We start from the raw sequence: 51,998 nt of genomic DNA, 5'->3' as shown, positions 1-51,998 counted from the left end.
GAGCTCGGCATTGAACACGCGCGCCGGGCGGGCCGGCTGGCCATCGCGCGCCGGCCGGGTTGGTTGGCCGGCTTGCCCCGGCGGGGCCGGCCGCTCGCGCGGCGGCTTGGCGTCGTAGAAGCGCTTGGGCTTGGCGCCGGCAGCGGGCGGGCTGGCCTGATGCTCGGTCGGCGGCTGCCAGCCGGCGGGCTTGGGCTCGGGGCGGGCGGGACGACCGCTGGCGCGCTGGCCGCGCGTCGGCGAATCGATGAATGCGGCGCGATCGGCGGCAGACGCCGCCTCGCGCGTGATGCGCGTCGCGGGTTTGCCGGCCTGGACCGGGCTCGGTTTGCGCGCGGCGCTGGGCGCACCCGGCGCGGGGCGCGGGCCATCCGGGCGCGGGCGGGCAGTGTTGGCCTGGACCGGGCTCGGTTTGGGGCGTTCGCTGAACTTCTCGTCGCGGCGCAGGCGCTCGGGCGGCGGGTTCTTGGTCGGGTTCTTGCGGAAGGCGGCGACGTCATGCCCCTTCACTTCGCCGATCCCGCCGACGGGCAGGTCGGCGAGCAGGAACGGGCCGTAGCGCGTGCGGATCAGGCGGCTGACCTTGAGCCCCAAAAATTCGAGCACGCGGCGCACTTCGCGATTCTTGCCTTCGGTGAGGATCATCTCGATCCACACGTTCGCGCCGGTGCGGCGCTCGAGATTGGCGTTGATCGATCCGTAGCGCACGCCCTCGATCTCGATACCGTGGATCAGCTCTTCCAGCTGCGCCTGCGTGATGTTGCCGTACGCGCGCGCGCGATAGGCGCGCTCGACGCCGGTCGCCGGCAGCTCGAGTTGGCGCTTGAGCTCGCCGTCGGTGGTCATCAACAACAGACCCTCGGTGTTGATGTCGAGCCGGCCGACCGGGACGAGTCGCGGCAGATCGCTGGGCAATTTGTCGTAGATCGTCGGGCGTCCGCCGGGGTCCCGCTCGGTGACGAGCAGGCCGGCGGGCTTGTGATAGAGGAACAGGCGGGCGGCGGCGGGTGCCTCGACCGGATCGCCATCGACGGTGACGCCGGCGAGCGAGGTCAGCACCGTCGCCGGGGTGTCGATCACCACGTCGTTGAGCGCGACTCGACCCTCCTCGATCATGCGTTCTATTTCGCGGCGGGATGCGATTCCGGCGCGGGCGAGCAGTTTGGCGATACGCTGCCCCTCGCGGGGCGCGTCCTTGGCGTTGGATGATGGTGACACGGATGCGCTGATACAGGCAAATGCGTGTCGAGCGCAAAAAATGTTGCGACCAAGCCGGGGCGCGCGCGTTAGAAGGATCACGGGCGTAACGAGGTCGGGGGCGTGTGCCTCGGCCCAAGGGCAAAGGCTGGTTTTCCACGATGCTGTTCGGCAAGAAGACACGGCGGATCGTTCGGCTCTTGATCGTCGAGGACGAGCCCCTTGTGGCGTTCGATACCGAGCATTTCCTGCGCGACGAAGCGTTCGAGATTGTCGCCACGGTCGACCGGGTGGCGCATGCCATGGCGGCGATCGAAGGCGAGGAAGAGATCGATCTGCTGCTGGTCGACGTCAATCTGGCGGACGGCAGCGGATTGGATGTCGCGCGCGTGGCGCGCGGCGTGGGCATCCCGGTGATCTTCGTGACCGGCGAATGCCCGATCGGGGCGAGCGAAGTGGCGGTCGGCTGCCTGTCCAAGCCTTATGCGCAGAAGAGCCTGCTGGGCGCGATCGCGGCGGTGGAGAGCATGCTGGACGGCAAGCCGCCGAAGCGTCTGCCAAGCGGGTTCAATCTGTTCGAGACGGCGTGAATTTACTCTCCCATCGGGAGAGGGAGGGAGCGCGTAGCGCGGAAGGGTGAGGGCGACCGACTCGGGCCCGTCGCCTTCATCCAGCGCTGCGCGCCACCTTCTCCCAAAGGGAGAAGGACTTACAGCCGCGCCTCGACCTCGTCGTGGAACCGCCGCATGCCGCTTTCCAGCGTGCCGAGTGTCAGCCGGTCGAGCGCGCCTGACGCCAGCCCCTGCTGCCCGAGCGCCGCGGCGCGGAAATCCTCTGCGCCGAACACGCCGCCATCGAGCAATTTCCAGCTTTTTTCCCAATGGGCGAGCGCCTTGTCACTCTGCGGCGCTTCCGGGATCAGCATGAAATCCTCGACCAGCACGCGGCCCTCGCTCTGCGGCATCAGCGTCATCAGGTTCATGTAATCGGGGCTGACGATCAATATCGTGCCGGGAAACATCTGATAGGTATAGGTGATCGCCGCGCGCAGCGATGGCCAGTCATCGGCATCCGACAGGGCCGCCGCACGCCCGACCGCCGAACGCTGGTGCGGGCCGACCGTATCGCCGCTGGCCACGCCATCCTTGAAGAACGGGCCGATCGTAGTCGCGTGCAGCCGCTGCACATGGTAGCTTTCCAGGAACGCATCCATGATCAGCTTCCAGTTCGCCGCCACGTCGTGCGTGCGGCGGCGGAACAGGTGCTGGCCGGCGAGATCGAACGCGGCGAAATCCTGCCCCAGCGCGGCCGCGTCCGCGAAATCGGCGGAATCGTCGAACGAGAACCAGATCAGCCCGCCCGCTTCGTGCGTCGCCAGTCGCTTGAGCGCGAACTGCGCCTTGTCGAGCCCGGGAAAGCTGTCCGGCCGGGGCAGGGCGGCGAGCTGTCCGTCGAGCGTGTAGCTCCAGGCGTGATAGGGGCAGATCAGCCGCGACGCGCAGACCGCCTCGCTGCCCTCGACCAGCCGCGTGCCGCGATGCTGGCAGACGTTGAGGAACACCTGCGCATTGCCGTCCTTGTCGCGCGCGATGAGTAGCGGCTTGCCGAAACCGTCATGCGGCACCGCCATGTTGCGCTTGGGCAGCAGCGCGGAGGGCGCGATCACCAACGGCACTTTGGCGAAGATCCGTTCCTGTTCCGCGTCATGGCGCGCGGGCGAGGTATAGGCGGCGGCATCGATATGCGAGACACCGGCAGTGTCGCGTCGGCCGCCATCGGCTAGCTGCCGCGCGAGCGCCATCTGGCCCTCGGTAGGGCGCATGATCCTCTCGGGTGCGTTCATGACGCTTCCTCTCACCAGTTTTGCCGCTAGTCTCTGCGCCTTGATGCCGGGGAGCAAGACACGAATGACCGATACGACTTCAGGCGCGACTTGGTGGGACGGCTTGAAGCCCTATGTCGAAAAGGCCCCGCTTGCCGCGCTGGCGCTCGGTATCTCCTCGGGCTTTCCCTATGCGATGATCGGCGCGACGCTGACCACGCGGCTGGCGCAGGGCGGCATCGACAAGAAGACCGTCACCGCGTTCAGCCTGGCCTTCCTCGTGTACAATCTGAAATGGCTGTGGGCCTGGGCGGTGGACGGGGTGCGGCTGCCGTTGATCGGGCGGCTGGGGCAGCGCGTGTCGTGGATGATCGTCGCCGGCGCGCTGGTGATGGCGGCGGTGGCCAATCTCGCGCTGATCGATCCCCAGGCGGACATCATGGCGACGGCGATCGCCGCGATCCTGGTGGGCGCGGCCGGCGCGACGTTCGATATCGTCATCGACGCCTATCGGATCGAAATCCTCGAGCCGCGGCAACTGGGCGTGGGCTCGGGCATGTCGCAATATGGCTGGCGGATCGGCTCGGCCGGCGCCGGCGCCCTGGCGCTGGTGATCGCGGCGCGCGGCGGATGGGAACTGGCCTATCTGGTCTGCGCGCTGTTTGCGCTCCCCGCAATGATCGCCGCGCTGATCGTCGGCGAACCCGAGCGTCATCGCGATCCCGGCGACGGGCGTACCGGGCCGGCGGCTTTCTTCCGCTCGATCTGGGGGCCGTTCGTGCAGTTCTTCGCGCGCGAGGGCGCGCTGATCGTGCTGGCGTTCATCCTGATCCACAAGATCGGCGACACGCTCGCCAACCTCACGCTGCGGCTGCTGTTCGAGGATCTGAAATTCACCAATGACGAGATCGCCTTTTACGACGTGTGGATCGGCTTCCTCGCCTATCTGGTCGGCATCTTCGTCGGCGGCGCGCTCTATGCCAAGATGGGGATGAAGCGCTCGGTGCTGCTCGCGCTGGTGCTGATGGCGGTATCGAACCTCAGCTTCGCCGGTCTGGCCGCGGCAGGCCATTCCAATATCGGCATGGCCGGCGCGATCGGGTTCGAGAATTTCGCCAGCGGCTTTGGCGGCGTGGTCGTGGTGGCCTATTTCGCAGCGTTAACGGACCTGCGCTTCACCGCGGCGCAATATGCCCTGATCTCCGCCGCATCGAGCATCGTCGGGCGGTTCGTGACCGGCACGACGGCGGGCGGGCTGGTCGAGGCGTTCGGCTATGTCAATTTCTACATGCTGACGACGGCGCTCGCGATACCGGGCGTGCTGCTGTTCTGGTGGATGATGCGCAGCGGGCTGGTCGATCGCTCGATCGGCGATGCGGGAACGGCCGGCGAGGGGGATGTGCGGGCAGAACCTGCCGACTGAACCGATACCCGCTATTGCCCTTCCCCGGCGTTCACCGGGGAAGGGCTGGGCCGATGATCACCCCGCAATCGGCCGCCCGGCATCGGCGAACGCCTGCGACACCGCGCAGGCGCTCGCCAGCACGCCGTCGACGCGCCGGCTGCCGAGCAGATCCGCCAGCAGCAGTCGGGCGGAATCGGGCGCCGTCTCTGCCCGTGCGAGCACGGTGAGCAGCGCCTGCTCCGCCGGGGTCATCCGCGCGCAGCAGCACGGCGCGATCGCGATTGGCAGCGTCGCGGTTTCGGCCAGTTCGGCCATGAACACGCGTATGAGAATCAACGGACGGCGGAAACCCTCGCCGAAGCCACCGACGAACGCATGCGCGACATGCGCGTCGGCCAGGCCGCCAGCACCCATCCGGCGGATCGCGAACAGCGCGATATGCGCGTTGCGGCACGCCGGCAGTGCGTGCGGCAGCGCCGCGGCGGTGCTTGAGGCGACCCCATTGAGGGCGAAATGATGTGGGGCATTGGTCATGATCGACGACTCCGCTGCGGTCGCCGACAAGCTGCTCGGTTGGTTATTGCAAGTCAATAGCAATAAGGGGTCAGGTCGGCGGCTCGTCGTTGGCGGCGAGCACTTCGCCGGCGAGGTACAGCGTGCCGGCGATCAGCACGAGCTGCGGGTCCGGGCCCAGCAGGTCGATCGCGGCATCGAAGGACGCGGCGGTCTGCGCGGCCAGATCGAACGTCTCCGCCAGCCTGGCGAGCGTCTCGGGCGCGTGGTGCGCATGGCCGGGGACGGGAACGGCGATCACGCGCGCCAGATGCGGGGCCAGCGCGTGCAGCACGCCGGGCGCGTCCTTGTTGGCGAGCATGCCAGTGATCAGCGTCACGGGCCGCCCTTGCGCGATACGGCTCAGGGCGCGCGCGAGCGGCTTGGCGGCGTCGGGATTGTGCGCGCCATCGAGCCAGATCTCGCTGCCCGCCGGCAGGCGCGCAAGCAACGGGCCGGCACCGAGCCGCTGCATCCGCGCGGGCCAGTGTGCCCAGTCGGCCGCCGCGCGCAGCGCCGCTTCGGGGATGGTCAGCGCCCCCTGATGGCGCAGCATCGCGATGGCCAGCGCCAGGTTGCGCGATTGATGCGTCCCGACCAGGCGTGGCCGATGGGTAACGAGCGTGAAGCCGATATCGCTGTATTTCAGCGTGTTGCGCGCGGTTTCGCTGGTCCAGGCCGAGCCCCGCGCGAGCACCGGCGCGCCCGCCTGCCGGGCGATCAGCGCGATGCGTTCGCGGATCGGGCGGGGGTAATCCATCGTCACCAGCGGCACGCCGGATTTGGCGATGCCCGCCTTCTCCCCGGCGATCTGCAACAGCGTGTCGCCGAGGAAGCTCTGGTGATCGATGCCGAGCTGCGCGATGCCGGTGACGACCGGGGTCACGACATTGGTCGCATCGAGCCGCCCGCCGAGCCCGACTTCGATGATGCAGGCATCGGCCGCCGTGCGGCTGAAGGCGAGAAAGGCGACTGCGGTGGTGACCTCGAAGAAGCTCGCGCCGATCCCGTCGGCGACATTCAGCACTTCCTCGAGCAATGTAGCTAGCGTCGCGTCGTCGATCAGCGTGCCGGCGACACGGATGCGCTCGTTGAAGCGGACGAGGTGCGGGCTGGTATAGACATGCGCGGTGTATCCCGCGGCCTCGATCGCGGCGCGCAGGAAGGCGCAGGTCGAGCCCTTGCCGTTGGTGCCGGCGACGTGGAACACCGGTGGCAGACGATGCTGCGGGTCGCCGAGGCGCGCGAGCAGCTGCGTGATCCGCTCCAGGCCGAGAATGTCCGCGCCGGGCGAGAGCGCCCAGAGGCGGTCCAGCTGGTGCTGGACCTGCGGATTCGTGGAGTGCGCGTGATCCATCAGCTCCCCTCCCGCTGGCGGGAGGGGTTGGGGGAGGGCAGTGCGGCAAGCGCGCGCTCGATGTCGCGCACAACGCCGTCGAGATTGCCGAGCACGTCATGATTCCAGAAGCGGATAACGTGATATCCTTCCATTTCGAGATATCGCGTCCGTGCGGCGTCCGCCGCAGTGCTCGCCGCATGCTGACCGCCATCGACCTCGATGATCAGCCCAGCACCGCGCGACACGAAGTCGCAGATGAATGACCCGATCGGCACTTGCCGGTTGAAGCGAACGCCGGCGACCTTCCGGCCGCTCAACGCACGCCACATCGCCACTTCGGCGTCAGTCGGTTTTGCCCGCGACGCCCGGGCTCGGGTCCTTTGCTCCATTCCCTCCCCCAACCCCTCCCGCAAGCGGGAGGGGAGCCTTCAGCTCACGCCGCCTGCTTCACGCTCAGATAGTCGACCACCTTGGCCAGCGTCGCGCGCAGTTCCTTGCGGTGCGTCACCATGTCGATCATCCCGTGCTCGAGCAGATATTCGGCGCGCTGGAATCCCTCGGGCAGCTTCTCGCGGATCGTCTGTTCGATCACGCGCTGGCCGGCAAAGCCGATCAGCGCGCCCGGCTCGGCGATCTGCACGTCGCCGAGCATCGCATAGCTCGCCGTCACGCCGCCCGTGGTCGGATCGGTCAGCACGACGATATAGGGCAGGCCCGCATCGTGCAGCATGGCGATCGCCACGGTCGCGCGCGGCATCTGCATCAGGCTGAGAATGCCTTCCTGCATGCGCGCGCCGCCGGCCGCGGTGAAGATCACATACGGGCAATTGTCCTCAATCGCGTTCTCGACGCCGCGGATGAACGCTTCGCCGACGGCGAGGCCCATCGAGCCACCCATGAAGGCGAAATCCTGCACGCCGACCACCACCTTGTGCCCGTCGATCGTGCCGCGCGCATTGATCAGCGCGTCGCCTTCGGACGTCGCGGCACGTGCGGCCTTTATCCGGTCGGCATATTTCTTGGTGTCGCGGAATTTGAGCGGATCGTCCGGCACCTTGGGCAGCGGAATGATCTGATAGCTGCCGGGATCGAACGTATAGGCAAATCGCTTCACCGGGCCGATGCGATCGTGATGCTCGCAATGCGGGCAGACGTGGAGATTGTCCTCCAGTTCCTTGAGGAACACCATCTGACCGCAGCCCTTGCACTTGTGCCACAGATTGTCGGGCGTCTCTTTCTTCGCCGGCACGACATAGGCCAAAGCGTTGCGGACGTTGGTGAGCCAGCTCATGCGACTTCTTCCATGCGGGCGGCGCGGATCGCGCTCGCGAGGGATTGAATATAGGCGCGCACCGCCTCCGGTGCATCGGCGCCGTGCTGCGCGACGAGATCGACGATCGCCGAACCGACCACCACGCCATCGGCGACCTTGGCGACCGCGGCGGCCTGATCTGGCGTGCGGATGCCGAAGCCGACCGCGACGGGTATGTCGGTCGCTGCCTTAAGCCGTGCGACTGCCTCCTCGATCGAGGATTGCACCGCCTGTTGCAGCCCCGTGATCCCGGCGACCGAGACATAATAGACGAAGCCGCTGGCGCCATCGAGCACCGTCGGCAGGCGCGCCGCATCGGTGGTCGGCGTGGCGAGGCGGATCAGATCGATCCCGGCGGCGCGCAGGGCGGGGCCGAGCTCCTCGTCTTCCTCGGGCGGGATATCGACGCAGATCACGCCGTCGACACCGGCATCCTGGGCGGCGGCAGCGAACCAGTCGGCGCCGCGGATCGTCATCGGATTGGCATAGCCCATCAGCACGAGCGGGGTTTCCGGGTGGCGCGCGCGGAACGCCTTGGCGATCGACAGGATATCCGCCGTCTTGGTACCGGCGGCGAGGCTGCGCAGGTTGGCGGCCTGGATCGCCGGGCCATCGGCCATCGGATCGGTGAACGGCATTCCGAGCTCGATCACGTCCGCGCCGCCCGCGACGAGCGCGTCGAGGATCGCAGGCGTAGCGCCGGGCGTGGGATCGCCGGCTGTGACGAAGGTGACAAGCGCAGGATGCGCCTGTGCGAAGGCTGCGGAGAGGCGGGTCATTGTGCCTTGGCTCGCTTATGAAGTGTCATGAGCGAGGCAAACGCTAAACCGCCAATAGCCGCGGTGACAATGTGGCTGCGAACACTTAATGCCATGAAGGTGGCATCGGGCGCGACGACCGCGCGAAGCCAGGCCAGAGCCAGATATGCTAACGCAAAACTGGCAAAGAAAATCAAAAAACGGACCCACAGTGGGCGATTGCCCTCGGTCATCACATCTTCACTCCCAGCGCTTCGGCGACGGTGAAGATATCCTTGTCCCCCCGGCCGCACAGATTGGCGAGGATGATCTGGTCGCGGTCCATCTCGCGCGCGCGCTTGGCGACGGCGGCGATCGCGTGCGACGGTTCGAGCGCGGGAATGATGCCCTCGGTGCGGCACAGCAGCTGGAACGCGTCGAGCGCCTCGACATCGGTCGCGCTGGTATATTCGACGCGGCCGATCGAATGCAGCCAGCTATGCTCCGGCCCGATGCCCGGATAATCCAGCCCGGCCGAGATCGAATGCGCCTCGGTGATCTGCCCGTCCTCGTCCTGCAGCAGGTACGTCTTGTTGCCGTGCAGGATGCCCGGCGAGCCGCCGGCGAGCGACGCGGCATGTTCCTTGTCGAGCCCATGGCCCGCCGCTTCCACGCCGAGCATCTTCACGTCGGCATCGTCGAGGAACGGATGGAACAGGCCGATCGCATTGGAGCCACCACCGATCGCCGCGACCAGCAGGTCGGGCAGGCGGTTGATCCGCGACAGCATCTGCGCGCGCGCTTCCGTGCCGATCACGCTCTGGAAATCGCGCACCAGCTCGGGATACGGATGCGGGCCGGCGGCGGTGCCGATGATGTAGAAGGTGTCGTGGACGTTGGCGACCCAGTCGCGCATCGCCTCGTTCATCGCGTCCTTGAGTGTATGCGCGCCGCTCGTCACCGGGCGGACTTCGGCCCCCAGCAATTTCATGCGGAACACGTTGGGCGCCTGCCGCTCGACATCCTTGGCGCCCATATAGATCACGCAGGGCAGGCCGAAGCGCGCGCAGACCGTCGCGGTGGCGACGCCGTGCTGCCCCGCGCCGGTCTCGGCGATGATCCGCGTCTTGCCCATGCGCATCGCGAGCAGGATCTGCCCGATGCAATTGTTGATTTTGTGCGCGCCGGTGTGATTGAGCTCGTCGCGCTTGAACCAGATTTGTGCGCCTTTCCCATCCGGCGCGCTTTCGCGCAGTGCCTCGGTCAGGCGCTCGGCGTAATAGAGCGGGCTGGGACGGCCGACATAATGTTCGAGCAGATCGTCGAACTGTGCGGCGAAGGCCGGATCCTCCTTCGCCGCGCGATAGGCGCGGTCGAGATCGAGCACGAGCGGCATCAGCGTCTCGGCGACATAGCGTCCGCCGAACTCGCCGAAATGGCCGCGATCGTCGGGCTGGGCCCGGTAAGAGTTGGGGGTGAGCGTGTCGGGGGCGTTCATGGCTGTGCGCTTAATCACCCTGTTCGGTCGTGTCGAGGGACTGCAAGGCCGCGCCGCCCGCCCGCTACAATCACCGGTGCTGCACGGCGGCTAGAAATGCGCGGATCTTGGTCACGTCCTTGATCCCCGGGGTGCTCTCGACGCCGGACGACACGTCGACCAGTTCTGCTCCGGTCGTCCGGATCGCCTCCGCCACGTTGTGCGGATCGAGCCCGCCCGACAGCGCCCAGGGCAACGGATGGCGAAATCCTTCCAGCAGCGTCCAATCGAACCGGACGCCCATGCCGCCGGGGAGCTCGGCGCCAGGCGGGGTCTTGGCATCGTAGAGGATGCGGTCGGCCGCGCCGGCAAAGGTCTGCGCGGCGGCGAGATCGCCGCGCTGCTTGACCGCGACGGCCGCCCAGACCGGCAGCCCGGTGGTGGCACGGATATGCGCCGCGCGGGCCGGGCTGCTCTTGTGCAGTTGCAGGATGTTCAGCGCGCCGGCCGAGATCGACGCGTCGAGCAGCGCATCGTCCGGATCGACGAACACACCGACGCGCGCCACATGCGCCGGCACGCGCGCGGCGAGTTGCTGCGCGCGCGCGCGCGTCAGGGTGCGCGGCGAGGGCGGGAAGAAGACGAAGCCGACATGGCTGGCGCCGCCGCCGACCGCGGCATCGAGGGTCTCCGGCGTCGACAGACCGCAGATCTTGGCGCCGATCTTGGCCCCACTCACGGCATTGCCAGACTGGCGAGCTCGCGGATCGAAATGCCGTAGGTGGCGCAGATATGATCGCGCAATTGCTGCTTGATCACCGCCATGTCGGCATAGGCGCGCTCCTCGGCCAGTTCGGCGGCGAGATTGACGGTGAAGCTGTCGGGGACGAGCATTTCCCACGTGCTGTTGTGGACCTGCGCGGCAGCGCGCACCGCGTCGACCAGCGCATGGCCTTCGTGTCGGACAGTCTCGGTCGTCATCGCATTCCTTTACGCCGCTCCTCCGAGGAGCGGGGCTTTTTACAGCGTCGCTTCGATCTCGCGCGCGGCCATGTCGGGATTTTCGGCCTGGGTGATCGGGCGGCCGATCACCAGGATCGACGCGCCGTCATCGAGCGCCGCGCGCGGCGTGACGACGCGCTTCTGATCGCCGATCGTGCCATTGGCCGGGCGCACGCCGGGTACGACGAAGAAGCCCTTGGGCCAGACCGCCTTGGCGGCGGCCACTTCCGCGCCGGAGCAGACCACGCCGTCGACGCCGGCGGCCTTGGCCAGTTCGGTTAGGCGCAGCACCTGTTCATGCGGATCGCCATTCTGGCCGATCGCGATCAGATCGGTGCCGTCGAGGCTGGTCAGCGTGGTGACGGCGACAACCTTGGTGCCGACGGGCGCGGCGGCCTTGGCATTCTCGAGCATCGCCTGGCCGCCCGCGGCATGGACGGTGAGGATCGCCGGCTCGAGCCCGCCCAGCGCCTGGATCGCCTTGGCGACAGTGTTGGGAATGTCATGGAATTTGAGGTCGAGGAAGATCGGCAGGCCGAGATCGGCCATTTCGCGCACGCCGGCGCGGCCATTGGCCATGAAGAATTCGAGCCCCAGCTTGATCCCGCCGACATGGTGGTGGACGCGGCTCGCCATTGCTTTCGCCTTGGCGAGATCGGGCGTGTCGAGCGCGACATAGATGCGGTTGCTCATGCCGCGCTCGACGGCATGGCGGCGAGGGGGGCGGGGGCGACGGGCTCCGGTTCGGGCCGTTGCGCCGGCGCGGGCTGCAGATGGGCCGGAGTCCGCAATGTCTCGACCGTGCCCTGCGCGGTGGCGAGCCGCTGGCGCAACCGCCAGCGCACCGTGTGATGATAGAGCAGCATCGGCAGCAGGCCGAGCAGGAACATGGCGAGCAGCAGCAGCGGCAGGTTCACCTCGGCGATCAGCCCGCCCCACAGCTTGATCTGGACGTTGGTCCAGTTGCCCAGTGTGAACAGCGCCGCCAGGAAGGCGAGCAGGCACCAGAAGAGGATTTTGAGGAATTGCATGGCAGCAGGCTAACGCGGGGCGGCGGGTTTGGCTAGCTTGGGGTTGCCAGCCCGTGCATGCCGCCAGGCGCTCCTGCGCTAGCCGATCTCCCGCCGCAGCGTTTCGATCAGCCCGGGGATCGCTGTCAGCTTGGGTTCCTCCTCGTCGACGATCGCCAGGAACGCCGCCCGCTTCACCGCCGCGACGCGCCCCGGCTTGAGCCGGACATTCTCGGGCAGGGTCGAGACCAGGATGTCGATCATCCGCTCCGCGCCGTGCAGTCGGCCCCAGATATAGTCGTTCTCGCGATACGCGCGGCTGAAAAAGGCGCCGAAATTGTTGAACTGAATGCCTTTCAACGTCGCTTCTGCGCCGCCGCCACGAATAGATTTAGCATCGTCCGGCGAGATCCGGTCAACCTTGATCGGGTCGTATTCGTCGAGCCCTTCGCCCTGCAGCAGCGGTAGCGTGGCGGTGTCGAAATAGGGGAAGCCGAGATAGGTGAGCAGCACCGGGCGGCGCGTTTCCTTGGGCAAGGCGGCGAAGGCGGCGGCAAGGCGCGCATCGGTCTCGGTATCGAGCCGTTTGAGGTCGAGCGATTCCGCCAGGCGATCGAGCAGTGGCCCAGCATCGTCGCGCAGCGCACGCACGTCGGGTTCGAGATGCGCATGGATATCGCTGCGCTGGCGATCGAGATAGGCGGCGAGGCTGTCATAGATCGCCTCGCGCAACGGGCCGAAGCCCAGTTCCGCCCCGTCCGCCTCGAGATCACCCAGGCGCCGCATCAGGATCCGCAGCCGCCGGATGCGAAACCCCAGATCGTACGAGCGCAGGAACGAGATCGTCGCTGCACTGGCCCCGCCGGAAAAAGCCGGCCCGATCGCGTCGAAACCGCGTGCCGCGATCGCATCGCAGATGTGGCGGTGGATGCGATCCCACGGCCCCGGCCCCGGATCGCCCCCGGCATGATAGAGCAGGCCGACGATCTGTTCGATCACGCCGGTGATCTTGAGGTGGCCGTAGGCGGCATAGGCATAGCCGGCCTTGCTCGCCGCGGCGGTCTGCGCGCGGTTGCGCCAATGGGCGAGCCGCGCGGTCGTCGGCGAATCGAGGAACAAGGTGTAGCCGAACAGCGCTTCGACCTGCGCCTCCACCTCGGGCCGGATCGCGGCGATGATGCCGCGCATCCGCTCGATGCGCTGCGATTGCGCGGCCAGCGCTTCGAGATTGTCGCGGATCGGCTGCTGCCGCGGCAGTTCGGAGGCGGCGCCGACGATCGTCTGGAAAAAGCTCGGCGATTCCTGCCCCGAGCTGGTGAAGCGCATCTTATTGCCGGGGGTCGGATCGATATAGATGAAGCGGCGGTCGATCTGGCGCCGTGCCGGGCGTTCGCGCAGCGCGTCGATCGCCGGACGGAACGGCGCGTTGGCGAGCACCGATCCGTCGATCAGCACGGCGTTTTCCGCGGCGTTGGCGGCGAACTGACGCGGCAGGATGCGCTTGAGGAAGTCGAGCCGCTCGGGCCATTTGCGCTGGCGCGCGTCCAGCACGGCATCCAGTTCCTTGACCGTGAAGGGCGGGAAGGCGCCAGGAAAGCTCGACGTCGCCCGCCCGGCAAAAGCCAATTCGGCGGGGTGCGCCAGCGTTTCGCCGGCAATGCCGTGATCGGTGAACGGTACGACCAGGCGGTGTTCGGTTTCCATCACTTCGGCCGGCGAATGCAGGCTGAGCCGTTCGGGATGGCCGCGGAAATCGGTGACGGTGACGAACAGATCGAGCGGCTGGCCGTCGGGCAGCAATCTGGGCCCGCGCGGCCCCTTGGCCATGGCATCTAGCGCATCGAGGATCAGCCCGGTGAAGCGTTCGCCACCGAACGGGGGCGAGAACCAGCGCGAGCGGATGAAGTGCGACAGCTTGCGCCGCACTTCCTCGCGCGTCTCGGGATCGACCGTCTCGTCGACCTTGCTGACGCCGCGCCCGGCAGCCATCCACACCAAGGGCAGCGCCCAGGCCTTGGACAGGCCGGATTGCGGGGCGGCATGCTCGTCGATCAGCGCTTCGACATCGGCCGAATCGAGCCATAGATCGGTCAGTGGCTCGAGGCTTTGGCCGGTGGTGATCGCCTGCGCAAGGAACACGCCGTTCAGGCCGCCGGCGCTGGCCCCGGCGATGATATCGACCAGCACGCGCAGCCGCACGTCTGTTTCTGCCTCGATCTCCGCCAGGAGCGCGCGATAGACGTTCTGACTGCCCCCGGCCGGCTGTTCGTCGGCATGATAGGCCTGGCTGGCGCGCGCCATGCGCCAGATTTCCTTGGAGATGCCGTGCATGTAGACCGCCAGGCTGATCCCGCCATAGCAAACCAAAGCGAGGCGCAGTTCCTTCTCGCGCATTTAACGGGGCCCTGCGCCGCGCGTCATGCCGGCTCCAGCACGGCCCAGATCGGCAGATGGTCCGATGCCTTGCGCGCAGCCGCGCTGTGATGGGCGCCGCACTCGGCCACCTTCAGGTCGCGCGACACCATGATACGGTCGAGCCGGGCGACCGGGCGCCGGACGTGGAAGCTGGGCGTCGTCGGTGCGAAATCGTGGTCCTTGCCGAAATCGCGCAGGCAGCCGCTCGCCGCGCTCCATTCGTTGAGATCGCCCATCATCACGGTCGGGCGGCGTTCGGCGCTGGCATCGACATGCGCGAGAATCGCATGCGCCTGGCGCCGGCGCCATAGGCCGGAGAGATCGAGATGCATGCCGACGACGCGGATCGCGCTGTCGGCGAGGCGCACGTCCGCCGTCACCGCGCCGCGCGGTTCGAGCGCGGGCAGGTGGATCGCCGCACTGTCGATCACCGTCGCCTCCTTGCGCACTAGCAACACATTGCCATGCCAACCCATCGATCCGGCGCGGACCCCGAACGAGATCGCCTTCCACGGCGAATGTTCCTCGAGCGCGTGCAGCGGGATGACGCAGGCTTTTGCCCCGAAGCGGCGGTCTGCCTCCTGCAGCGCAATCACATCGGCATCGATCTCGCGCAACACTTCCAGCACGCGCATCGGATCACGGCGGCGATCGAGCCCGATGCCCTTGTGGATATTGTAGCTGGCGACCTTGATCATGTGGATGCGGTAACGCCGATCGAGGAAGAAGGTGCCGATTGCGGCCGTTGGCCTGGCGACATGCGGTGAGCATATGGCCGACATCAACGGATCAGCGCCGGAGCGCCACAATCTTCGATGCCGCAGCTTGTTGCCCGCTCGGCTTGGCAGGTCAATGGCGAATTGGTCCGCGAGCGGTCTCGCCCGTGCACCGGCTTTGCGCGTTGACGCAGTGCAGCATAAAATCTACCAGCCCGCGCTCCCGATACGCTTAGCCCGATCCGGCGCAGCGCTTGCCCAGCGCTGGAGGTGCTGCTTCACGATGACCATGACCTTCGCCGATCTCGCTTTGGCGCCCGCGCTACTTCAGGCCTTGGCCGAGCAGGGCTATGCCAGTCCCACGCCGATCCAGGCGCAGTCGATCCCGTTGCTGCTGCAGGGCCGCGACATGCTCGGCATGGCGCAGACCGGCACCGGCAAGACGGCGGCGTTCGCGCTGCCGCTGCTGCATCGCCTGGCCGCGGACCCGCGCCCGGCGCCCAGGGGCGGGGCCCGCGTGCTGGTGCTCGCGCCGACACGCGAACTGGTATCGCAGATTGCTGCCGGCTTTGAGAGCTTTGGGCGCCACCTGTCGCTCAGCGTGACGACGATCTTCGGCGGCGTCAGCCAGTTCCACCAGGTCGCGGCGCTCCAGGCAGGTGTCGATATCGTGGTGGCGGCGCCGGGCCGGTTGCTCGACCTGATCGAGCAGGGGCTGTGCGACCTGTCCGCGCTCGAGGCGCTGGTGCTCGACGAGGCCGACCAGATGCTCGACATGGGCTTTGCCAAGCCGATCGAGAAGCTCGTCGCGACGCTGCCCAGGGACCGGCAGACATTACTGTTTTCGGCGACGATGCCCAAATCGATCGTCGCGCTGGCCGACAGCCTGCTGACCGATCCTGCCAAGGTCGAGATCGCGCCGCCATCGACCACCGTCACGCGGATCGACCAGTCGGTGATGTTCCTCGACGCGGCGCACAAGAAGGACGCGCTGCTCGCGCTGCTGCGCACGCCGGACATGGGCCAGGCGGTCGTCTTCACACTGCAGAAGAACATTGCCAACGATGTCTGCGCCTTTATCGGCGAAGCGGGCATCACCGCGGAGGCGCTGCACGGCAACAAGTCGCAGGGGCAGCGCGAGCGCGCGCTCGACGCGTTTCGCGCCGGCACGGTGCAGGTGCTGGTGGCAACCGACATCGCGGCACGCGGTATCGATGTCGATACGGTGACGCATGTGTTCAACCACGATCTGCCGAGCCTGCCCGAAAGCTATGTCCACCGCATCGGGCGCACCGGTCGCGCCGGGCGCAGCGGCTTTGCGATCACGCTGTGCGATGCCGAGCAGCGCGCCTGGCTGCACGATGTCGAGCGCGAGATCGGCCAGGCGTTGACGGTGCGGGACGATCATCAATGGCATTGCGAAATCGCGCGCCATTCGACCAAGCGTGCGCCGGTATTGGGCGGCGGCCCGGTCAAGCAGGTCAAGCCGGCAAAGGCGCCGCGCGAACGCAAGGTCTGGACCGAAGAGGAAAAGGCCGCGGCGCGGGGCGCGGCTCGGGCTGCCTGACCGTACCGACGGGTCAAGCGCGGACGGAACGGGGGCGGGGCCGGTGGCCAGCCACGCCCCCGTTTCTACCGTCTACCAGGTGAACTGACCGCCGATCCGGGTCGCGGTGCGCGGCGCGGATTCGCGCATCAGCAGCCGATCCTGCTCGCGCGGGCTGACCGCGATCGACCCGGTCAGCGCGATGCGGCCGCGGTTCGGGCCGAGCACGTTGCTCGACAGGACCGCCGCCCCGGCGAACGAAAAGGCATGCGAGCCGGCGAACTGGCCCCAGTTGAACGCCACGCCGCTCGATTCGCCCGCGACCAGATCGGGATTCTGCATCGCGATCGCCAGCGCGACGCCCTGCCGGTTCTCGATCGTCCGCTCGATCAGCCGGCCGCCATCGCTGGCGAGATTGCCTTGCGCATCGGTGGTGACCAGCGACCGCGCGCCGCTTTGCGCGCCGACGCTCTGCGCGCTGGTCAGCCCGGGGATCGTCAGGCTGCTCACCGACGTGCCGAGCACCACCTGATTCTCGCGTGACGTGATCGCGCCCGCACCGAGCGCGACCGAATTGGCGAAGCCGGCGCTGGCCTGTGGACCGATCGCCACCGCGCCTTCCGCCGCGGCGAGCGACCCGGCGGCAAGTGCCAGGCTGTTGCGACTGCTGGCGACGGCGGCCGTGCCATAGCTCGCGGCATTCTCGCCCGATGCCACGGCGCCGACGCCGGTGGCGGCGGCGCTGACGCCCGTTGCGCTCGCGCCGGCGCCGAGCGCAAGCGCCTGACTGCCGCGTGCGCTAGCAGCGTTGCCGAGCGCCACGCTACCCTGGCCGGCAGCCGTGGATGCAGTGCCCAGCGCCACGGCGTTGCTGCCGCTGGCCGCGGCATTGAGCCCGAAGGCTGCGCTGCCGGCAGCGCTGGCTGTCGCCCCCGCGCCGTTGGCGATCGCCGCCGTGCCGGTGGCTGCCGCGCCGGCGCCAAGCGCGACGGCCCGCGCCGCGGTCGCGCGCGCGGACGATCCGACCACCACGCTGTCGTCGAGCGCGGCCACGCTATCGCGCCCGATGGCGATGGCATTGCCGCCGGCTGCTGCCGCCGTGTCGCCAATCGCGACGCTGCGATCGCCGGCGGCGCCGGCGGCCGTGCCCAACGCCAGCGCATTGGCGCCGGACGAGGCGGCGCGCGTGCCGAACGCGGCGCTGTTGGTGCCGGTGGCGGAGGCGGCAGCACCGACCGCCACCGCACGGGTAGCGGTGGCGCGCGCGGTCGATCCGAACACGACGGTATCGTCGGCGAGCGCCGCAGTATCATAGCCGATCGAAACCGCGTTCGCCCCGAGCGACGTGGCGAAGGCGCCGACCGCGATACCGTTTTCACCGCTGCTGCGCGATCCGCCGCCAATCGCGGCGCTGTTTGCTCCTGTCGCCGATGCGGCGCGGCCGAGCGCGGTCGCGCTGGTGCCGCTGGCGAGCGCATCGGCACCATAAGCGGCGGCGCCGAAGCCGGTGCTGCGGGCGCGCGTGCCGGTGGCGGTCGCGCCATCGGCAAGCGCAAACGCCTGCTGACCGAGGGCGGTGCTACCCGCTCCCGTCGATTGCGCGGCGGCACCGTATGCCACTGCGCCCGAACCGCTGGCGGCGGCATCCGCGCCGGCGGCGATCGAATCGGCACCGCTGGCGCGGGCATTGGCCCCCAGGGCCATGGCATTGACGTTGCTGGCGACCGCGTTGGTGCCCACGGCGGTGCCGTTCACCGCCTCCGCCGTGACCTGCGCTCCGGTGCCGAGCGCGAGCCCGTTCTCGGCCAGCGATGCGGACCCGTTGCCGATTGCCACCGACGAGGCGAACGCGGTCTGCGCCTGCGCGCCGGTGTTGCCCGCGCCGGCGATCTCGCCGCCGCCGATCGTGATGCCGTTGTAGAAGGTCGCGGTATCGCGGTCGCCGAGCGTGATCGCGCCGCCATAGGCCGATACGCCGTAGCCGCTCACCAACCGATCGGTATTGACCCGCCCCGCGGAAAGCGTGCCGTCAACCCCGACATCGCCGCTGAAATGCGATGCGCCGTCGACGCTGATTCCCCCGTTGAGAAACTCCGCCCCGCCAAGGAAGCGCCCGTTACAGTCGGGAATATCGCGCCCATAGGCCTCGGTTTCGACAGTATAGGCTGCGATCTGCGTTGCCAGACCGCCCAGTTGGACGCCAACGGCGATCGACTCTGCAGACCCCGTAATATCGAAGGCCCCGAAAACTTCCGTTCCAAGGCCGGCAATCTGCGTCGCCAAGCCGATAGTATTGGTAGCGACCTTAAAGTCGTCGAGTTGCTGCGTGCATTCGGCACTAAATGGATCGGACGTCTGCCGCGACGACGAATCGTCGATCACCGCGCTCGGGATGAAGACGTTGGCGCCCCCGTTCGGGCCGGACTGCGCCGACGCGGCGGTCGACAAGGCCATGGTGGCGCAGGCCATGAGTGCGGTCGATGCCTCGAGCGCGAGCTTGTAGTTCGTCATATATTCCCCCCACCGATTGCAGCCGCGCTGCAGATTATCCCGGCCGATGGCTCGCCAGGCGTGAGGTTTTCGTCACGCTGGCAAGCACCCGGCTAAAGTGGCGCTGCCCTGCGCTGCATCGAACAAGCAGACAAGGATCGCACCGCCGGCGTGCGCGCACAGTCAAACGATGGCGTTCTCAAGCAAATGGGGCCGTGCCGATCGGCTTGATCATGCCGGGTTGCGCAAGACAGCGGCCGAGTCGACGGCAGGTCGGCCGATCACGCACTGTCCCGTAGGAGATCAAAGATTGCGGAGACAAGTAATTCAGTTCGTTGTGTGAAAATCGCGGGTGCGATAGCTATCACCACCAGGAGGGGACCGGCGCACGTGACGAAAGAGCAAGCAGGCAGGCCGACCGGCGCCGACTGGCTGCCGCCCGAGGGGCGTGGCGGACCGCCGGGGCCACACGGCGCGATCGAGCGGGCGAGCTATGCGGACGTCGATGCGTGGCGGGCGGGGATCAGCCAGGCTTTCGTGCCGCTATCGCCCGAGGCGACCGGGGCCGCGCCGTTCCACGGTGCCTTCCAGAAGATCACGCGTGGCGCGATCGGGCTGGCGCGGATCGAGGGATCGGCGCAGCGCGTCCGGCGCGGCGCGCGTGATATCGCCGAGACGCGCGGCGACTTCGCCTATTTCAACATCCAGCTGAGCGGTTTCGGGCAAGTGCGCGGCGGGGGCGGAGTCCGCCGCACCAACCCGGGGCAGGCCGCGATCGTTTTGGCGGAAAACCCGTTCGAGCTGGAATTCGATACACCATTCAGCCAGTTGTGCGTCACCATGCCGGTTGATTGGCTGCGCGAACGCCTGGAATTACCGCTTGCGCTGCTGGTTACGCGCAATGTCGATCTGGTGAGCGGGCCAGAACGCGTGGTGGGTGCGGCACTGCGTGCGCTGATCGATGCCGCCGATGCCGCCGAGGCGGCGCAGTGTGCTGATTTATTCGCGCTGGCGCTGGATCATACGCTGCGGCCGCACCAGGCGCATGTCCCGCCCGCCGAACGCTCGCTGATGGCGGCGTTGGGACGATTACTGCGCCATCGTCTGGCCGACGAGACGCTTTGCCCGGTGAGCGCGGCTGCGGCGCTCGGCTGCTCCGTTCGCACGCTGCACGCCGCCTGCCAGCGCGAGGGACGCAGTTTCGGGCGGATGGTGCTCGATGCGCGGCTCGACGCGGCGGAGCGGGCGCTGCGCGCGACGCCGATGACGGCCGGTCGGGTCGGCCCGATCGCCTTTGCCTGTGGGTTCAGCGATCGCGCGCATTTCTCGCGCGTGTTCCGCGCGCGCTTCGGCACGTCGCCGCGCGCCTATCCGCCGTCCTGACCCCGCATCGGTGCGGTAGATGGGCGTGCGGCAAAGCCCGCCCGGCGCCAGCGCGAAGCTACCATGAAGGCGCCGCCGTACACCGCTGCCAGGATCGCCAATATGGTCAGCGGCCACCCGGTTTCGGCGAGCGTCGCGCCCATCTGATTGAGCCGCACGAAGGCATGCATGCCGCCGGTGGCGGGCGACAGCCAGGCGAACGTGGCCAGCCAGCCGGGCATCTGATCGAGCGGCCAGGCGAAGCCGCCGAGAAAGACCAGCGGCACCGAGGTTGGCAGCAGGACTTTCAGTGCATCGTCGCCATCGGCGAAGAACCCGCCGAGCCACAGGCCGAGCGCCGATACCGCGGCGGCGAAAGCCGGGACGGCGAGCGCGAGGCCAAGCGGATTGCCCATGCGAGGGATATCCTGCACCCAATAGACGAAGCCGAAATAGAACAATGCCGCCAGGCAGCCGATCGTCGCGCAGGCCGCCCAGATGCCGACCGCCTCGACGGTGCCGGGCGGCCGTTCGCCACGGCGCCTGCGCTCGGCGACGAGGCGCGCGCAGGCGAATAGCAGCGTCTGTTGCAGGATGATGCTGGCGACCGAGGGAAAGATATAGTCGCGGTAGCCGCTGGTCGTGTTGAACAATGGGTGCAGCAGGATCGGCGGTGCGATCTCGTCGCGCCGATCCAGCCCGCGCTGCGCGCGCCACGCGGCGAGCGCGTCACCGGCGACTTCGGCCACGCTGATGCCGATGCCTTCGGCGCGCAGCAAATAGGTGCCGTTGAGCCAGAGCGCCATGCCGCCAGCGCCGCGCTGCGCCACGATGGCGCCGGCACCGCCGCGCGGCAGGAGCAGGATCGCCTCGGCGCGCCGCGCCTGCACCAGCCGGCGCGCCTGTGCCATGTCCCCAGTGCGCGCGACGACCTGTACCGCGCGCGTATCATCGAGCCGCGTGACGATTGCGCGAGAAAGATCGGAATCGTCCTGATCGACGACCACCAGCGGGAGCGCACGGGCGGTCTGATGGCCGTAGGGTGCTGGATAGTAGAAGGCGTAGAGCAGGACGGACAGGATCGCGACCGCCATGAGATCACGCGTCCTGACGATCGTCAGCAAGGTGCGCTCATAGGCCTGGCGAAACGTCATACCCGCCGGCCCGCGCGCACGATCAGCCACAGGGCGATGCCGCCGGCAACGAGCGGATACAGCAACAGGCCGGCGACCGCACGCGCTACCGGCGCCGCCGAAACGCCGAGCACCTGATCCATCTGCAGGGTCAGGAAATGCGTGAGCGGGAGGAGGTCGCTCCAGATCCGCGGGAACAGGCCGGCCCCGGTGATCGGCAGCGACGTGCCCGAATAGGCGAGCGCGGAGCCGGCGATGATCACCGCGCCCGACAGCGCGGTCGAAACCTCGCGCGTGGCGGCGAGCAGCAGCAGCGCGACGGCCGCCGTCGCGACAAACAGCAGCAGCGCGCCCGCCACGATCAGCGCGAGGCTGCCCTCGGCGCGATAACCTCGCGCGAGCGTCAGCCAGAGCAGCCATACCGTCGTCCACATCGTGCCCGCGGCCACGTGCGGCGTCAGCCGGCCAATCAGCGTGGCCGCCGGGTGCGGGCTGCGGCGCGCAAAGGCCGCGAACGCCTTGTCGTCCAGCAGCAGGCCAACGCTGCCGACGCACGTCACCGCGATCAGCAGATGGAGGATCGCCGGGCCGAGCAGCAGCCCCAGATACCATTCGAGGCTGGCGGTCGGATTGCCCAGCAGCGTGACCTGTACCCCGGGGAGCGGTGTGTGCAGCGCGGCCACGCCGCCGAGCGCCGCATCGCGCACCTGCCGATCGGCGAGGGTGGTGCTGATCACGACGCGCAGGCTGGTCGAGGCGAGCGCGCCGGTCGACAGGAATACGGTCTGGTAGAAGATCTCCACCGGTGCGCCGCGGGCGTTGCGGGTGCCGACGCCGCGCGGGATCACGACCGCGGCAACCGCCGCCTCGCGCCGGATCATCGCCATCGCATCGTCCAGCGACGGCGTGGTGCCGACAATCTTGATCGCCCGGTTCGCCGCGATGTTGCGCACGATCGCGCGGGCGACCGATCCACCGTCACGGTCGACGATCACGGTTCGGAGATCATGCGGCGATCCGCCCCACAGCATCGCCGCCATGCTGCCGAGCAGAACGAGCGGCATGAGGGTCAACAGCAGCAGGTCCAGCCGCGTCGCCAGGATTCGCGACACTTCCTCCCCGCAGGCCGCCGACAGGCTGCGCAGGGCCCCGTGCGGCGTCACTGCGGCCAGTCGAACAGCACGCTCATCCCCGGCCGGAGGCCCGGCACGCGCGCCGCCGGCGTCAGCTTCACGGCAAAGGCGCGCACGTCGTAGCCGCGCGACTGGCGCGTCGCGCGCCAGGTGGCGAAGCTGCCCTGTGGTGCAACATGGGCGATCCGAAACACGACATCACGGTTGAGGGCGGGCACGCGCCCAGTCAGCGTCCTGCCCATCTTCATGCCACGATAATCGTCTTCGCGGACGTTGAGCGTGACCCAGGGATGATCGACGTCGATGATCTGGAAGGCGGGCAGGATCGGGCTGACGATCTCGCCCGGACGCAGCAACCGGCGCGCGACTTCGCCCGCGATCGGCGACACCAGATCCGTCTCGCGCTGCAAGGCCGCGGCGGTCGACGCCCCGGCGGCGGCGGCACGCACCTGCGCGTCGGCCACCGCGCGGTTCTGCGGACGGACGCCGGCGATGGCCTTGTCGTACTGGGCCTTGGCAGCCTCGGCCGCGCGCTGGCTGCTCTTGCGCGCCGCCACGGCTTCGTCGCGGCGCTGGGCGGCGATCACGCCTTCGGCATAGAGGCGTTCCGCGCGCCGCGCGGAGACGGCGCCCAGATCGGCGGTGGCCTGCGCGGCGAGCCATGTCGCGCGGACCGATGCCACATCCTCGGATCGCGCGCCTTCCGCGGCGACGGACTGCAGCGCGCGCGCACTATCGAGCGCCGCCTGCGCCTGGAGGCTGCCATTGTCGATTTCCGGGGCGGACAGCCGCGCGAGCACCTGCCCCCGGGTCACGCGGTCGCCTTCGTCCGCCAGCAACGTCTCGACCCGCGCCAGCGCCTTGGTCGCAACATTGACCTCGTCTGCCTCAATTTCGCCCTGCAATTGTTCGGGCGCCGGCCGGCTCGCCAACCACAGGCCGATCACGACGAGCAGGATTACCAGCAGCAGCCCGATCCACAGCAGGCGCCGCGCGCGGGGCGAAGGCGGCGGCGGCGCCGATGCCACAGGCTCGTTCATGGTCTTGCCCCGGTTTCGATCTTGATGTCCGCCGCGGCGAGGTGATCGGCGAAGGCGTCGAGCTGTCCCGTGGAGGCGAGCAGCCCGGCCAGCGCCAGATCATATTCATAGGCGATCGCGGCACGCTCCGCGCGCGCCGATGCCAGGGCCGCTTCCGCACCGAGCACCGCCGTCAGCGTGCCTTCGCCCTCGCGGAAACTGACCTGCTGGACGCGCAGATTCTCGCGCGCGGCGGCGAGCGAACTGTCGAGCAGCAGGAAGGAGCGCCGGGCGCCCTCGACCAGATCCCAGGCCTTGAGCGACGCGCCGGTCGCGGCCTTGCGCGCCTCGCGCGCGGCATCGTCCGCCGCCGCCGCCGTCTCGCGGGCGGCGTTCAGCGTGTGGCCGCGATCGACGTTGGACAGCAGCGTGTAGCGGATGCCCGCGCCGACCACCCAATCGGGCTCGGTCGGCAGCGCGTTGCCGCGATTGAGGTTGTATTCGCCAAAGCCGAAAGCTTGCGGGCGGTAGCGCGATTTGGCCAGATCGACCCCGGCGCGCGCGATCTGCCCGGCGGCATCGGCCTGGCGGACCTGCGCGATATCCGCCTCCCGGCCAAGAAAGGTCCGGGCGGGGGGCAGCGGGCGGCTGGCGACGAACAGCGGCGTAGTCGGATCGACGGCATCGACCTCGAGCAGCCGCGCGAGATCGTCGCGCGCGGTGCTCTGTGCCAGGGCCGCACGCTGATAACCGCGCTCGGCGGTGTCGCGCGCGACCTGCGCCTCCAGCACCCGCGCACGGGCGATGACTCCGGCCGCCTCGAGCTTGCGCGCGTCGCTCAGCAGTCGGTCCAGCGCGTCGCGGCTTTCCAGCGCGGACCGGGCGAGCGCGGCTGCCGTGCCCTGGCCGAAATAGGCACGGATCAGGTTAATCCGCGCCGCATCGCGCGCCTGGCCGGTCCGCGCGCGCGCGGCATCGATCCCCGCCCGGGCGCCGCGCTGGATCGCCGGAATGGCACCGCCGGTATAGAGCGGCACGATCGCCTGCACGGTCGGGCGGAACACATCGTCGCGATAGCGATAGGACAGGCTGTCGGGGATGGCGCTGAACAGGCCCGGCAGCGCCTGCGACAGGCGGTTTGTGACGTCGGTCGCTATGTCCTGAAAGGCGGGCGGCAGGGTACCCGGCAGGCCCGACAGGAAATCCTGCGTATCGCCGAGCGCACTCTGCTTGGCGCCGGTGAGATCGACCGACAGCGTCTTCTGGAATTCGAGATATTGCGCCGATGCGGTGACCAGGGGGCGGCGCAACGTGGCAACGGCCGCGGCGGTTTCGCGCGCCGCACGCTCGGCATGGCTGGCGCCGGACAGCGCGGGCGACGTGGTCTCGAGCCGGCGCACCGCGGCCTCGAACGACATCGCGACCGGCACCGCCGCGGTCTGCGCGCGCGCGCCGCCGGCCGGCGCGGCCGCCAGCAGGAAGGCGAGCGCCACGCACGACCAATTATCGTGTCGAATGATCATACCCACGCAATCGTCATATCGCGGTCGAAATGACATATTTCGTGGTCAATGTCATGACGGACTTGGCGTCCCGAGCAATTGCATGCGCGATACGGTGCAGGCACCGAAAACGCACTCGGGCCACCGCGTCGAAACGACCGAGGCTGGCGTAATGCCGACCTTATCAGGATCGAGGTGGTGCCGGTTGCAGGAATCGAACCCGCGACATCCAGTTTACAAAACTGGCGCTCTACCAACTGAGCTAAACCGGCAACCTGGAAAGAAACCGCGGAAATCGGCGGTTTGCCCATATCCCGCCTGACCTTCGCATCGTCAAGAAAAAATGCCGGTGGAAGCGCGGCCCTGCACGGCGGCGGACTTACGTGCGCAGGGTCAGCTGACCCCGAAGGTCCAGCCCTCGGTCCGCGCGAGCGCCGCGGTCAGCTGGGCGGGATGCCATAGCGCGGCGCGGTCGGCGGCCGTGCGCAGCCAGGAGGCGGTGAGGATCGCATCGCTGCTGTGATCGTCGATCGCCCCGTCGCCCGCCACGGTCGCGCTGCCGATTGCGGCCAGGGCGGCGTTGAGCTCGGCGATCGTCCGCATCTTCGAGCGACCGCGCGGCCGGCCCGCCGCGATCGCGGCGATGCTGGTGTAGATTTCGACGATCAGCGATCCCGTCGCCGATTCGTCGAACGGCCAGATCGGTAGCGTGTCCTGCAGGCGATGCAGCACGCGCATGCCGGTCAGGCTGGATTTGCCGACCTGCGACGCACCGACGAGATTGAGGTTGCTGTAGGGATTGAGCCCCTGCAGCCGTTGCGCTTCCTCCGTCACGCGCAGCCGGCCGCGGCCGTCGAAGAATTCGCCCTTGCGCCCGCCATGGCGGCGGAAGTGCCGCGCGGCTTCGGCATGATCGACGAAGCTGCTGGCGGAAAGATGCGGATCATCGGTGCAGATCCGCTCGATCAGCGCCCACAGGCCGCGGGCATCGGCCGGGCTCTCCGCCCAGCCCGGGAAGAAGGCGCCGCGATCGGCGAACGGCAGCGAGGGGCCAAGATCGAGACCGACCAGCGTGTCCGCGGGCATGGCATGCTGCAGCCACTCGAGCACCTTGAGGCGCGACCAGCCGCCGTCCGGCACCAGCAGGGTCGGCGCGTCGGCGCCAATGCGGCAGATCGCGACGGCGATCCCCTTCTGTCGCGCGCCGACCGCGCCGGACCAGTCGATCGCGGCGAAATGGGTGAAGCGGCTCAGGGGCGGTCGCCGAACGCCAGCCGTTGCGCCTTGCTCGCCCGGTCCCACCAGGCGCGGCGGATGACGTCGCACACGCGCTGGGGATCGGCCGAACCGTAGCGCACGAGCAGGCCGGGCCAGTTGGCGTAATGCGGCGTCTGCCAGAAGGTATCGGGATCGGTTTGCAGCAGGATCGCCTTTTCGCCATGCGGCGACATGACGTGGAAGCTCCCCGCTTCGCCGCCGGGTGAGACGAACGCCTTCTTGTTCACCTTGGGGCAGGGGGTGCCGTAGAACGGATCCATATAGGTATCGGGCAGGGTAAGCGCGAAGCCGACGACCGCGGCCCAGTCGTTCACTTGGTCGCCGCCGCCACATCGGCGGCGAACCTGGCAATGTCGAACCGCGCCGCGCCGGGATCCTCGCCGCGCCGCACGACGACGAGCTGCTGCGACGGAATAACCATGATATACTGCCCGCGATTACCCTGCGCCGCATAGCTGCCCTCGGGCAGGCCTTGCGTCGGGCCGAACAGCCACAGCGTCGCGCCATAGCCCGGGCCGTTCTCGGGCTGTGGGCCGGAGGGCGTGGTCATGTACTTCATCCAGCCGGCAGGCAGCATGCGCCGGCCGGCCCACACACCGTCCTGGAGCCAGAACTGGCCGAGCCGGGCAAAGTCGCGCGCCGTGCTCCACACCTGGCTGGACAGCACGTAATTGCCATGCCAGTCGCGTTCGGCGATCGTGTGATCCATGCCGAGCGGCGCGAATAGCCGGTGATCGGCATAGTTTTCCGGCTGTTCGTCAGGGTTCGTCGCCATCAGCAACTGCGCGACGAGCAGGATATCGTTATTGGCATAGCGGAAGCGTGTGCCGGGCCTGGCCTCGAGCGGCCAGGCGATGGTTTCCTCGTCGACGGGGACACCGCCGAAATAGATCGCATCCGTGCGGTTGCCGGCAGTGTCGCTGTGCAGGCCGGATCCCATGCGCAACAGATTGTCGAGCGTGATCGCCGCGCGGGGATCAGGCAGGCGCAGCGACGGCATGTGCCAGGTGAGAATATCGGCCGGCGCCTCGACCCTGACCTCGCCGGCCTTTACGGCCATGCCCGCCAACGTGCCGGTGATGCTCTTGGCGACCGACCAGGTGCGGTTGGCGGTGAACGGCCCGAAGCCCGGTGCGTACCGTTCGGCAACGAGTTTTCCGTTGCGCAATACGACCACGCTCACCGTTTCCGCGCCCGAGCCGTAACTGGCACGGTCGAACGCGCGGGCGACGGTGGCATCCAGCACGGGGGCGGGCAGTGACGCGATGCCGCCATCGCCCTGCGGCCACCGCGCGGCGCTGCCGGGGCGCGGCTGTGGTCGATGGAGGCTGAACGACGTCACGGCGAGCGGATCACTGCCGGGCGGGAGGATCGTGCAGCCGTCATTCGCCTGCCAGCGCGCCACGCGGGGCGGCATGGCGGGGGCATAGGCAACCGCAACGCTGACGCGCCCTTCATCGATCGCAACCGGCAGGGTCGGCACGAGCGCGTCATATTCCGGATAGATGCCCTTCAGCTCCAGCGCCTCGACGTCCGCCTGGCGGCGCCCGGCGTTGAACATCGCCGAGCACAGGGTCAGCGCCTTGTATCCGGCGGCGATCTGCCGCTGATAGAGCGTCGGCGTGGCCGGTTGCGCCGCGACCGGTGCGGCGAGCGACAGCGCGATCAAGCTAAGAACCGTTCTGTGCATCGCGCATCTCCTGCCACCACGCCATCCGTTCGCCGATGCGCTTTTCCATGCCGCGCCCGGTCGGCTCGTAGAAGGTCTGCGGGGTCATGTCCGCCGGCCAGTAATTGGCGCCGGAGAACCCCTCCTCGGTATCGTGATCATAGGCATAGCCCTTGCCGTAGCCGATCTCCTTCATCAGCTTGGTGGGGGCGTTGAGGATATTGTCGGGCGGCATCAGGCTGCCGGTTTCCTTGGCCGAGCGCCACGCCGCCTTCTGCGCCTTGTATGTCGCGTTCGATTTGGGGGCGGTGGCGAGATACAGGCAGGCCTGCGCGATCGCCAGTTCGCCCTCCGGGCTGCCGAGGAAATCGTAGGTATCCTTGGCGGCGATGCACTGGACCAGCGCCTGCGGGTCGGCGAGGCCGATATCCTCGACCGCCGCGCGGGTCAGCCGGCGCAGCAGGAACAGCGGTTCCTCGCCGGCGGTGAGCATGCGCGCGAGATAATAGAGCGCGGCCTGCGGATCGCTGCCGCGGATCGATTTATGCAGCGCGCTGATCAGGTTGTAATGCCCCTCGCGATCCTTGTCGTACACCGCGACCCGGCGCTGCAGGAAGGCGGACAGGCCGGCGGGATCGAGCGGTTCGGGCAGGTCGACCGAGAACAGGGTTTCCGCCTGGTTGAGCAGGAAGCGGCCGTCGCCATCGGCCTGCGCAACCATCGCGTCGCGCGCGGCCGGGGTAAGCGGCAGCGGGCGGCCTTCGGCCTTCTCGGCGCGATCCAGCAGCAGCGTCAGCGCAGCGGCGTCGAGCCGATGCAGGATCAGCACCTGCGCGCGGCTGAGCACGGCAGCGTTGAGCTCGAACGAGGGATTCTCGGTGGTGGCGCCGACCAGCGTGACGGTGCCGTCCTCGACATAGGGCAGGAAACCGTCCTGCTGCGCGCGGTTGAAGCGGTGGATCTCGTCCACGAAAAGCAGCGTGCGCTTGCCAATGCGGGCGTGCTCGCGCGCCTCGGCGAACGCCTTTTTGAGATCGGCAACGCCGGAGAAGACGGCGGAGATGGCGACGAAGCGCAGGTCCACAGCGTCGGCGAGCAGCCGCGCGATCGTTGTCTTGCCGGTGCCGGGCGGGCCCCACAGGATCATCGAGGACAATCGTCCGGCGGCGACCATCCGGCCGATCGCGCCGTCCGGACCGGTGATATGATCCTGCCCGACGACTTCCGACAGGTCGCGAGGGCGCAGGCGGTCGGCGAGCGGCGCGTTCTCCGGCGGTGCCGTAACGGCGGGAGGATCGAAGGGTGCGAAAAGATCGGCCATTGCGCGGAAGATAGGCGCGGTACGCTGTCCTAACCAGCCGTCATCCTGACGAAAGTCAGGATCCATCGCGCCCCATACCCGCCGTCAGTGAGGCGCTATGGATCCTCACTCTCGTCAGGATGACGAAAAATCATCGGGTGGGGTCTTGCGCAAAACAATCTAAGATATATCTTCAGCATATCGAATTGGTAAAAGGACGATTCTCATGATGATTTTTGAAAGCGTTGGCCGTGGTTGCCATGGCCGTCGCGAGCGGCATGGCATGCGGCATGGCGGGTTCGGCGGGCGCGGCGGCTTCGGCGCCGGCGGGTTCAGCGTGCGCTGGGGTGGCGACGATGACGGGCGTGGGCCCGGGCGAGGCCCGGGACGCGGGCGGCGGATGTTCGATTCCGGCGAGCTGCGGCTCGTGCTGCTCAAGCTGATCGCGGAGCAGCCACGCCATGGCTACGACTTGATCCGCGAGATCGAACAGCGCAGCAGTGGCGCCTACGCCCCGAGCCCGGGCGTGATCTATCCGACGATCACCATGCTCGACGATATGGGCATGATCGAGGAGCAGAAGGCGGAGGGCGCCAAGAAGCAGTTCGCGATCACCGTGGCGGGGCAGGCCTTGCTGACCGAGCGCGAGGCGGAGGTCGAGGCGCTGTTCGCGCGGCTGGCGGAAGTCGGCGCCGAGCGGCAGCGGACCGATGGCGGGCCGGTGCGGCGCGCGATGGGCAATCTGCGGCAGGTGCTGCACCAGCGGCTGAGCGAGGAGCTCGATGCCGATACGCTGCACGACGTGGCGGCCCTGCTCGACGAGGTCGCCCAGAAGATCGAGCGGCTGAAATGAGCGCGGTGAGCGCAAGCGCCTCGGTGCCGACCGCCGCGGGCAGCAAATATCTCCAGCAGCTGTGCAAGCATTGGCAGCACAATCTGGCGGTCGCGTTCACCCCCGATCATGGCACCGTCGTGTTTCCCAGGGATGCGCGCGGGGCGGACTGGCCGGCGGATGCGCTGGTGACGTTCGACGCCGGTGCGGACGCGCTGGCGGTGCGGATCGATGCCTCGGCCGAGGGGCAGCTGGACGCGTTGAAAGGGGCGGTGGCGCGGCATCTGGACCGCTTTGCGTTTCGCGAAGCACCGCTGACGTTCGATTGGCGGTAGCGTCCATTTCCCTCTCCCGGTGGGAGGGAAATTACGCCCGCCGCTTCAGCACCGCGAGATAGGCGTCGATCACGCTCTCATTGGCCTTGTCCCACTGATAGCCCGCCGCCTTGGCGTGGCCTGCCGCGCCCGCCGCGCGGCGGGCCTCGTCGTTTTCCACGAACGTGGCGATCGCATCGGCATAGGCGGTCACATCGCGCGGCGGGACGAGGTAGCCATCGACGCCGTCCTCGATCAGATCGACCGCGCCGGTCGCGCGTGCGGCCACCACCGGAACGCCGCAGGCCATCGCCTCGGTCGTGACGTTGCCGAACGTCTCGGTGACGGACGGGTTGAAGAACACGTCCATCGAGGCGACTGCGCGCCCAAGATCGTTGCCCGACAGGAATCCGGCGAAGATCGCGTCGTGCGCGCGTTCGGCGAACCACGCCTGCGCCGGCCCCTTGCCGACGATCAGCACCTTGTGTGCGACGCCGCGACGCTTGAGCTCGGTGACCACGTCGGCGAACACGTCGAGCCCCTTTTCCTTCACCAGCCGGCCGAGAAAGCCGACCACTTTGTCGGCATCGGCGATGCCGAGTGCGCGGCGCCAGGCGAGATCGCGGCGCTCGGGCTTGAAACGATCATGATCGATCCCGCGCGACCAGATGCCGATCGGGGTGGTGACGCCCCATTCGTGCAATAAGGTGCGGATGCTCGGGCTGGGCACGACGACCTGATCGACGCGGTTGTAGAAGCGCGTCAGGAGACGGATCATCAGCGGTGCGATGCCGCCCAGGCCGTAATAGCGCGGATAGGTTTCGAATCGCGTGTGCAGCGAGGCGACCGAACAGATGCCGTGGCGGCGCGCATAACTGACGGCGCGGTGACCGAGCAGTTCGGGCGCGGAGACATGGATGATGTTGGGCGCGAACGCCGCGATATCGCGGCGGATCGCGGCGGGCAGGCCGCGCGCGAACTTGTATTCGGCGCGGCCCGGCAGCTTGATCGCCGGCACGCTGACCAGATCGCCGGCTGGCGCGAAGGCGGGGCGGCGGCTGGTCGGCGAATAGACGCGCACCGTCACGCCGCGGGCAAGGAGATGGCGAACGAGCAGGTTCAGCGCCTGATTGGCGCCATCCCGCGTGTAATTGTAATTGCCGCTGAAGATGGCGACACGGATATCCGTCGGCTGCATGGTGCGCGGGGGCATAGCGAATGCCAAGCGACGTGACTATCTCTCGACCAATCAAGGAGAGTTTCGCGATGACCGACCTGTCGAATTTCCCGATCACGGCACGCTGGCCCGCGGCGGATCCGACGCGGATCCAGCTCTATTCGCTGCCCACCCCCAATGGCGTGAAGGCGGCGATCATGCTGGAGGAAACCGGCCTGGCCTATGAGCCGCATCTGGTGGATTTCGCCACGAACGATCAGAAATCGGACGCGTTCGTGTCGCTCAATCCCAATGGCAAGATTCCGGCGATGATCGATCCGGACGGGCCGGGCGGGCAGCCGCTGGCCTTGTTCGAAAGTGGCGCGATCCTGCTTTATCTAGCGGAGAAGACAGGGAAGTTTCTCGGCGAGGGGCCGGCCGACCGCTGGCATGCGACGCAGTGGCTGATGTTCCAGATGGGCGGCGTGGGGCCGATGTTCGGGCAACTCGGCTTCTTCAACAAGTTTGCCGGCAAGGACTGGGAGGATAAGCGGCCGCTGGGACGCTATGTCGACGAGGCCAAGCGGCTGCTCGGCGTGATGGACGCGGTGCTCGCGGGGAAGACGTGGTTTCTGGGCGAGGCCTATTCGATCGCGGATATCTCGATGATCGGCTGGGTCAACAATCTGATCACCTTCTACGAGGCGCGCGACCTGGTCGGGTTCGATGATTTTCCCAATGTCGGCGCATGGCTGGAACGCGCGCTGGCGCGGCCGGCGGTGCAGCGGGGTTTGAAGATCCCGGCACGCGCCTGGACGTGATACTCTAGCCCGTTCCTTATCAGGGAAGGAAATTCGGTCGCATACGCGGCGTGCGTCCTTGCGGGTGTTCCCCTCTCGTTCTCTTTCTGCTACGCCGGTCGGCATGGCAAAACCCCAGAAACGCTATGTCTGCCAATCGTGTGGTTCGGTGTCGCATCGCTGGGCGGGGCAGTGCGCGGATTGCGCGGAATGGAACACGCTGGTCGAGGAAGCGGGTGGCGGCACCGTTACGCCGTTCCAGGCCAAGCATAATCTGCAATCGGGCGGACGGTCGTTCCAGCTGGTCGGGCTGGATGCGGAGATCGCGCTGCCCGAACGGATGGCAAGCGGGATCGCCGAATTGGACCGGGCGCTCGGCGGCGGGTTCGTTGAAGGATCGGCGACACTGATCGGCGGCGATCCGGGGATCGGCAAATCGACCCTGCTGCTGCAGGCGGCGGCGAAGATGGCGCTGGCCGGGCGGTCGGTGGCCTATGTCTCGGGCGAGGAGGCGGCGGACCAGGTGCGGTTGCGCGCGCGGCGGCTCGGGCTCGGTAATGCCCCCGTGCAGCTGGCAGCGGCGACCTCGACGCGCGATATCCTGACCACGCTAGGGCAGGGCACGCCACCCGACCTGCTGGTGATCGATTCGATCCAGACGATGCACAGCGACCTGATCGAGGGCGCGCCGGGGACGGTGAGCCAGGTGCGCGCCTCGGCGCAGGAACTGATCCGCTTCGCCAAGGAGCGCGGCACCGCGGTGGTGCTGGTCGGCCATGTCACCAAGGACGGCTCGATCGCGGGCCCCCGCGTGCTCGAACATATGGTCGATACGGTGCTGAGCTTCGAAGGCGAGCGCAGCCATCAATATCGCATCCTGCGGGCGATCAAGAACCGTTTCGGCGGGACGGATGAGATCGGCGTGTTCGCGATGGTCGCGGAAGGGCTGGCGGAGATCGCCAATCCGTCGGCGCTGTTCTTGACGCAGCGTGACGAGGGCGTGACCGGGACGACGGTGTTCCCGGCGCTGGAGGGCACGAGGCCGGTGCTGGTCGAGATCCAGGCCTTGGTCGTGCGGCTGGCGAGCGGCGCGACGCCCAGGCGCGCCGTGGTCGGCTGGGATTCGGGGCGACTGGCGATGGTGCTGGCGGTGCTCGAGGCGCGATGTGGCCTGAGTTTCTCGACCTCGGAAGTGTATCTCAACATCGCGGGGGGATACCGCGTGCAGGATCCCGCGGCGGATCTGGCGGTGGCCGCAGCGTTGGTCTCCGCGCTGAGCGAACGGCCGGTGCCAGTGGACGCGGTGGCGTTCGGCGAGATCGCGCTGTCGGGCGAATTGCGCCCGGTGGCGCATGGCGCGCTCAGGCTCAAGGAAGCGGGCAAATTGGGCTTCGAGCGCGCGCTGGTGCCATCGGCGCTGGTCGGCGAGAAGACGCCGCTCAGCCTGACCGGGTTCAAGACGCTCGGCACGTTCGTCGATCATATGCTCGGGCGTGGCTAGCGCCGCCGCACTCCCGCCTCTATCTGTCTGGCACTTGGCTCGGGGCTTAAGGCAGACGCATGGGACTATCCGCACTCGACATTCTCGTTCTGATCGCCGTGCTGGGTGCGGCGGGGCTCGGGCTGATGCGTGGCTTCGTGACGGAAGTGCTGGCGCTGTTCGCTTGGGTGGCGATCGTGTTCGCGGTGAAGCTGTTCCATACGCCGATCGCGGCGGCCCTTTCCGGTGTGGTCGGCACGGTATCGGGCGCGGCGGTGCTGGCCTTCGCGCTGATCGCCGGGATCACCTATTTCGCCGGGCGGATGGTCGCCAACGCGATCGGCGAGCGCACGCGCACCTCGGTCTTGGGGCCGCTCGATCGCGCGCTCGGCTTCGGGTTCGGCGCGATCAAGGGACTGATCCTGTCGAGCCTGCTGTTCCTGCTCGTCGTGCTGGTGACCGATACGATGGGCGGCGGACCGTCGCAGCGGCCCACCTGGCTGACGCAATCGCGCACCTATCCGTTGCTCAACGCGACCAGCGCGAGCATCGCCGATTTCGTCGATCGCCGGCGCAAGGGGCAGCCGGTGTTCGGGCCGCGTGACGCGGCGCGCAGTGGTGACAACAGCATATCGGCGGCACGGCCATGAACGCTCCCCTCTACAATACCGAGATCCTGCGGCTTGCCGCGACCATCCCGCATCAGGCGAGACTGGCCGAGCCGATGGGCTCGTCGGAAAAGCGCTCGCCGATCTGTGGCAGCCGGGTGACGGTGGATATCAATCTCGGAGATGACGGCCGAGTGCGCGAGGTCGGCATGCTGGTGCGCGCCTGCGCGCTGGGGCAGGCCTCGTCCTCGCTGCTGGCGGCCGAGGTGATCGGCAAATCGCCCGAAGAACTCGCCGCGGCGCGCGATGCGCTGTCCGCCTGGCTGGCAGGAGAGGATGGCCTGCCCGCGTGGGCGGGCTTCGATCTGTTTCAGCCCGCCTTGCCGCATAGCGCGCGCCATGCCTCGATCCGCCTGGCGTTCGAAGCGGCGGCGGAAGCGGCGGCACAAGCGCAGAGCGCACGGGAAACGATCTGATGGATCATGCAACGACCTCGCTGCTGCGCGATGCAGTGATGCTGCTCGGCTTCGGCCTGGTATTCGTTCTGATCTTCCGGCGCCTGGGGCTCGGCGCGACTTTGGGCTATCTCGTCGCCGGCGCTGTGGTCGGGCCGCACGTACTGGGACTGGTCGGCGATGCCGAGGCGAAGATCGGCGTGGCGGAGCTCGGTATCACGCTGCTGCTGTTCATCGTCGGGCTCGAGCTCAATCCCACGCGCCTGTGGCGGATGAAGCAGGAGATTTTCGGGCTCGGTGCGCTGCAGGTGGTGCTGTGCGGCGTGGCGATCTCGCTGGTCGTGTGGGCGGCGACGCGCTCGTCGATCGCCGCGGCGCTGGCGCTGGGCCTGCCACTGGCATTGTCCTCCACCGCGCAGGTGCTGCCGATGCTGCAATCGGCCGGGCGCATGCGCACGCCGTTCGGCGAGCGGGCCTTCTCGATCCTGCTGTTCCAAGATCTGTCGATCGTGCCGCTGATCACGATCGTCGCGGTGATGTCACGCAATCCGGCCGATGCCGCCGGGCCCCCGGGCTGGCTGCTGTTCATCTATACCGTGATCGCGATCGTCGGGCTGATCCTGGCCGGGCGCTTCATCTTGCGCCCGCTGTTCCGCATCATCGGCAATATGGGCGAGCGCGAGATGTTCGTGTTCGCGGGCCTGTTCACGGTGATCGCGAGCGCGGCGATCATGGAATCGCTCGGCCTGTCGACCGCGCTCGGCGCGTTCGTCGCCGGCGTGATGCTGGCGGACAGCCCCTACCGGCATGAGCTCGAGGCGGATGTCGAGCCGTTCCGGTCGATCCTGCTCGGCCTGTTCTTCCTCGCGGTCGGCATGATGCTGGATCTCGGCGCGATCGCCGATCGGCCGTTGTTCGTCGTCGGCATGGCGCTGGCGTTGATCACGACCAAGGCGCTGATCATCTTCGGCATCGCGATGGCCTTCAAGATGAAGTGGCGTGGCGCACTCGCGCTCGGCCTGCTGCTCAGCCAGGGCGGCGAGTTCGGCTTCGTGCTGTTCGCGCAGGCGCAGAATGCGCTGTTGATCGAGCCGCAGGCGGCCAGCCTGTTCGGCGCGATCGTCACGCTGTCGATGGCGACGACGCCGTTCCTGATGATGATCACCAGCCGGATTCGCGCCGAGCCGATCGACAGCAGCGATCGCGAAGGGCCGATGGCGGACGGCGCGAACGCGCTGATCGTCGGTTATGGGCGGTTCGGCCAGACCGTCGCGCAGATGCTGATCGCGCAGGGCGTGCCGGTGACGCTGATCGATACCGATATCGAGATGATCGATATCGCCCAGGGATTCGGCGCGAAGGTCTATTACGGCGATGGCACGCGCATGGACCTGCTGCGCCAGGCGGGCGCGGCCGAGGCTGAACTGATCATGTTCTGCATCGATGGCGATCAGCTGAGCGCGGAACTGATCGACGGGGTGCACGAGGCGTTTCCGAAGGCAAAGATTTTCGTCCGCGCGTTCGATCGGCGCGCTCTGCTCAAGCTTAAGGATTCGCACGCCGATGGCGTGGTGCGCGAGGTGCTGGAATCGGCGGTGAAGATGGCGCGGATCGCAATGCGCGGGATCGGCATCGACGAGGGCGAGATCAATCGCAGCGAGGAGCATTACCGCGCGCGCGACAAGGAGCGTCTGAAAATTCAGCATGAAGCCGGCGATCTGCGCGCGGCGCGCGACCAGATCCTCACGCAGGACAAGCGACCCGATCTGGAGCAAGCGACGTGAACTGGATCGTGCTGGTGGCCGCGCTGTCAGGAGCGCTGGCGGTGGGGGCGGGGGCGTTCGGCGCGCATGGCGCGAGCGGGGCGGCGGTCGAGTGGCTCAAGACCGGCGCACAGTATCAGCTGCTGCATGCGGTGGCGGCGCTGGCGGTGCTGCGGCTGGATGCCCGGGGACCGGCATGGCTGTTCCTGATCGGCGGGCTGATCTTTGCCGGAACGTTGTATCTGATGGCGCTGGGACTGCCGCGCTGGCTGGGGGCGGTGACGCCGATCGGCGGGGCGCTGCTGATTGCGGGCTGGCTGTGGCTCGCCTGGACGGCAACGCGCTGAGAAGGCGCCCCGGCCCAAGCCGGGGCGTATTCGGTCATTCGGCGACGTCGATTTCCTCGACATCTTCCTCGAGCTGGTCTTCGATCGCCTCCGCGATGATATCGAGCTGCTCGGCGGTCGCGGTAAGCTCGAGCGTCTCGCCGGCATCATCCTCGATGTGCAGCGTGTAGCCGTCGTCGGCGGGCTCGATCGTGAAGCGGGAGAGTGCCTTGGCCATGGGGCGGTCCTTTGATGGGGAAGGGCCGGCCTTAACGCGCGGAGCGGAGCCCGTTTCCACCAAGGCGGTGGTTATTTCTCGGCCTTGGTGCGGCGACAGCGTTCGGAGCAGTAGATCACGCTGTCCCAGTCGCGTTCCCACTTCTTGCGCCAGGCGAACGGGCGCTGGCAGACCGGGCAGGTCTTGCTCGGGAGGTCGGCTTTGGCAACGCCCCGCGGCATTACCGCGGCTGCGCGTCGAGGAACGCGGTGACCTTCGCCAGATCGACCGTCTTGTCGACGTAGGTCTCGCCGATCCCGCGCGCGAGCAGGAAGGGGAGGGTGCCGGCATTCATCTTCTTGTCGTGCATCATGTGCGCGACAAGTTCGTGGCCGCTTTGCGTGCTGCGCACTGCGGCGAGTCCGTTGGGCAGGCCGATCGCCGCCAGGTGCGTGCGGACGCGTTCGGCGTCGGCGGGTGGGGCGATGCCTTGCGCGGCGGAAAAGCCGTAGGCCAGCGCCATGCCGGCGGCGACGCCTTCGCCGTGGAGCAGCGTATCGGAAAAGCCGGCTTCCGCCTCCAGTGCGTGGCCGAACGTATGGCCGAGGTTGAGCAGCGCGCGGCGGCCCTTGGTCTCGAATTCATCCTCCCCGACGATGCGCGCCTTGGCGGCGATGCTGTGGCTGATGGCACAGCTGCGCGCGTCGGCGTCGCCGGCAATCAGCGCGGCGGCGTTCGATTCGCACCAGGCGAAGAATGCGGGATCGTCGATCAGGCCGTATTTCACCACTTCGGCATAGCCGGCACGGACCTGTCGCGCAGGCAGCGTATCGAGCGTGGTGGGATCGACCAGCACGAGCGCGGGCTGGTGGAACGCGCCGACCAGATTCTTGCCGGCCTTTGAGTTGATCGCCGTCTTGCCGCCGACCGAGCTATCGACCTGCGCGAGCAGGGTAGTGGGAACCTGCACGAAGCCGCAGCCGCGCTTGAGGATCGCGCAGGCGAAGCCGACCAGATCGCCGATCACCCCGCCGCCCAAGGCAACGACGTGATCGCCCCGCTCGACACCCAAGTCCAGCAAGCGATCGGTGAGCGTCTCCAGCATCGCCCAGCTCTTGCTGCTCTCACCCGGCGGCAGCACGATCGCCTCGCTCTGCACCACGGCGGCGGCAAGCGACGCCTGCAGCGTAGCGAGGTGCGGGCGGACATTCTCGTCCGTGACGATCACCATCGTGCGGCCGCGCGACAGTGGCGCGAGATGGTCGCCGGCGCGCGCGAGCAGCCCGTTCTCGACGATGACGTCATAGCTGCGCGCGCCGAGCGAGACGGGAATGACGGTCATAGGCCAAGCGCCTTCAGAATCTGGGAAACGGTATGTTCGTGCGGCGCATGGTGGCTGGCGACGCGAATCGGGGCGAGCGCATAGATCGGGTTGCGCACGCGGGCGAGCTCCATCAGCACGGCACGGGGGTCCTTGCCGCGCAGCAGCGGACGCGTGTCGCGCCGCTTGACGCGATCGGCCAGGATCGCGGTATCGGCATCGAGCCAGATCGCCAGCGCCTGATCGAGAATCAGCGCGCGCGTGCCTTCGTGAATAAACGCGCCGCCGCCGGTGGCGATCACCTTGGGGGTGCCATCGATCAGCCGCGCGATCACGCGGCGCTCGCCATCGCGGAAATGCGCTTCGCCGAATTTTTCGAAGATGTCGGCGATCGACATGCCGGCGGCGGCCTCGATCTCGGTATCCGCGTCGACGAAGGGCAACTGGAGGCGCGCGGCGAGGCGGCGTCCCACGGTCGATTTGCCCGCGCCCATCAGCCCGATCAGCACGATCGGCCGGCCGGCATAGGCCGCGGAAACCGGGCCCTTGGCCGGATCGTGCGGCGGATCGTCTGGATGGTGGCTTTGCAACATGGCGGGCGGGCTATACAGCGACCCTGCGTCTGCGGCAAAAGGCGTCTGCCGCCGCATCCACATTTGTTCGCACAGGGTTTTTCATGTCTCGTCTGGTGGTTACGCTTATCGTCGTCGTGGTTCTCGTGGTGGGCGGGCTGTTCGTCCTGTCCGGCATGGCCCATGAAAAGCCTCCGGTCCGCGTCGAGAAAGCGGTGCCGCTTGCGAATCTCTCGAACTAAGGTCGCGCTCGGCGCGCTGGCCGTCTGCCTGTTCGGCGCCGGCATGGCGCTGGGACAGGACAGCCCCGAATCGCTGCTGCCGCCGGGCTTCGACGAGCCGGTCGCGCCGTCGGGCGCACCGCCGCGTCCGCGTGCGACGCCCGCATCGGGGCCGGGCCTGACGCTCAGTCCGTCGACGCTGGGGCTGCCAGCGACGCCGCAGCCCGTGCCCAGCCCGACGCCGACTCCGCTCGATCCCGCCGCCATGGCGGCGCTGGCGGCGGCGCAGGCCGCGCAGGCCCAGCGCTATGAAATGCCCGATTATGCCCGGCGCTCGCTCGCCACGGTGGGCGTGGCCGGGCCGGCGGACGGCGCGCTGGGGCCGGACGCGTTTCGCGGTGTCGACGGCATCTATCTTGAGACGCTGATGCGCCGGCTGAACGCGCCGATCGCGTCGCGCTGGCTGTCGATCGCGCTGCGGCGCACGCTGGTATCGCGAATCGATACGCCGGCGCGCGTCGGCGGGGCCGACTTTGCCGCAGAACGGGCCTGGCTGCTTGTGCGGATGGGCGAGGCAGTGGCGGCGCGTGCCGTGGTGCAGGCGGTCGATTCGGACAATTACACGCCCAAGCTCTACCAAGTGGCGATGCAGACCGCGCTGGCGACAGGCGATCCCGGGCAATTGTGTCCGCTGGTCGGCAGTGCCGACGCGGCGCAGGAGCGTGGCTGGGTTATCGCGCGCGGAATCTGCACGGGGCTTGGCGGCGAGGCCGCCGCACCGATCCTCAAGACACTCGAAAAGCAGGGCGTGGCACGTGGCGTCGACATGCTGCTGGCGCGCAAGGTCGCTGGCATGGGGGCGAGCGGGCGGCAGGCGATCACGATCGAATGGGACGGCGTCGATCAGTTGACCGCGTGGCGCTATGGCCTGGCGACGGCAAGCGGCACCGAGATTCCCGATGCGATGGTGCAGACCGCGGGGCCGCAGGTGCAATCCTGGCGGGCACTGTCCCCCATGCTGGAGGTGCGGCAGCGGATCGCGCCGGCCGAATATGCGGCGGTGCGCGGCGTGCTGTCCAATGCCGCGTTGGTCGATCTCTATGGCGCGATCGACGGCGAAGACGATCAGGCGCGCGCGGAATATGCGGTCGGGCGCGATCTGCGCACGGCCTATAATGCGGCGACGCGGGGCGAACGCGTGGCCGCGCTGGCCGGCTTGTGGGGCGAAGGCAAGACGCCGGATGCGCGGTATGCACGGATGATCCTGACCGCCCGTGCGGCGGCGCGCCTGCCGACGGATACGCAGGAAGTGGACATGAACCGTCTGGTCGCCTCCATGCTCAGCGCTGGGCTGGATCGCACCGCGCTACGCTGGCAATCGCGCGCGACCGCGGGCAGCGACGCCTGGGCAATGCTTGCGTTGGCCGATCCCGAGGTGTCGCGACGCTATCGTGCGGGGGACATCAACGATTATGCGCCGGCCGGGGACAATGCGACGCTGAAGGAGAAGCTGTTCTTCGCCGGGATGGCCGGGCTGGGGCGCATGAGCCCGGGCGAGGCATCGAGCGCGGCGGGATCGCTCGACGTGCCGATCGGTACGGAGAATGGCTGGACGCGGGCGATCGATCGCGCCGCGCGGGCGAACCAGCCGGGGCTGGTGATCGTGCTGGCCGCAATCGGCATGCAGACCAGCGACTGGCGCGGCGTGCCGCCCGAAGTATTGTACCGCGTGTGCAACGCGCTCAGGCTGGTGGGGCTGGGCGGCCAGGCGCGGATGATCGCCACCGAGGCGATCGCGCGGCTTTGAGCGAGCATCCCGATCATGTCCTGATCGAACGGTTTCTGGAGATGATGGCGGCCGAGGCGGGGGCAGCGAAGAACACGATCGCGGCCTATCGCAGCGACCTGTCCTTGGCGTCCGACTTTCTCGAACGTCGGCTGGCTGCGGCGTCGGTCGTCGAATTGTCGCGGCTGGGTGCGCATTGGGCGACGTTGTCGCGCGCCAGTGTGGCGCGGAAATCGGCCGCGCTCCGGCGGTTCTTCGCGTTCCTGGCCGACGAGGGATTGCGGCGCGACGATCCCGGCAGCGCATTGCCGCGACCGGGGGCGCAACGCGCGCTGCCCAAGACGCTTGATCATGGCGACGTCGACCGGCTGTTCGCTGCGATCGCGGCGCGGATCGCCCGCGATCCGCGCGATCCGAACGACCTCCGGCTCGCAGCGCTGGTCGAACTGCTCTACGGCTCGGGCCTGCGCGCCACCGAACTGGTCTCGCTGCCGCGCAATGCGATCGCGCCCGACCGGCCCTATCTGATCCTGCGCGGCAAGGGCGGGCGCGAGCGGCTGGTGCCGATTTCGGACCGCGCGCGGGCGGCGGTCGCGGCGTGGCGCACGCAGGTCGCGGCCGAGCGCGCCTGGCTGTTCCCCTCGGGGAAGGCGCATCTGTCACGCGTGCGGCTGTATCAGTTGCTGAAGGGCTTGGCGGCGGAAGCGGGGATACCGCCCGAGCGGGTCAGCCCGCACGTGCTGCGCCATGCCTTCGCAACGCATCTGCTGGAAGGCGGGGCAGATCTGCGCGCGTTGCAGGCAATGCTCGGCCATGCCGACATCGCGACGACCGAAATCTATACCCATGTCGACAGCGCGCGGCTGGTCGACCTGGTCAACAGCCGCCACCCGCTGACCGACCAGGCGAACACTGCTTCAATTGACGGCAAGCGGCGGGGGCCTTAACCGCCCGGCCATGGCAAGCTTCCTCGATTTCGAAAAACCGATCGCCGACCTGCAGGGGCGGATCGACGAACTGCGCGAAACCGCCGCCGACGGCACGGTCGATATTGATGCGGAGATCGCCAAGCTGCAGGCGAAATCCGACAAGGCGTTGCGCGACACCTATGCCCGGCTGACGCCGTGGCAGAAGACGCAGGTCGCCCGGCACGGCGAACGACCGCATTTCAAGCATTATGTCGCCGGTCTGTTCGACGATTTCACCGTGCTGGCGGGCGATCGTGCGTTCGGCGATGATCAGGCGATCGTCGGTGGTTTCGCGCAGTTCCGCGGCACGCGCGTGATGGTGATCGGCCATGAAAAGGGCGACGACACGGCCAGCCGGCTGCGCCACAATTTCGGCATGGGCAAGCCCGAAGGCTATCGCAAGGCGATCCGCCTGATGCAGCTCGCCGATCGCTTCGGCCTGCCGGTATTGACGCTGGTCGACACGTCGGGCGCGTTTCCCGGCGTGCAGGCGGAAGAGCGCGGCCAGGCCGAGGCGATCGCACGCTCGACCGAGATGTGCCTGTCGCTGGGCGTGCCGATGATCGCGGCGGTGGTCGGCGAGGGCGGCTCGGGCGGCGCGATCGCGCTGGCGGCGGGCAACAAGGTGCTGATGTTCGAGCATGCCGTCTATTCGGTGATCTCGCCCGAGGGCTGCGCCTCGATCCTGTGGCGCACCGCCGACAAGGCGCCGGATGCGGCAGAAGCGATGAAGGTCACCGCGCAGGATCTGAAGGGGCTCGGCGTGATCGACACGATCGTGCCCGAACCGCTGGGTGGCGCGCATCGCGATCCGGCGCTGGCAATCGCCAGCCTCGGCGATGCGCTGCAGGACGCGCTCGGCGGGATGGGCAATATGGGGCCGGCCGAGCTACGTCGCGACCGGCGCGCCAAATTCCTCGCGATGGGCCGGCTGTAATCCACACATCTTAAGCGCGGCCCCCGGGGGCGGGCACGAAAAAGGCGGCGAAACCAAATTTCGCCGCCTTTCGTCGATTTGCAGCGTGGCTCTTACGTTGCAGCCTTACCGCCCATGCTCGTCGTCACGGTGCCGAACGTGGTCTTGAGCTGGTTGCCCAGGCCCTGCATTGCTGCGATGGCGGCGACGGCAATCAGTGCGGCGATCAGGCCGTACTCGATTGCGGTCGCGCCCTTGGAATTCTTGATGAAGTTACGAATCTTCTGCATGTCCGGTCTCCAATTGTGGCTTCAGTAACCCGGTCGAGCCGGAGAGCCGGATCGACATTCCTTGCCTAAGCGGTCCAGGTTGATGAAAACTTAAGCTGGTGAACTTTTCTGCATCGTATCAACGGCCGCCACTGGCGTGCACGACCTTCGTATTGACGCTGCCCCACATCGCCGTGGTGGTGTTCGCAACCTCGGTGAACGCGGCGATCATCGCGATGACGACCAAAGCTGCGATCAGCCCATATTCTATGGCGGTGCCGCCGGCCTGATCGCAGGCTAGCCGTTTGATGAAGCGTCCAATCATGCGGCGAGTCCCAGGTACATCCCCTCTTGCCCTAGCCAAGGATCGTTAACGAATGCCGAATTCAACAGCACTGTTCCCCGTTGTGGCGGCGGCGCTGATCGACGATGCCGGCCGCGTGCTGGTGCAGCAGCGCCCACCGGGTAAGCAGATGGCAGGACTGTGGGAGTTTCCGGGCGGCAAGGTCGAACCGGGCGAAAGCCCGGAAGCGGCGCTGGTGCGCGAACTGAACGAGGAATTGGCGCTTACCGTGGCGGCAGCCGACTTGTATCCGGTAACGTTCGCCAGCCAAGCGTTGAGCGGAAAGCATCTGGTACTCTTGCTATACGCCTGCCGGCGCTGGATCGGTACGCCTGCATTGCTCGATGCCGTGGCGCTGCAATGGGCAATGCCGGCCGAGTTGCGGCTATTGCCGATGCCGCCAGCGGACGCGCCATTCGTCGCAACGCTCGAACGGCTATAGGCAGAGCGCGCGCAGCACCGGGCGGTTTGCCAGACTTTAATCATTGTCACCGATGACGTCGGGATGATCGCCGCCCTCCGCCTACACGCCGCGCCGCGACCACAGCAGCGTGTCTTTGCGACGGAGCCGAGGCTGCTCTACATTTTCCTGGCATTGTCGGCGCTGACCATGCCGATCGGCCTTGTCGTCTCGGGGTTGAGGCTCGTGTCTGCCGAGTTTGGCATGGCGGGGGGCATCTTGGCGTTCATCGTCTGGTTCGCTTTGTGTCTGCGGCGACGCGGCATGGTGCGCATCGCAACCGCGCTGGAGGCATGGGCGGTATTCACCGCGTGCTGCCTGGTGATCACGCTATCGACATTTATGCTCGCAACGGGCCAACGGCCGTTCGTCGATGTCGCGCTCGCCGCTGCCGACCGGATGCTCCTGCCATGGTTCGACTGGCCGAGGACGATGCGCGCTTTCGCCAGGTCGGGCACCGCCGTGCGCGTTGCGAACGCCGTCTACGAAAGCATCCTCTGGCAACCGCAATCGGCGATCGTGCTGCTGTCGATGACGGTGGTACCAAGGCGGGTGTGGCATTTCGTGCTGTCCTGGACGTTGACGTTATGCCTGATCGTCGCCCTCTTCACGTTCCTACCGGCATTGGGCGCCTATGCGCATTTCGGAATCGCGGCGTCCGATGTCCCGGCCTTGCTCGACCCCACGCCGTGGCGGCAGCCCGAGATCCTTCACAGGCTGCGCGATGGCTCGCTGCGGGTCGTTAGCCTGGCCGAGTTGGACGGCATCATCACCTTTCCGAGCTTTCACGCTGCCGCAGCCGTCTTGCTGGGCTATGCATTCTGGACCATCCGCTGGTTGCGCTGGCCGTTCGCGCTGTTGAACGTGCTCATGCTGGCATCCGCCGTACCGGTCGGCGGACATTATATCGTTGATATCGTGGCGGGCATCGCCGTCGCGGCGGTTGGGATTTGGGCGTCCGAAGCAATGCTGAGCTTGAATGCTACTTGGGCGTCCAGGGTGTTTTCGGACTCCGCGATCGCTTTGCCGGCGACGCCACGATCCGGACGGGCCGCTGATGCGGCTGCTTGGAGGCCCGACCGGGAATCGAACCCGGGTGCGAGGATTTGCAGTCCTCTACGTCACCACTCCGCCATCGGGCCTCGATGAGCGAGGCGGCGGGATGCGGCGGGCGCGCCGCGCTGTCAACCTTCCCGCGATCATTTTAGCGCAACCAGGGCACATCGCTTGCTTGGCGCGAGCGTGGCGGCACGATACAAGCCAGTCGTATCAATTGGTGTGTTGCATGGCTAAAACAGCCGTGCGATGAGGGTGGCGTTATGACTGTAGAAACAATCGATTCGGCTGAAGCAATGCGGCACGCGATGGTCGCGAGCCAGTTGCGCACCAACGCGGTGAGCGATGCGCGCGTCGTCGCGGCGATGGCGCGCGTGCCGCGCGAAGACTATCTGCCGGCCGAGGCGAAGCAGATCGCCTACCGCGATACCGCGCTGCCGCTGGGGCGCGGACGCTTCCAGAACGTTCCGATCGCCACCGGGCGATTGCTGACCGAAGCGATGCTGCAGGCCACCGACCGCGTGCTGCTGATCGGCGCGGCGGGCGGCTATACCGCGGCGGTGTTGGCCGAGATCGTGACCTCGGTGACCGCCGTGGAAAGCGATCCGGCGCTTGCCGCGCTCGCCCGCACGGCGCTGGCCGCCCATGCCAACGTGACCGTGGTCGAGGGCGCGCTCGAGGCCGGCGCGGCGGAGGGCGGCCCCTACGATCTGCTGTTCGTCGACGGTTCGATCGAGAAAATCCCCGAGGCATTAATCGCGCAGGTCAAGCCCGGCGGCCGCGTGGTAGGCGGGGTCGCCGATCAGGGTGTCACGCGGCTTGCCGCGGGTCGCAAGACCGAGGGCGGCTTTGCGCTGCTGCCGTTCGCCGATATCGATTGCGTACCGCTGCCGGGATTCGCCCCGCCCAAATCCTTTACCTTCTGAAAGATGCCGATGCGCCGGACTTCCTTGCTCGCCGGAACCGCTCTGTTGCTGATCGCCGGACCGGCGGCGGCGGAGACGTTGAAGGACGCGTTGGTCAAGGCGTACAATACCAATCCCACGCTGACCGGTGCGCGCGCCAATGTCCGTGCGATCGACGAGAATGTGCCGATCGCGCGGGCGGCGGGCCGGCCGGCGCTCGATCTCTCCGGTGGCTATAGCGAAGCGGTGCTGCAGGGGCCGGGGACGAACAGCATCAACTCGCCGGATCGCTCGGCCACCGCTTCGACGCAATTGTCGGTGCCGATCTTCACCGGCGGCGCCGTGCGCAATTCGATCCGTGCGGCGGAAACGCGTGTCGATGCCGGCCGGCTTGGCCTGCGCGGGACCGAGGCGGATCTGTTTACCGCGGTGGTCGGCGCGTACATGGACGTGATTCGTGACGAGGCGATCGTCGGGCTCAACACGCAGAACGTTCGCGTGCTCGACGTCAACTTGCAGGCGAGCAACGATCGCTTCCAGGTCGGCGATTTGACGCGCACCGATGTCGCGCAGTCTCAGGCACGGCTCGCATTGGCGCGCGCGCAGTTGCAGACGGCGCAGGCGCGGCTGATCTCGAGCCGCGAAAATTACATTCGGTTGGTCGGAGACGCGCCGGGCGTGCTCGACACGCCCCCGCCCGTGCCCGGTGCGCCGTCCGGCGTGGATCAGGCGGTCGAGATCGCGTTGCAGGACAATCCTACATTGCTCGCGGCGCAGAAAACGCGTGACGCCACGGCGTTCGACATCAACGTGGCGCGGGCTGCACGGTCGCCGCGTGTCGGCGTGGTGGTCGGCGGCAATTACTTCAATTATCTCGGCTCGCTTGGGCAGGGCAGTGGCATCGCCGTCGGCAGCCAATCGGGCACCACCGGCAGCGCCGGCCTGTCGCTGACTCTGCCGCTGTTCCAGGGCGGCCGGCCGGCCGCGCAGGTGCGCCAGGCGCAGGCGCGACGCAGCCAGTCGATCGAGCAGGTGACCGAGGCCGAGCGCGCGGTGATCGCCAATACGCGTGCCGCTTATGCGGTATGGAAATCGTCCGAACAGGTGATCGCTTCGGCCGAAACCGCGGTGAGCGCCAACCGCCTGTCGCTGGAAGGCGTGCGCGCCGAGAATAGCGTGGGGAACCGGACTATCCTGGACATACTCAACGCCGAGCAGGAATTGCTCAATTCGCAGGTTACTTTGGTCACCGCGCGCCGTGATTCCTATGTCGCGCGCTTCGCGCTGCAGGCGGCGATGGGCCGCGCCGAGGCCGACGATCTCGGGCTCGACGGCGGGCCGCTGTACAATCCGGTGACCAATTACGACCGGGTGAAGAATCGCTGGTCCGACCGCGGCGGCGATCCCGAGCCGCAGCCCGTGGCCACGCGGACCAGCGACACGCGCGCGCAAGGGGCGGAAGTGACCCGCCCGCTCGACCCGATTCTCGACACGCCAGTTGACAGAGACGTGGTTAATCCCGCAAGCAGCCCGCAGTAAGGGCCGTTGTCGCGCGTGAGGCGCGGCACTCGCGGTTGATGGGATGTGTCGATGGGGGATATCAGCGCCGAACCGTCGATGGAGGATATCCTCTCATCGATCAAACGGATCATCGCCGAAGAGGGCGACTCGGCGGCGACCGCCGCGCGCGCGCGCAAGGCGCCGCGGATCCAGGCGCTGCCGCCGCGCCCCGACCTCGACGATTTCGGCCATGACGAGATCCTCGAACTGAGCGACCCAATGCGCGGCGACCAGGAAGACAGCATGCCCCAGCCTTACGCCTATGCGCCGACGCCGGCCGCGCCAGCGCCTGCGCCGTCAGCGGCCGCAGCCGCAGCCGCAGCGGCACCCGAAGAGGAACCGATTCTGTCGCCCCGGGCGACTCAGGCGACACGCGGGCCGCTCGAGGCACTGTCGCGGCTGATCGTGAAGCCCGAGGTTTCCGGTTCGGACACGCTGGAGGGCATGGTGCGCGAGATGATCCGCCCGATGCTGCGCGACTGGATGGACGCCAATCTGCCGAGCATGGTCGAGCAGATGGTCGCGCAGGAAATCGCCCGGATCACCAGCCAGCGCTGAGCCGGGCGGGGGGCTTCGCTCCCTGTCCCCAAACACAATCTGTTCCGCCGCGAAGGCGGAGTCCTGAGCCACGTACGATACCGCTTGAAACCCTGGGCTCCTGCTTTCGCGGGAGAACAAGCGGGCCGTTGCTCCGGTGGCCTGATCCGTTCTACATCTCGCCGCCATGAAGATGATCCTCTCCGCGAGTGTCCTCGCGCTCACCGCTGCCGCTTCCCCTGCCGCCGCCCGCCAACTCACCATCGACGATGTGATCGCCTTGTCGCGCGTCGCCGCACCGGTCGCCTCGCCGGACGGGCGCTGGCTGGTATGGCAGCAGCGCGAAACCGATCTCGCGGCGAACCGGGGCCGGTTCGACCTGTGGCGGCTCGATCTGTCCAGGAAGGGCGCCAAGCCCGAAAAGCTCGCGGCCGAAGCCGACGTCAACGAAACCAGCCCGCAAATGTCGAGCGACGGCACGACGATCTATTACCAGTCCGACAAGGGCGGCGACGATGCGATCTGGTCGATCGGCCTGGACGGCGCCAATGCAAGAAAGCTGACCGGCTTCCAGGGCGGCTTCGGCGGCTTCAAGGTCGCGCCGACCGGCGACAAGATCCTCGTCTGGGCCGATCGCAAGCCGGGCGCGCCGAGCCTCGCCCCGGCGATGGTCAAGAAGGATCCTTCGGCCGGCGAGGGGCGCACCTATGACCAGTTGTTCGTCAGGCATTGGGACACGTGGTCGAACGGCGATCGTTCGCAATTGTTCGTGCTGCCACTCGGCGCCGATGGCGCGGCGGGGGACGGCGTGGCGATCGTTGGCGCGCTGATCGGCGATGCGCCGTCCAAGCCGTTCGGCGGCGCCGAGGAAGTGGATTGGAGCCGCGACGGCAAGACCGTCTATTTCGCGCTGCGCGAGGCGGGGCGGATCGAGCCGCTATCGACCAACCTCGATATCTTTGCCGTGCCGGCGGATGGATCGGCCGCGCCGGTCAACCTGACTGCGGCCAACAAAGGCACGGACAATCTGCCGACCATCTCGCCCGACGGCCGGTTCCTCGCCTATTTCGCGATGGCGCGCGCCGGATTCGAGGCCGATCGGCAGGTGCTGATGGTGCGCGATCTGGCCAGCGGGCAGGTGCGCGCGCTGACGCAGGGCTGGGACCGCTCGGTCGCCTCGATCGCTTGGGGCCAGAACGGCAAGACGCTCTACGTCACCGCCGACGATACGCAGGAAACGCCGGCCTTTGCGGTCGATGCGGCGAGCGGCAAGGTCACGCGGTTGACGCAGCAGGGGCATATCTCGGGGCTCGTGCCGACCGCCAGGGGGCTGGTGTTCGCGATGAACAGCCTGACCGCGCCGGACGATTTCTATCGCCTGAGCGGCAAGAAGACGCAGCGGCTGACCGCGGTGAACGCGAGCAAGCTCGCCGGGATCGACATGCCGGTGGTGACGCGGTTCAGCTTTGCCGGCGCCAATAACGACACCGTCTGGGGCTATGCCGTGAAGCCCGCGGGCAGCACGGGCAAGGTGCCGGTGGCCTATATGGTGCATGGCGGGCCGCAGGGATCGAGCAACAACAGCTGGTCGTATCGCTGGAATCCGGCGGTGTTCGCCGGCGCCGGCTACGGGCTGGTGGCGGTCGATTTCCACGGCTCCACCGGGTACGGCCAGGCCTTCACCGATTCGATCAGCAACAATTGGGGCGGCTGGCCGCTCGAGGATCTGCAGAAGGGGCTGAAGGCGGCGACCGACAAGTTCGGCTGGCTCGATGCCGACAATGCCTGTGCCTTAGGCGCCTCCTATGGCGGCTATATGATGAACTGGTTCGAAGGCCAGTGGCCCGATCGCTTCAAATGCATCGTGCAGCATGACGGCGTGTTCGACGCGCGCGCCATGGCCTATGAAACCGAAGAATTGTGGTTCGACGAGTGGGAACACGGCGGCAAGGCCTATTACGAGGACCCGGCCGCGTTCGAGAAATGGAACCCGGTCAATCACGTCGATAAGTGGAAGACGCCGATGCTGGTGATCACCGGCGAGAAGGATTTCCGCATCCCCTACACGCAGGGGCTGGCGACGTTCTCCGCGTTGCAGCGCAAGGGCATCCCGTCGCGGCTGCTGGTCAATCCCAACGAGAATCACTGGGTGCTGAAGCCGAACAATTCGCGCCAATGGTATGGCGAAGTGCTTGGCTGGATGGACAAATATACCAGCAAATAGGCCGATCACGCCGCCCCGAGACCTGCTCGGGGCGGCGGATCAGCGCCCCGGCGCGGGCGTCGGCGTCGCCTGCGGCCGCGGCGGCATGGCGGTGATCTCGACGCGGCGGCGGACGCCGGTGAGTTCATCCACACTCTTGCTGACGGGCACGGCGACGCGCGACCCGGGCAGGTTCTCGAGCCGGAACGTCTCGGTCTGGCGCGCGACCGGCGCGAAGACCTGCAGCTTCATGCACTGGTTGGTATCGGCGCGCTTGATCTCGGCGCAGTTCCACAGCGCCTTTTCGTAGCCCCGCGCGCGATCGCGCAGATAGCTGAACGACATGGTAGCAATCTGCTGCGGGGTGATCGGCACGGCGCTCGGCGTGCGTGCCTTGTCCGCCCAGCCCATGAACTTGCAATAATCGCGGGTGCCGCACGCAGCGGTGGCAAGCGCGGCGAAGGCATCGGGCGGCAGCTTGGGATCGAGCGTGACAAGGAAGCTGTTGTCGTCGCTGGCGACCGGCGGGGGGACCGCGCCGGTGAGCAGCGCCGCCTGCGCGGTGACCGCCGCCGCCTCGTCGAGCGCGGCGCCCATGCGATGGGCGTCGGAATAGGCCGCGAGTTGCGCGATCACCGGTTCGCTCGGCGAAACTTCGCGGCGGAAGGCGGGCGGGGTGCCCCACCAGCCGGTCCAGCGGAAGAACAGATGGGTGCGGACCTTGGCGACCTTGTCGAGGCTCGACTGCCAATAGGGCACCACCCAATCGGTGTGATAATGCGTCGAATAGCCGACCGCGTCGAACACGCTGCCGCTCAGCGCCAGCGTCGCCGTCTCACGCGCGCGCTTCCAGGCGATGTCGGACCAGCGATGGCGCACCAGCGCACCGTCGCAGGTGAAGGTGAACTGGCAGCCGGTGCTGCGCTCCTGGCCCTGGAACACCACGTCGCAGATCGTCTTGGGGAAGGCGGGGTGGCGGGTGCGATTGATGATCACCTGGCCGACCGAGCGCTGCCCCAGCGTATCGTCACCCGCTTCGTAGAGCATCGCCGCGGCCATGCAGTCGATCGCGCGCGCCTTGTCCTCGTCGGTGCCGCCAAGGCGGAACGGACGCGCGGCCGGATTGGGATCGGTCGAGAAGGGGACACCGGCGTTGAACGTGCGCGCATCCTCGGGATCGAGATCCTGATAGGCGACCGGTTCGACCGGCGGCAGTTCGGCCGGGGGCACGACGCGTTGCGGACGCACGACGATGCGGCGGTGCGGCACGACCGGCGGCGCAAGGCTCACGACCAGCGCCGGGATCGCCACCGCGAGCAGCGCGATCAGCAGCAGCACGACTCGATAGGCCGGCGCGATCGGCGCGCGGTTGGCAGGGCGGGCAGGGATCATCGACGGCAAACTTCAGCGCGGCTCGCAAGCGAGCGGAAATCGGGACATGACGGCTCCTGCCACGGCGAGCGGCGGGCCATAGCCCAATATCGGCGAAAACGAAACGGCGTGGCCCCGGCGCG

Annotated in this window: 53 protein-coding genes, 2 tRNA genes and 3 pseudogenes; 22 read left to right on the top strand and 36 right to left on the bottom strand. The window is 67.8% G+C overall.

Annotation, left to right across the window (positions count from 1 at the left end):
* Window positions 1–1,170, bottom strand: a 1,170-nt coding sequence (locus NV401_RS16285) for a pseudouridine synthase (RefSeq protein ID WP_261295505.1), incomplete at its 3' end; no start/stop codon positions are given.
* A gap of 188 nt (window positions 1,171–1,358) precedes the next feature.
* On the opposite strand from NV401_RS16285, the gene NV401_RS16280 reads away from it, so the two are divergent.
* On the top strand, window positions 1,359–1,787 hold the full coding sequence (locus NV401_RS16280) for a response regulator (protein WP_261295504.1): 429 nt from the start codon (window positions 1,359–1,361) through the stop codon (window positions 1,785–1,787).
* A gap of 119 nt (window positions 1,788–1,906) precedes the next feature.
* Here NV401_RS16280 and NV401_RS16275 read toward each other — a convergent pair whose 3' ends face one another.
* Window positions 1,907–3,040 (bottom strand): aromatic ring-hydroxylating oxygenase subunit alpha, encoded by a 1,134-nt coding sequence (locus NV401_RS16275; protein ID WP_261295500.1) that lies wholly within the window; start codon window positions 3,038–3,040, stop codon window positions 1,907–1,909.
* 64 nt (window positions 3,041–3,104) lie between these two features.
* On the opposite strand from NV401_RS16275, the gene NV401_RS16270 reads away from it, so the two are divergent.
* Window positions 3,105–4,442 (top strand): AmpG family muropeptide MFS transporter, encoded by a 1,338-nt coding sequence (locus NV401_RS16270; RefSeq protein ID WP_261295499.1) that lies wholly within the window; start codon window positions 3,105–3,107, stop codon window positions 4,440–4,442.
* Window positions 4,443–4,499: 57 nt separating this feature from the next.
* On the opposite strand, the gene NV401_RS16265 is transcribed toward NV401_RS16270, so the two are convergent.
* From NV401_RS16265 to NV401_RS16205, 13 genes are all read right to left on the bottom strand, one after another.
* A complete protein-coding gene (locus NV401_RS16265) occupies window positions 4,500–4,958 on the bottom strand; it encodes a DUF6628 family protein (RefSeq protein WP_261295498.1) in 459 nt (152 codons plus the stop codon).
* A gap of 70 nt (window positions 4,959–5,028) precedes the next feature.
* Entirely contained in the window at window positions 5,029–6,336 is a 1,308-nt protein-coding gene (locus NV401_RS16260; RefSeq protein ID WP_261295503.1) for a bifunctional folylpolyglutamate synthase/dihydrofolate synthase, read from the bottom strand.
* The gene (locus NV401_RS16255; RefSeq protein ID WP_380816567.1) at window positions 6,333–6,644 is read right to left on the bottom strand and encodes an endonuclease domain-containing protein; all 312 of its coding nucleotides are present in this window, start codon (window positions 6,642–6,644) and stop codon (window positions 6,333–6,335) included. The genes NV401_RS16260 and NV401_RS16255 overlap by 4 nt, the downstream gene beginning before the upstream one ends.
* Before the next feature lie 104 nt (window positions 6,645–6,748).
* Entirely contained in the window at window positions 6,749–7,606 is an 858-nt protein-coding gene (gene accD, locus NV401_RS16250) for an acetyl-CoA carboxylase, carboxyltransferase subunit beta (protein WP_261295497.1), read from the bottom strand.
* A complete protein-coding gene (gene trpA, locus NV401_RS16245) occupies window positions 7,603–8,406 on the bottom strand; it encodes a tryptophan synthase subunit alpha (RefSeq protein ID WP_261295496.1) in 804 nt (267 codons plus the stop codon). Before trpA ends, accD begins: the two co-directional genes overlap by 4 nt.
* A complete protein-coding gene (locus tag NV401_RS16240; protein ID WP_261295495.1) occupies window positions 8,403–8,618 on the bottom strand; it encodes a hypothetical protein in 216 nt (71 codons plus the stop codon). Before NV401_RS16240 ends, trpA begins: the two co-directional genes overlap by 4 nt.
* Window positions 8,618–9,862: a tryptophan synthase subunit beta gene (gene trpB / locus NV401_RS16235; RefSeq protein WP_261295494.1), complete on the bottom strand. Its 1,245-nt coding sequence runs from the start codon at window positions 9,860–9,862 to the stop codon at window positions 8,618–8,620. The genes NV401_RS16240 and trpB overlap by 1 nt, the downstream gene beginning before the upstream one ends.
* A gap of 70 nt (window positions 9,863–9,932) precedes the next feature.
* Complete coding sequence (locus NV401_RS16230) at window positions 9,933–10,580, bottom strand: phosphoribosylanthranilate isomerase (RefSeq protein WP_261295493.1); 648 nt, start codon at window positions 10,578–10,580, stop codon at window positions 9,933–9,935.
* Window positions 10,577–10,822 (bottom strand): hypothetical protein, encoded by a 246-nt coding sequence (locus NV401_RS16225; RefSeq protein ID WP_261295492.1) that lies wholly within the window; start codon window positions 10,820–10,822, stop codon window positions 10,577–10,579. The genes NV401_RS16230 and NV401_RS16225 overlap by 4 nt, the downstream gene beginning before the upstream one ends.
* Before the next feature lie 39 nt (window positions 10,823–10,861).
* The gene (gene pyrF, locus NV401_RS16220; protein ID WP_261295491.1) at window positions 10,862–11,536 is read right to left on the bottom strand and encodes an orotidine-5'-phosphate decarboxylase; all 675 of its coding nucleotides are present in this window, start codon (window positions 11,534–11,536) and stop codon (window positions 10,862–10,864) included.
* Window positions 11,533–11,874, bottom strand: a complete 342-nt coding sequence (locus NV401_RS16215; protein ID WP_261295490.1) for a hypothetical protein — start codon at window positions 11,872–11,874, stop codon at window positions 11,533–11,535. Before NV401_RS16215 ends, pyrF begins: the two co-directional genes overlap by 4 nt.
* Before the next feature lie 78 nt (window positions 11,875–11,952).
* Window positions 11,953–14,247, bottom strand: a complete 2,295-nt coding sequence (locus tag NV401_RS16210; protein WP_261295489.1) for a patatin-like protein — start codon at window positions 14,245–14,247, stop codon at window positions 11,953–11,955.
* 23 nt (window positions 14,248–14,270) lie between these two features.
* A complete protein-coding gene (locus tag NV401_RS16205; RefSeq protein WP_261295488.1) occupies window positions 14,271–14,966 on the bottom strand; it encodes an endonuclease/exonuclease/phosphatase family protein in 696 nt (231 codons plus the stop codon).
* Between the two features lie 301 nt (window positions 14,967–15,267).
* Between NV401_RS16205 and NV401_RS16200 the strand changes: the two genes are divergently transcribed.
* Window positions 15,268–16,551 carry a DEAD/DEAH box helicase gene (locus tag NV401_RS16200; RefSeq protein WP_261295487.1) on the top strand — a complete coding sequence of 428 codons (1,284 nt, stop codon included), beginning with the start codon at window positions 15,268–15,270 and terminating at the stop codon, window positions 16,549–16,551.
* A gap of 72 nt (window positions 16,552–16,623) precedes the next feature.
* On the opposite strand, the pseudogene NV401_RS18825 reads toward NV401_RS16200, so the two are convergent.
* Both NV401_RS18825 and NV401_RS16195 read right to left on the bottom strand, forming a co-directional pair.
* Window positions 16,624–17,334: pseudogene (locus NV401_RS18825) on the bottom strand (hypothetical protein); the annotation flags it as partial.
* A 36-nt stretch (window positions 17,335–17,370) separates the two neighbouring features.
* Window positions 17,371–18,984: pseudogene (locus tag NV401_RS16195) on the bottom strand (hypothetical protein); the annotation flags it as partial.
* 426 nt (window positions 18,985–19,410) lie between these two features.
* Between NV401_RS16195 and NV401_RS16190 the strand changes: the two are divergent.
* The gene (locus tag NV401_RS16190) at window positions 19,411–20,403 is read left to right on the top strand and encodes an AraC family transcriptional regulator (RefSeq protein ID WP_261295485.1); all 993 of its coding nucleotides are present in this window, start codon (window positions 19,411–19,413) and stop codon (window positions 20,401–20,403) included.
* Here the strand turns inward: NV401_RS16190 and NV401_RS16185 are convergent.
* From NV401_RS16185 to NV401_RS16145, 9 genes are all read right to left on the bottom strand, one after another.
* Window positions 20,388–21,536, bottom strand: a complete 1,149-nt coding sequence (locus tag NV401_RS16185; protein ID WP_261295484.1) for an ABC transporter permease — start codon at window positions 21,534–21,536, stop codon at window positions 20,388–20,390. The genes NV401_RS16190 and NV401_RS16185 overlap by 16 nt on opposite strands.
* On the bottom strand, window positions 21,533–22,678 hold the full coding sequence (locus NV401_RS16180) for an ABC transporter permease (RefSeq protein WP_261295483.1): 1,146 nt from the start codon (window positions 22,676–22,678) through the stop codon (window positions 21,533–21,535). The genes NV401_RS16185 and NV401_RS16180 overlap by 4 nt, the downstream gene beginning before the upstream one ends.
* Complete coding sequence (locus tag NV401_RS16175; RefSeq protein ID WP_261295482.1) at window positions 22,675–23,688, bottom strand: HlyD family secretion protein; 1,014 nt, start codon at window positions 23,686–23,688, stop codon at window positions 22,675–22,677. The genes NV401_RS16180 and NV401_RS16175 overlap by 4 nt, the downstream gene beginning before the upstream one ends.
* Window positions 23,685–25,190, bottom strand: coding sequence for a TolC family protein (locus NV401_RS16170; protein WP_261295481.1), 1,506 nt, complete (start codon window positions 25,188–25,190; stop codon window positions 23,685–23,687). The genes NV401_RS16175 and NV401_RS16170 overlap by 4 nt, the downstream gene beginning before the upstream one ends.
* Window positions 25,191–25,365: 175 nt before the next feature.
* Window positions 25,366–25,441: transfer RNA gene (locus NV401_RS16165), tRNA-Thr, on the bottom strand.
* Window positions 25,442–25,562: 121 nt separating this feature from the next.
* Entirely contained in the window at window positions 25,563–26,471 is a 909-nt protein-coding gene (locus NV401_RS16160) for a hypothetical protein (protein ID WP_261295480.1), read from the bottom strand.
* Window positions 26,420–26,761, bottom strand: a complete 342-nt coding sequence (locus NV401_RS16155) for an MmcQ/YjbR family DNA-binding protein (RefSeq protein ID WP_261295479.1) — start codon at window positions 26,759–26,761, stop codon at window positions 26,420–26,422. The genes NV401_RS16160 and NV401_RS16155 overlap by 52 nt, the downstream gene beginning before the upstream one ends.
* Window positions 26,758–28,137, bottom strand: a complete 1,380-nt coding sequence (locus NV401_RS16150) for a serine hydrolase domain-containing protein (protein ID WP_261295478.1) — start codon at window positions 28,135–28,137, stop codon at window positions 26,758–26,760. Before NV401_RS16150 ends, NV401_RS16155 begins: the two co-directional genes overlap by 4 nt.
* Window positions 28,118–29,437, bottom strand: coding sequence for a replication-associated recombination protein A (locus tag NV401_RS16145; protein WP_261295477.1), 1,320 nt, complete (start codon window positions 29,435–29,437; stop codon window positions 28,118–28,120). Before NV401_RS16145 ends, NV401_RS16150 begins: the two co-directional genes overlap by 20 nt.
* Before the next feature lie 205 nt (window positions 29,438–29,642).
* Here NV401_RS16145 and NV401_RS16140 point away from each other — a divergent pair, with 205 nt between their 5' ends.
* Window positions 29,643–30,269 carry a PadR family transcriptional regulator gene (locus NV401_RS16140; RefSeq protein ID WP_380816490.1) on the top strand — a complete coding sequence of 209 codons (627 nt, stop codon included), beginning with the start codon at window positions 29,643–29,645 and terminating at the stop codon, window positions 30,267–30,269.
* On the top strand, window positions 30,266–30,583 hold the full coding sequence (locus NV401_RS16135; RefSeq protein WP_261295476.1) for a DUF2218 domain-containing protein: 318 nt from the start codon (window positions 30,266–30,268) through the stop codon (window positions 30,581–30,583). The genes NV401_RS16140 and NV401_RS16135 overlap by 4 nt, the downstream gene beginning before the upstream one ends.
* Window positions 30,584–30,614: 31 nt before the next feature.
* On the opposite strand, the gene NV401_RS16130 is transcribed toward NV401_RS16135, so the two are convergent.
* Window positions 30,615–31,760, bottom strand: coding sequence for a glycosyltransferase family 4 protein (locus NV401_RS16130; protein WP_261295475.1), 1,146 nt, complete (start codon window positions 31,758–31,760; stop codon window positions 30,615–30,617).
* 68 nt (window positions 31,761–31,828) lie between these two features.
* Between NV401_RS16130 and NV401_RS16125 the strand changes: the two genes are divergently transcribed.
* From NV401_RS16125 to NV401_RS16100, 6 genes are all read left to right on the top strand, one after another.
* Window positions 31,829–32,539, top strand: coding sequence for a glutathione S-transferase family protein (locus NV401_RS16125; RefSeq protein WP_261295474.1), 711 nt, complete (start codon window positions 31,829–31,831; stop codon window positions 32,537–32,539).
* A 103-nt stretch (window positions 32,540–32,642) separates the two neighbouring features.
* A complete protein-coding gene (gene radA, locus NV401_RS16120) occupies window positions 32,643–34,019 on the top strand; it encodes a DNA repair protein RadA (RefSeq protein ID WP_261295473.1) in 1,377 nt (458 codons plus the stop codon).
* Between the two features lie 59 nt (window positions 34,020–34,078).
* On the top strand, window positions 34,079–34,648 hold the full coding sequence (locus tag NV401_RS16115) for a CvpA family protein (protein WP_261295472.1): 570 nt from the start codon (window positions 34,079–34,081) through the stop codon (window positions 34,646–34,648).
* Window positions 34,645–35,082 carry an iron-sulfur cluster assembly scaffold protein gene (locus tag NV401_RS16110; RefSeq protein WP_261295471.1) on the top strand — a complete coding sequence of 146 codons (438 nt, stop codon included), beginning with the start codon at window positions 34,645–34,647 and terminating at the stop codon, window positions 35,080–35,082. Before NV401_RS16115 ends, NV401_RS16110 begins: the two co-directional genes overlap by 4 nt.
* The gene (locus tag NV401_RS16105; protein WP_261295470.1) at window positions 35,082–36,845 is read left to right on the top strand and encodes a cation:proton antiporter domain-containing protein; all 1,764 of its coding nucleotides are present in this window, start codon (window positions 35,082–35,084) and stop codon (window positions 36,843–36,845) included. The genes NV401_RS16110 and NV401_RS16105 overlap by 1 nt, the downstream gene beginning before the upstream one ends.
* Window positions 36,842–37,171, top strand: coding sequence for a DUF423 domain-containing protein (locus NV401_RS16100; protein WP_261295469.1), 330 nt, complete (start codon window positions 36,842–36,844; stop codon window positions 37,169–37,171). The genes NV401_RS16105 and NV401_RS16100 overlap by 4 nt, the downstream gene beginning before the upstream one ends.
* Window positions 37,172–37,205: 34 nt before the next feature.
* On the opposite strand, the gene NV401_RS16095 is transcribed toward NV401_RS16100, so the two are convergent.
* From NV401_RS16095 to NV401_RS16080, 4 genes are all read right to left on the bottom strand, one after another.
* Window positions 37,206–37,388, bottom strand: coding sequence for a hypothetical protein (locus NV401_RS16095; RefSeq protein WP_261295468.1), 183 nt, complete (start codon window positions 37,386–37,388; stop codon window positions 37,206–37,208).
* Between the two features lie 71 nt (window positions 37,389–37,459).
* On the bottom strand, window positions 37,460–37,609 hold the full coding sequence (locus tag NV401_RS16090) for a DUF2256 domain-containing protein (protein ID WP_261295467.1): 150 nt from the start codon (window positions 37,607–37,609) through the stop codon (window positions 37,460–37,462).
* Window positions 37,609–38,709, bottom strand: coding sequence for a 3-dehydroquinate synthase (gene aroB, locus NV401_RS16085; protein ID WP_261295466.1), 1,101 nt, complete (start codon window positions 38,707–38,709; stop codon window positions 37,609–37,611). Before aroB ends, NV401_RS16090 begins: the two co-directional genes overlap by 1 nt.
* Complete coding sequence (locus tag NV401_RS16080; protein WP_261295465.1) at window positions 38,706–39,281, bottom strand: shikimate kinase; 576 nt, start codon at window positions 39,279–39,281, stop codon at window positions 38,706–38,708. The genes aroB and NV401_RS16080 overlap by 4 nt, the downstream gene beginning before the upstream one ends.
* A gap of 83 nt (window positions 39,282–39,364) precedes the next feature.
* Between NV401_RS16080 and NV401_RS16075 the strand changes: the two genes are divergently transcribed.
* The 4 genes from NV401_RS16075 to NV401_RS16060 are packed head-to-tail and all read left to right on the top strand — an operon-like array spanning window position 39,365 to window position 43,172.
* Complete coding sequence (locus tag NV401_RS16075) at window positions 39,365–39,502, top strand: hypothetical protein (protein ID WP_261295464.1); 138 nt, start codon at window positions 39,365–39,367, stop codon at window positions 39,500–39,502.
* A complete protein-coding gene (locus NV401_RS16070) occupies window positions 39,483–41,288 on the top strand; it encodes a hypothetical protein (RefSeq protein WP_261295463.1) in 1,806 nt (601 codons plus the stop codon). The genes NV401_RS16075 and NV401_RS16070 overlap by 20 nt, the downstream gene beginning before the upstream one ends.
* Window positions 41,285–42,214: a tyrosine recombinase gene (locus NV401_RS16065; protein ID WP_261295462.1), complete on the top strand. Its 930-nt coding sequence runs from the start codon at window positions 41,285–41,287 to the stop codon at window positions 42,212–42,214. Before NV401_RS16070 ends, NV401_RS16065 begins: the two co-directional genes overlap by 4 nt.
* 10 nt (window positions 42,215–42,224) lie before the next feature.
* Window positions 42,225–43,172: an acetyl-CoA carboxylase carboxyltransferase subunit alpha gene (locus NV401_RS16060; protein ID WP_261295461.1), complete on the top strand. Its 948-nt coding sequence runs from the start codon at window positions 42,225–42,227 to the stop codon at window positions 43,170–43,172.
* 92 nt (window positions 43,173–43,264) lie between these two features.
* Here NV401_RS16060 and NV401_RS16055 read toward each other — a convergent pair whose 3' ends face one another.
* A complete protein-coding gene (locus NV401_RS16055; protein WP_261295460.1) occupies window positions 43,265–43,441 on the bottom strand; it encodes a Flp family type IVb pilin in 177 nt (58 codons plus the stop codon).
* A gap of 118 nt (window positions 43,442–43,559) precedes the next feature.
* On the bottom strand, window positions 43,560–43,745 hold the full coding sequence (locus NV401_RS16050; protein WP_261295459.1) for a Flp family type IVb pilin: 186 nt from the start codon (window positions 43,743–43,745) through the stop codon (window positions 43,560–43,562).
* 52 nt (window positions 43,746–43,797) lie between these two features.
* On the opposite strand from NV401_RS16050, the gene NV401_RS16045 reads away from it, so the two are divergent.
* Window positions 43,798–44,205 carry a (deoxy)nucleoside triphosphate pyrophosphohydrolase gene (locus NV401_RS16045; RefSeq protein ID WP_261295458.1) on the top strand — a complete coding sequence of 136 codons (408 nt, stop codon included), beginning with the start codon at window positions 43,798–43,800 and terminating at the stop codon, window positions 44,203–44,205.
* 137 nt (window positions 44,206–44,342) lie between these two features.
* Here NV401_RS16045 and NV401_RS16040 read toward each other — a convergent pair whose 3' ends face one another.
* Complete coding sequence (locus NV401_RS16040) at window positions 44,343–44,681, bottom strand: hypothetical protein (RefSeq protein ID WP_261295457.1); 339 nt, start codon at window positions 44,679–44,681, stop codon at window positions 44,343–44,345.
* Between NV401_RS16040 and NV401_RS18820 the strand changes: the two are divergent.
* Window positions 44,566–45,117 (top strand): annotated as a pseudogene (locus NV401_RS18820) (phosphatase PAP2 family protein); the annotation flags it as partial. The gene NV401_RS16040 and the pseudogene NV401_RS18820 sit on opposite strands and share 116 nt — an antisense overlap.
* 174 nt (window positions 45,118–45,291) lie before the next feature.
* Here the strand turns inward: NV401_RS18820 and NV401_RS16035 are convergent.
* Window positions 45,292–45,365, bottom strand: a tRNA-Cys gene (locus NV401_RS16035).
* Window positions 45,366–45,542: 177 nt separating this feature from the next.
* Here NV401_RS16035 and NV401_RS16030 point away from each other — a divergent pair.
* From NV401_RS16030 to NV401_RS16015, 4 genes are all read left to right on the top strand, one after another.
* A complete protein-coding gene (locus NV401_RS16030) occupies window positions 45,543–46,205 on the top strand; it encodes a protein-L-isoaspartate O-methyltransferase family protein (RefSeq protein WP_261295456.1) in 663 nt (220 codons plus the stop codon).
* A 9-nt stretch (window positions 46,206–46,214) separates the two neighbouring features.
* Window positions 46,215–47,723 carry a TolC family outer membrane protein gene (locus tag NV401_RS16025; RefSeq protein WP_261295455.1) on the top strand — a complete coding sequence of 503 codons (1,509 nt, stop codon included), beginning with the start codon at window positions 46,215–46,217 and terminating at the stop codon, window positions 47,721–47,723.
* 51 nt (window positions 47,724–47,774) lie between these two features.
* Entirely contained in the window at window positions 47,775–48,302 is a 528-nt protein-coding gene (locus tag NV401_RS16020) for a DUF2497 domain-containing protein (protein WP_261295454.1), read from the top strand.
* A 166-nt stretch (window positions 48,303–48,468) separates the two neighbouring features.
* Entirely contained in the window at window positions 48,469–50,505 is a 2,037-nt protein-coding gene (locus NV401_RS16015) for a S9 family peptidase (protein WP_261295453.1), read from the top strand.
* A gap of 39 nt (window positions 50,506–50,544) precedes the next feature.
* Here NV401_RS16015 and NV401_RS16010 read toward each other — a convergent pair whose 3' ends face one another.
* Complete coding sequence (locus NV401_RS16010; RefSeq protein WP_261295452.1) at window positions 50,545–51,876, bottom strand: cell wall hydrolase; 1,332 nt, start codon at window positions 51,874–51,876, stop codon at window positions 50,545–50,547.
* Window positions 51,877–51,998: the final 122 nt, after the last annotated feature.

The sequence above is a fragment of the Sphingomonas hylomeconis genome (assembly GCF_025370105.1).
Lineage (GTDB): Bacteria > Pseudomonadota > Alphaproteobacteria > Sphingomonadales > Sphingomonadaceae > Sphingomonas > Sphingomonas hylomeconis.
The sequence above is the reverse complement of the archived record's forward strand: the minus strand, read 5'-3'. Positions and strand labels throughout refer to the sequence as shown.

What these genes read in the sequence shown, in the direction of transcription:
- NV401_RS16145 (WP_261295477.1), bottom strand. Translation starts at nt 29,437, where the DNA reads ATGGCCGATCTTTTCGCACCCTTCGATCCTCCCGCCGTTACGGCACCG.
- NV401_RS16140 (WP_380816490.1), top strand. Translation starts at nt 29,643, where the DNA reads ATGATGATTTTTGAAAGCGTTGGCCGTGGTTGCCATGGCCGTCGCGAG.
- NV401_RS16010 (WP_261295452.1), bottom strand. Translation starts at nt 51,876, where the DNA reads ATGATCCCTGCCCGCCCTGCCAACCGCGCGCCGATCGCGCCGGCCTAT.
- NV401_RS16175 (WP_261295482.1), bottom strand. Translation starts at nt 23,688, where the DNA reads ATGAACGAGCCTGTGGCATCGGCGCCGCCGCCGCCTTCGCCCCGCGCG.
- NV401_RS16130 (WP_261295475.1), bottom strand. Translation starts at nt 31,760, where the DNA reads ATGCAGCCGACGGATATCCGTGTCGCCATCTTCAGCGGCAATTACAAT.
- trpA (WP_261295496.1), bottom strand. Translation starts at nt 8,406, where the DNA reads ATGACCCGCCTCTCCGCAGCCTTCGCACAGGCGCATCCTGCGCTTGTC.
- accD (WP_261295497.1), bottom strand. Translation starts at nt 7,606, where the DNA reads ATGAGCTGGCTCACCAACGTCCGCAACGCTTTGGCCTATGTCGTGCCG.
- NV401_RS16210 (WP_261295489.1), bottom strand. Translation starts at nt 14,247, where the DNA reads ATGCGCGAGAAGGAACTGCGCCTCGCTTTGGTTTGCTATGGCGGGATC.
- NV401_RS16060 (WP_261295461.1), top strand. Translation starts at nt 42,225, where the DNA reads ATGGCAAGCTTCCTCGATTTCGAAAAACCGATCGCCGACCTGCAGGGG.
- NV401_RS16015 (WP_261295453.1), top strand. Translation starts at nt 48,469, where the DNA reads ATGAAGATGATCCTCTCCGCGAGTGTCCTCGCGCTCACCGCTGCCGCT.
- NV401_RS16045 (WP_261295458.1), top strand. Translation starts at nt 43,798, where the DNA reads ATGCCGAATTCAACAGCACTGTTCCCCGTTGTGGCGGCGGCGCTGATC.
- aroB (WP_261295466.1), bottom strand. Translation starts at nt 38,709, where the DNA reads ATGACCGTCATTCCCGTCTCGCTCGGCGCGCGCAGCTATGACGTCATC.
- NV401_RS16265 (WP_261295498.1), bottom strand. Translation starts at nt 4,958, where the DNA reads ATGACCAATGCCCCACATCATTTCGCCCTCAATGGGGTCGCCTCAAGC.
- NV401_RS16080 (WP_261295465.1), bottom strand. Translation starts at nt 39,281, where the DNA reads ATGTTGCAAAGCCACCATCCAGACGATCCGCCGCACGATCCGGCCAAG.
- NV401_RS16240 (WP_261295495.1), bottom strand. Translation starts at nt 8,618, where the DNA reads ATGACCGAGGGCAATCGCCCACTGTGGGTCCGTTTTTTGATTTTCTTT.
- NV401_RS16135 (WP_261295476.1), top strand. Translation starts at nt 30,266, where the DNA reads ATGAGCGCGGTGAGCGCAAGCGCCTCGGTGCCGACCGCCGCGGGCAGC.
- NV401_RS16150 (WP_261295478.1), bottom strand. Translation starts at nt 28,137, where the DNA reads ATGCACAGAACGGTTCTTAGCTTGATCGCGCTGTCGCTCGCCGCACCG.
- NV401_RS16200 (WP_261295487.1), top strand. Translation starts at nt 15,268, where the DNA reads ATGACCATGACCTTCGCCGATCTCGCTTTGGCGCCCGCGCTACTTCAG.
- trpB (WP_261295494.1), bottom strand. Translation starts at nt 9,862, where the DNA reads ATGAACGCCCCCGACACGCTCACCCCCAACTCTTACCGGGCCCAGCCC.
- NV401_RS16225 (WP_261295492.1), bottom strand. Translation starts at nt 10,822, where the DNA reads ATGACGACCGAGACTGTCCGACACGAAGGCCATGCGCTGGTCGACGCG.
- NV401_RS16020 (WP_261295454.1), top strand. Translation starts at nt 47,775, where the DNA reads ATGGGGGATATCAGCGCCGAACCGTCGATGGAGGATATCCTCTCATCG.
- NV401_RS16205 (WP_261295488.1), bottom strand. Translation starts at nt 14,966, where the DNA reads ATGATCAAGGTCGCCAGCTACAATATCCACAAGGGCATCGGGCTCGAT.
- NV401_RS16095 (WP_261295468.1), bottom strand. Translation starts at nt 37,388, where the DNA reads ATGGCCAAGGCACTCTCCCGCTTCACGATCGAGCCCGCCGACGACGGC.
- NV401_RS16255 (WP_380816567.1), bottom strand. Translation starts at nt 6,644, where the DNA reads ATGTGGCGTGCGTTGAGCGGCCGGAAGGTCGCCGGCGTTCGCTTCAAC.
- NV401_RS16270 (WP_261295499.1), top strand. Translation starts at nt 3,105, where the DNA reads ATGACCGATACGACTTCAGGCGCGACTTGGTGGGACGGCTTGAAGCCC.
- pyrF (WP_261295491.1), bottom strand. Translation starts at nt 11,536, where the DNA reads ATGAGCAACCGCATCTATGTCGCGCTCGACACGCCCGATCTCGCCAAG.
- NV401_RS16280 (WP_261295504.1), top strand. Translation starts at nt 1,359, where the DNA reads ATGCTGTTCGGCAAGAAGACACGGCGGATCGTTCGGCTCTTGATCGTC.
- NV401_RS16030 (WP_261295456.1), top strand. Translation starts at nt 45,543, where the DNA reads ATGACTGTAGAAACAATCGATTCGGCTGAAGCAATGCGGCACGCGATG.
- NV401_RS16110 (WP_261295471.1), top strand. Translation starts at nt 34,645, where the DNA reads ATGAACGCTCCCCTCTACAATACCGAGATCCTGCGGCTTGCCGCGACC.
- NV401_RS16215 (WP_261295490.1), bottom strand. Translation starts at nt 11,874, where the DNA reads ATGCAATTCCTCAAAATCCTCTTCTGGTGCCTGCTCGCCTTCCTGGCG.
- NV401_RS16105 (WP_261295470.1), top strand. Translation starts at nt 35,082, where the DNA reads ATGGATCATGCAACGACCTCGCTGCTGCGCGATGCAGTGATGCTGCTC.
- NV401_RS16050 (WP_261295459.1), bottom strand. Translation starts at nt 43,745, where the DNA reads ATGATTGGACGCTTCATCAAACGGCTAGCCTGCGATCAGGCCGGCGGC.
- NV401_RS16125 (WP_261295474.1), top strand. Translation starts at nt 31,829, where the DNA reads ATGACCGACCTGTCGAATTTCCCGATCACGGCACGCTGGCCCGCGGCG.
- NV401_RS16025 (WP_261295455.1), top strand. Translation starts at nt 46,215, where the DNA reads ATGCGCCGGACTTCCTTGCTCGCCGGAACCGCTCTGTTGCTGATCGCC.
- NV401_RS16075 (WP_261295464.1), top strand. Translation starts at nt 39,365, where the DNA reads ATGTCTCGTCTGGTGGTTACGCTTATCGTCGTCGTGGTTCTCGTGGTG.
- NV401_RS16170 (WP_261295481.1), bottom strand. Translation starts at nt 25,190, where the DNA reads ATGATCATTCGACACGATAATTGGTCGTGCGTGGCGCTCGCCTTCCTG.
- NV401_RS16055 (WP_261295460.1), bottom strand. Translation starts at nt 43,441, where the DNA reads ATGCAGAAGATTCGTAACTTCATCAAGAATTCCAAGGGCGCGACCGCA.
- NV401_RS16275 (WP_261295500.1), bottom strand. Translation starts at nt 3,040, where the DNA reads ATGAACGCACCCGAGAGGATCATGCGCCCTACCGAGGGCCAGATGGCG.
- radA (WP_261295473.1), top strand. Translation starts at nt 32,643, where the DNA reads ATGGCAAAACCCCAGAAACGCTATGTCTGCCAATCGTGTGGTTCGGTG.
- NV401_RS16115 (WP_261295472.1), top strand. Translation starts at nt 34,079, where the DNA reads ATGGGACTATCCGCACTCGACATTCTCGTTCTGATCGCCGTGCTGGGT.
- NV401_RS16185 (WP_261295484.1), bottom strand. Translation starts at nt 21,536, where the DNA reads ATGACGTTTCGCCAGGCCTATGAGCGCACCTTGCTGACGATCGTCAGG.
- NV401_RS16090 (WP_261295467.1), bottom strand. Translation starts at nt 37,609, where the DNA reads ATGCCGCGGGGCGTTGCCAAAGCCGACCTCCCGAGCAAGACCTGCCCG.